The following is a 55,886-nucleotide window of genomic DNA, read 5'->3' on the forward strand; positions in this document are numbered from 1 at the left end:
TATGTGTCACCCCGAGCACACCTCGCATTAACTGGATGAGGTGTGCAGAAACCAAGGGGTCATTACATGGAAGATAAAAGGGGAAGGCCTTGGCCTTCCCCTTTTTTCATTTGCCTTATCTCGGGCGTCTTGCGTTGGCGATGTTGCGACACCCGCTCGTTGTGTTCCGAGGCGTCCTCAGGCGGTCGCGGTTTCCTTGTCGCCCTTGCGCGAGGTGGGGGCGGCGCGTTTGAGCAGCGGCTTGAGGAAGCGCCCGGTGTGGGAGACCTCCATCTCGGCGAGCTGTTCCGGGGTGCCTTCGGCGATGATGCGTCCACCGCCGGAGCCGCCCTCCGGGCCCAGATCGATCAGCCAGTCGGCGGTCTTGATCACGTCAAGGTTGTGCTCGATGACCACCACGGTGTTGCCGTGGTCGCGCAGCCGGTGCAGGACCGTCAGCAGCTGGCGGATGTCCTCGAAGTGCAGGCCGGTGGTGGGCTCGTCGAGGATGTACAGGGTCTTGCCGGTATCGCGCTTGGCCAGCTCCCGGGCCAGCTTGACCCGCTGGGCCTCGCCGCCGGACAGGGTGGTGGCGCTCTGGCCCAGTCGGATGTAGGTCAGGCCCACGTCGACCAGGGTTTGCAGACGACGGGCGATGGCGGGCACCGGGCTGAAGAACTCCAGCGCCTCCTCCACGGTCATCTCCAGCACCTCATCGATGGTCTTGCCCTTGTAGTGGATATCCAGGGTCTCGCGGTTGTAGCGCTTGCCCTTGCACACGTCGCAGGGCACATAGATATCCGGCAGGAAGTGCATCTCGACCTTGATCATGCCCTCGCCCTGACACGCCTCGCAGCGCCCGCCCTTGACGTTGAACGAGAAGCGGCCGGGCTTATAGCCGCGTGAGCGCGCCTCCTGGGTGCCGGCGAACAGTTCGCGAATGGGGGTGAAGATGCCGGTGTAGGTCGCCGGGTTGGAGCGCGGCGTGCGGCCGATCGGGCTCTGGTCGATGTCGATGATCTTGTCGAGCTGATCGAGCCCCTCGATGCCGGTGTAGGGCGACGGCGTCAGGGTAGTGGCCTTGTTCAGCTCGCGCGCGGCGATCGGCATCAGGGTCGAGTTGATCAAGGTCGACTTGCCCGAGCCGGACACCCCGGTGACGCACACGAACAGCCCCAGCGGCAGCTCCAGGGTGACGTCCTGGAGGTTGTTGCCCGAGGCGCCGGTGAGCTTGAGCATCTTTTCCGGGTTGCCGGGGATGCGCCAGGGCGGTACCTCGATGGCGCGGGTACCGGACAGGTACTGACCGGTCAGCGAGGCCGGGTTGGCCATGACCTCCTCCGGGGTGCCCTCGGCGACGATCTCGCCGCCATGGACACCGGCGCCGGGGCCGATGTCGAGGACATGGTCGGCGGCACGAATCGCGTCCTCGTCGTGTTCGACCACGATCACCGTGTTACCCAGGTCGCGCAGGCGTTCCAGGGTCTGCAGCAGGCGGTCGTTGTCGCGCTGGTGCAGGCCGATGGAGGGCTCGTCGAGGATGTACATCACGCCCACCAGGCCGGCACCGATCTGGCTGGCCAGGCGGATGCGCTGGGCCTCGCCACCGGACAGGGTCTCGGCGCTGCGCTCCAGGTTGAGGTAGTCGAGGCCGACGTTGACCAGAAACTCGAGTCTGGCCGAGATCTCGTTGAGGATCTTCTCGGCGATCTCGCCGCGCCGACCAGGCAGGCTCAGTTCACTGAAGTAGCGCTGGGCGTCGCCGATCGGCAGGCGCACCACCTCGGGCAGAGTGGTGTCGTCGACGAACACGTGGCGGGCTTCCTTGCGCAGGCGCGAGCCCTCGCAGGTGCGGCAGGGCTGCACCGCGATATAGCGGGCGAGTTCCTCGCGGACCATGCTCGACTCGGTCTCGCGGTAGCGGCGCTGCATGTTCGGCAGCACGCCCTCGAAGGGGTGCTCGCGGGTGACCTTCTTGCCACGATCATTGACGTAGCTGAAGGCGATGTCGTCCTTGCCGCTGCCGTTGAGGATCACCTCGCGCTCGTGGCGGGCCAGATCCTGCCACGGGGTCTCCAGGGTGAAGCGGTAGTGCTCGGCCACCGACTTCAGCTGGTTGAAGTAGTAGACGCTGCGCCGGTCCCAGCCCTTGATCACGCCTTCCGCCAGAGACAGCTCCGGGTGGCTGATCAGCTTTTCCGGGTCGAAGAACTGCTGCACCCCCAGGCCGTCGCAGGTGGGGCAGGCGCCGGCCGGGTTGTTGAACGAGAACATCCGCGGTTCGAGTTCGGCGATGGAGTAGCCGCAGACCGGACAGGCGAAGCGTGCCGAGAACGCCATGTCGTCCTGTTCACCGTCCATGAAGTGGACCATGGCGGTACCGTCGGCCAGACCCAGGGCGGTCTCGAAGGATTCCGCCAGGCGCTGCTCGAGGCCTTCGCGCACCTTGATGCGGTCCACCACCACGCTGATGTCGTGCTTGCGGTTCTTGTCCAGCGGGCGCACGTCGTCGAGTTCCAGCACCTGGCCGTCGACCATGGCGCGTACAAAGCCCTGGGAGCGCAGCTCCGCCAGCAGCTGCAGGTGCTCGCCCTTGCGTCCGCTGACCACCGGGGCCAGCAGCATCAGCTTGCTGCCTTCCGGCAGCGCCATCACCTGGTCGACCATCTGCGAGATGGTCTGGGCCTCGAGGTCCTCGCCGTGTTCCGGGCAGCGTGGGGTGCCGGCACGGGCGAACAACAGGCGCAGGTAATCGTAGATCTCGGTGATGGTGCCGACGGTGGAACGCGGGTTGTGGGAGGTGGACTTCTGCTCGATGGAGATCGCCGGCGACAGCCCCTCGATATGGTCCACGTCGGGCTTTTCCATCATCGACAGGAACTGGCGCGCATAGGTGGACAGCGACTCCACGTAGCGGCGCTGCCCCTCTGCGTAGAGGGTATCGAAGGCCAGCGACGACTTGCCGGAGCCAGACAGCCCGGTGACCACGATCAGCTTGTCACGGGGTAGTTCGACGTCGATCTGCTTGAGGTTGTGGGTGCGGGCACCCCTGACCAGAATCTTGTCCATTCCCACCTCGAAGACGCGGCAAAAGGTCGATTATACGTGGCCGGTCGCCCGGCCGGCAAAGCCACCGGTGAAAAGACGCTTGTGAAATGACTCGAGTGTCGGCATTTTCTGGATCGCCCCCAGGCGCTAGAATATGCGGTCCACCTTCGGGGCTCTCTCCCCGCTCTCAAGCCGGAATTCGTTCATGTCCAAGGCCAGACTCTTGTTAGCCTCCGAGCGGCGCGCCATCGTCGGTCTGGCGGGGCTCTACGCCACACGCATGCTCGGGCTGTTCATGGTGTTGCCCGTACTCGCCCTCAACGCCGACCACCTGGTCGGGGCCACCCCTCTGTTGGTGGGGCTGGCGCTCGGCGTCTATGGCCTGACCCAGGCGGTACTGCAGATTCCCTTCGGTCTGCTGTCGGATCGCATCGGGCGCAAGCCGGTGATTGCTGCTGGCCTGGGGTTGTTTTTGATCGGCAGCGTGGTCGCCGCTCAGGCGGACTCCATCGCCATGATGATTGTCGGTCGCAGTCTGCAGGGCAGCGGTGCGGTGGCCGCCGCCATCATGGCGCTTCTGGCCGACCAGACCCGCGAGCAGGTTCGCACCGCCGCCATGGCGACCATCGGTCTGTCGATCGGCGTGGCCTTTGGCGTCGCCATGGTGCTCGGCCCGCTGGTGGCCAGCCACTTTGGCCTGGCCGGGGTGTTCTACTTCACGGCCCTGCTGGCGGCGCTGGGGATGCTGGTGCTGTGGAAGCTGGTGCCGCCGGCGCCGCGCCGGCGCGGCCATCGTGACGTCGGCCTCGATCGAGGGCAGCTCGCCAGCATCCTCGGGCGCATGGACCTGTGGCGCATGGACGCCTCCATCTTCAGCCTGCACCTGATCCTGATGGCGATCTTCACCGCCGTGCCGTTCAAGCTGGTCGATGCCGGCGTCGTCGAAGCCCGCCATGGCCTGGTCTACCTGGTGGTGATGGGACTGTCCTTCGTCGCCATGGTGCCGCTGGTGATCGTGGCCGAGAAGAAGCGCAAGATGAAGCTGATGTGCCTGGGTGCCATCGCTACCATCACCCTGAGTCTGGTCGGGCTGGGCCTCGCCGGTTCGGGCCTAGTAGCCCTGGGCGCCTGGCTGTTGGCCTTCTTTACCGCCTTCAACCTGCTCGAGGCCACCCTGCCGTCGATGATCAGCAAGCTGGCGCCGGCCGGGGCCAAGGGCACGGCCATGGGGGTCTATTCCACCAGCCAGTTCCTGGGGGCTTTCCTCGGTGGCGTGATGGGCGGTTTCCTGGCCCAGCAGTTCGGGCTGTCGGCGGTGTTCCTGGGGGCAGCGCTGCTGGGGCTTGGCTGGTTCGTGCTGATGCTCGGCATGCGCGCGCCGCGCCACCTGTCGAGCGAGGTGGTGGCCCTGGCCGACGAGCACGAGAGCGATACCCTGGACAACCTGATGGCGCGCTTTGCCGCCGTCGCCGGTGTCGAGGACGTGCTGGTGGTGCCGGAGGAGCGGCTGGCCTACCTGAAGGTGGATCGTGCCACCCTGGACACCGAGGCGCTGGCGCGGCTGACCCGTTCTTCGACCCAGCGCTCCTAGGTAGCGGTAGATAGTTGCGGTAGATAGCCGCGGCAGATACACGTCGCCGCACACTGTCTGCGCTCGAGTGCCGAGCCGTTCTTCACGGCGGCGAATCGTCTCGATCTCGCGTATAGTAGCGACATCCGCTTTTGTGGCGTCGACCGATCGACGCCGACCGATTGTCACCGGGGGCGTGGCAGCTATCCTGCCCGCCGGCCCGGCACCCATTGTCTGCATCAAGGAGTCAACCATGGCCCGTGGCGTCAACAAGGTCATCCTCATCGGCAACCTCGGCCAGGATCCGGAGGTGCGCTTTACACCGTCCGGCACCGCCGTGGCCAACCTGAACCTCGCGACCACCGATACCTGGATGGACCGCCAGAGCGGCCAGCGCCAGGAACGCACCGAATGGCACCGGGTGGTGATGTTCAACAAGCTGGCCGAGATTTCCCAGCAGTACCTCAAGAAGGGCTCGAAGCTGTACATCGAAGGCCGCCTGCAGACTCGCAAATGGCAGGACCAGAACGGCCAGGATCGCTACTCCACCGAGATCGTCGCCAACGACATGCAGATGCTCGATGGTCGCGGTGAAGGCGGCCAGGGTGGCGGCTTCGGCGGCGGCCCTCAGGGCGGCGGCAACTTCGGCGGTGGTCAGCCCCAGCAGGGCGGTGGCAACTTCGGTGGTGGTCAGCCCCAGCAGGGTGGCAACTTCGGTGGTGGCCAGCCCCAGCAGGGTGGCAACTTCGGTGGCGGCCAGCCCCAGCAGGGCGGCAACTTTGGCGGTGGCCAGCAGGGTGGCGCTCAGCAGAACCGTCCGCCCCAGCAGGCGCCCAACCAGGGCGGAGGTCAGAAGGGCGGCTTCGGCGCACCGGACCCGGGCAACTTCGACGACTTCGACGACGAGATCCCGTTCTAGCCGGAATAAGATGCGTTGTGGATGCCATCAAATGGCGTCATTAGCAAACCAAGGAGGCCCTGCATCGGCAGGGCCTCCTTGCGTTCCGGGTCTCCTTTTTTGGTCAGCGCCTTTTCAGTGCAGTGCCTCTTCTCGCCAAGTGCCTCTTTCTCTTGCAGAGTCTCTCTTCGGCCAAGGCGCTTCGCCTCAAGTGCCCGGGGTATCAGGGCGTCCTGGGCATGGCACGCTTGTGGGCGGTGCGCCGCCAGGTGGCGATGATGCGCTCGGCGTCCTCGGGGGCGACACTCTCGCCGGTGAGGAAGCGGTCGATGGCGGCGTAGCTGACGCCGAGGGCTTCCTCGTCACTCAACTGCGGGCGCAGTGACTCCAGGTCCGCCGTCGGCACCTTGTTGACCAGGGTATCCGGGGCGCCCAGTTGTGCAGCCATGTCGCGGACCTGGCCCTTGGTCAGGCCGGCCAGGGGCACCAGGTCACAGGCGCCGTCACCGTGCTTGGTGTAGAAGCCCATCACTGCCTCGGCGGCCTGGTCGGTGCCGATGACCAGGCCACCTTGAGCACCGGCCACGGCGTACTGGGCGATCATCCGCTGGCGCGCCTTGATATTGCCCATCACGAAGTCGCGGTGGGCCTGGTCGCGAAACTCAAGGCCTGCCTGCTCCAGCGCTTCCAGCATGGCGTCGCTGGCCGGCTTGATATTGACCGTCAGGCACTCGTCCGGCTGGATGGCGTCCAGCGCCTGCCTGGCGTCGTCATCATCCTGCTGCTCGCCATAGGGCAGGCGCATGGCGATGAAGCGTGCTTCGGGCAGTCGCTCCCGCGCTGCCTCGACCGCCCGCTGGGCCAGCAGGCCGGCGCTGGTCGAGTCCACGCCGCCACTGATGCCGAGCACCAGGCAGTGCTGGCCGGTGGTGTGAAGCTGGTCGATCAGAAACGCCTGGCGCCGCTGAATTTCATCCCTGATGTCCGCCCCGGGCTGGACTTCGAGTTCACGCGCGATGATGCGCTGCAACTGGTCGATATCGTCGTGGGTCATCCGTGCCTCCTTGCGGGATTGGGGTGTCAGTCGTGCTCACGCCAGTAGGGCGCGAGCTTGCCGTCGCGAATGTCGCGGTGCCAGTCACACACCCGTTTGAGGGCATGATGGGCCGCCGCCAGGCGGACCTTGTTGCGATCCCCGTCGAAATGCTCGGTGGTGGTGATCACGTAGATCTTGTCCTCGTAGCGAAAACCCCAGCCCAGGCACACCGTGCCCTTGGGCGGTCCATCCTCGGGTTCGCCTGGGCCGGCGATGCCGGTGTTGGCGATCGCCAGCTTGGCGTTGGAGTTGTTCAGGGTGCCCAGCACCATCTCCCGGGTGATCTCCTCGCCGGTCAGGCCGTAGCGCGAGATGGTCTCGAAGGGGATCCCGAGGTAGCGGTTCTTGGCCTCGGGCGAGTAGACGGCCAGTCCGCTGTCGATGACCTGGCCGCTGCCAGGTACGCGGGCCAGTTCCGAGGCGATCAGACCGGCGGTGCAGGACTCCGCGGTGGCCAGCTTGATGTCGTGCTCGGTCAGGTAGTCGACAAGATCTTCCAGCCATTCCATGGCGTGCTCTCCTGCGATGATGAGAGTGGGAAATGCTCGTTTTGGCAAATTCAGCATAGGGGCTGAAGGCCGGGTCTTCCAACCCACTCCTTGCGAGACGGATGCCTCTCTATCTCCACTGATGTCTTATGTTGCCGTGCAGCCAGACAGGCTAAAGTGATAAGCAGACAAATAATTTTAGTGGTGATCCAGAGGGAGCGGCGGATGCAGGATCTGTTGTGGTACCAGTACGCGTTGATCGGGCTGATCTTCTGCTGGAGCGGTTTCGTGCGCTCCAGTCTGGGGTTCGGTGGGGCGGTGCTGGCGCTGCCCTTCCTGCTGCTGGTGCTCGATGAGCCACTGGTGTTCCTGCCGCTGGTGGCGGTGCATCTGTTGATCTTCTCGAGCTGGATCGCCTGGCGCGGCCATCGTCAGATCCAGCAGACCGGCAATACCGGCGACAGCAATATCGACTGGCGCTACTTGAAGCGCGCGCTGGCGATCATGATCGTGCCCAAGCTGATCGGGGTGGTCGGCCTCTTGACCCTGCCGGCTGAGCTGATGACGGCGGTGATCTTCGTGATCGTGATCGTCTACGGCGCCAGCTACGCCCTCAATCGCCCCTTTCGTAGCCGCAGCAAGACGGTGGACGTGGTGCTGCTGGCGCTGGGCGGCTACGTCAGCGGAGCATCGCTGATCGGCGCTCCGCTGATCGTCGCGGTATTCGCTTCCCATGTGGCCAAGCACCAGTTGCGCGACACCCTGTTTGTGCTGTGGTTCATCCTGGTGGTGATCAAGATGGTGTCCTTCATCATCGCCGGAGTGGACCTGCAGCTCGAGCATCACCTGTGGCTGTTGCCCTGCGCCATGGTGGGCCATGTACTCGGCGAGCGAGTCCACCAGGCGCTGCTCGGTGCTCGCTCCGAGGTGTTCTTCCGGGTGCTCGGGGTGGTGCTGGTGGCGGTCAGCCTGGTGGGCCTTGCGACCAGCGTCGGCTGATCGCGCCAACCGGCAGCCAGACGTTTCCACCTCGATGGATGGCGAGAGTCTGCTACCTCCAAGAGGGGCGCTGATCGATGAGCAGTTGGTGTAGAATATGGCCCTTTGGTGTCCTCGGGCGTGATGTGCGAGCGGTGGTTCTCGCCGCTATTCTTGTCGCAGCGTCTGGGACACCGGCCGTAACGCCCAGGGCGTCGTGCGAGTCTCGTGCGGCGCTCTCATGGACGAGGAGTCGTCGTGAAGCTGCTGATTCTGGACGCCGGGCATTGTCTGTCCCTGGCCCTGGCGCGGGAAAGCAATCGGCGCGGTGATACCGAGCTGGTGATCGATCCCGCGACCCGCGTGGATCCTGAAGCGCTGCGTACGCTGGCGCCGGACGCGCTGATCATTCCCCCCTTGTCGCGCCCCTTCAGCGTGCCGCCCGCCGCGGTGGTCGAACACGCCGAGGCGGTCGAGGCCTGCATGGAGGCGTGCCGTGACGTCGGCATACCGCTGGTGTGGTGCGTCTGTGACCAGCTCTACGAGGATGGCCACGATTCGCCCATCGACGAGCACGTGATTCCGGCCCCCCGGGACGAGGGGCTGCGCCGGCTGGTGGCGACGGGCGACCGCATCCGTGCCGAGTGCCCCGAGCACCTGATCGTGCGGGTCGGTCCCATGTTCGCCCTGGAGGGTAGCCACGCCTGGCTCGGCGAACTGCTCGATACCCTGATCGATGGCGGCACCGTGCCCGCCGAGACCGACGTGACCCTGTGCCCGACGTCCGCTGACGCCGTGGCCATGGCGCTGATCGGCATGCTGCAGCAGCAGGCCTGCGGCGCCAATGCCTGGGGCAGCTACCATCTGGCCGGGGTAGAGCCGGTCAGCGCCTACACCTTCGTGTGCATGGTGCGCACCCAGTTGGGCACGCGTCTGGAAGGCCAGGGCGAAAACATCGCGCTGGGCGAGGTGAAGGCGCTCAGCCACCACCATGATCAGCCGCTGCGCCGGGTACTCAACTGTCGCCGGGTGCTGGAAGTGTTCGGGGTACACCAGAAGCCCTGGCGGCTCGAGGTGGGTCGTATGCTCGACACCTGGTGTCGGGCGCGGGAAGACGTGGCCTGCCAGGCGACGAGTCAGGGGAAGGACGCATGAATCTGCTGCGCAGCGTGATCTTCTATATTGGCTATTTTGCCGCGATGCTGGTGTGTGGCTTGCTGTTTCTGCCGCCGGCGCCGCTGCTGCCACTGCGCTCGCGCTATCGGCTGCTCAACCTCTACAACCACTTCATCATCGCCTGGTTCAGCCTGGTGTGCGGGGTGCGCTACGAGATGAAGGGGCGTGAAAAACTGCCCGATGGGCCGGTGGTGATCCTGTCCAATCACCAGTGCGAGTGGGAAACCGTCTACCTGCAGTTGCTCAAGCCTCCGGTGTGCACGGTGCTCAAGAAGGAACTGTTGAACTTTCCGATCTTTGGCTGGGGGCTGCGCCTGTTGCACCCCATCGCCCTGGACCGCTCCAAGCCTGCCCGGGCCATGCGCCAGGTACTGAGCCAGGGAGGCCAGCGGCTCAAGGAGGGGTTGTCGGTGCTGATCTTTCCCGAGGGAACCCGGGTAGAGCCAGGCAAGCGTCGCCGCTACAACAAGAGTGGGGCGGTGATCGCCTGTCGCGCCGGGGTGCCGGTGGTGCCGGTGGCCCACAACGCCGGCGAATGCTGGCCGGGGCGTGACTGGATCAAGCGGCCTGGCCGCATCTCGCTGGTGGTGGGCGAGCCCATCGCCACCGAAGGACGCACCCCTGAAGAGGTGCTGGTCGAGACCGAAGCCTGGATCGAGGCGCGCCTGGAAGAGATCTCCAGCGTGCCGAGGCCCGCGCCCGAAGAACTGGCGCGCAGTGTCAGTCGCTGAACGCGATCCGGCCCCACTGGGGCCGGTCTTGGGGCGCTCGGCATCATCGCCGATCGCCGAAAGAAAAGGCGATCAAGCCGTCGCTTCGGTGGTGTTTTCCATCTCCTGATAGCCTGTCCGCTGTCTTTCGGCAACGCTCAGGTCATGTACACGCTCTCGCATGCCGTGGACGTCCTTGATGCCGGGAATAAGTTGTTGCGGATGGGTCCGGTCTGCCGTCAGCAGTATCAGGTTGCCCAAACCAAAGAGCCTGAGCAGCAAAGGCTCTGATGTCGACAGGTCGCGGATGCGTGCGATCTCCAACTGATCCACGCGGCGATTCAAGACGCCGTGATAGTAGTAGACTCGGCGCGGTGTGATATCAAACTTGGTGTTGGCCAAGCCAATGATCTTGCAGATGGGGATAATAAGACAGATCGCCCAAAGCGCAATAACAACATGTGATTCTTTCAGAGGAAACAATGGGTCCCCGTAGTATATGCCGATGTATATCTCATAAAAAAATCGCCAGATTTGCTTTGCGAATAACGTTCCAATCGATGCGAGCAACAATCCAACTATCAGCGAACCCACTCCCGCCAGAATCGAAGGCTTCAGCGTTGCGATAACGCTTTCATTCGAGGTGCTGTCGCTCATGGTCTTCTCCTTTTGTCGTTGGTGCGGGCCAAGCGAGTGCGGCAGCTCCGAGCACGCAAGGGCTGAAGCTGCCACCTATCGCCAGTACTAGCCGTTGGCCAGGCGCTCGCGAATATTGTCGGCGCGTTCCTTGGAGCCCGGGTGTGACGACATCAGGCTGCTTTCACCGCCGTCGAGCTCGGCGAACTTCTGGAAGCCGGTCATCAGGCCCTCGCGCGGGATGTCTCGCTCGGTCAGTAGATCAAAGGAGAAGTTGTCGGCGTCGCTTTCCTGACTCTGGGAGAACTGGGCGTTGATGAACTTCTCGCTCAGATCACCCAGTTGAGAGTCTGACAGGGTCGCCATCGCGCTGTTGCCGGATGCCGCCATGGCATCCCGGGCGATCGCGGTGGCGTAGGCCGTCTGCATGCGCTTGCGGCTATGCCCCAGGGCCACGTGACCCAGTTCATGACCCAGCACACCCTCGATCTCGTTGTCGTTCATCATGTCCATCAGCCCGCTGTAGACACGCACGCAGCCGTTGGCCATGGCCCAGGCGTTGATGTCGTCGGTCATGTAGACCTTGTAGTTGACCGGGGTGCCTTCGATCTGGTGGCCCAGGCGGTCGGCAATGCGTTCCAGGCGCTGTGCATACTCAGAGTCAGGCGACGCCAGGACGGATTGGCTGTCCATCTGCTGGCAGCTCTGGTCAGACATGGCCTTGACCTCGGCATCGCTGATGGTGGCGGCGTTGAAGCCGGCGAGCCCGGTGTTGATCATGCTGTCGGTGGACATGTTCTCGCAGCCGGTCAACAGGGTGGTGCAGCCAAGCACGGCGACAGAAAGCGTAAGGCGTAGGTTCATGCTCATCATCCTTGATGAAAGAGGGAGTCGGGATGGTTCCTGCAGGACAAGGTCCTGATCGGCGGTTGCGCGCGCAGGATCGCGACGGGAGTTTCTGGAGCGCAAGCTGACCGTGTTCGGAGTTGTAGCACGCGCTATTGCAGCGCAACAAACCTACCCATTTTTCGTGTTTTTCAGACAACACTTTGTCAGCAATATCGTCTTGCTCTCCCTGGGAGTGGGAATAGCGCTATCCACAAACAACGACGGCGCCCCGAGGGGCGCCGTCGTGTTACTACCTGGCCGGGCTTGATCAGTCGTTGAAGCGCTGCAGCACCAGACAGGCATTGGTACCGCCGAAGCCGAAGCTGTTGGACAGTACGCGATCCAGCTTCACGCCATCACGGCGGCTGGTGACGATATCGAAGCCCTGGGCCTCGTCGTCCAGGTCGCTGACGTTGGCCGAGGCGGCGATGAAGTCGTTCTCCATCATCAGCAGCGAGTAGATCGCTTCCTGCACGCCGGTGGCGCCCAGCGAATGCCCGGTCAGAGACTTGGTGGAACTCATCGCCGGGGTGCTGTCACCGAAGACCTCGCGCACCGCCTTGAGTTCGGCCACATCGCCCACCGGCGTGGAGGTGCCGTGGGTGTTGATGTAGTCGATGTCGCCGTCGACGCTGGCCATGGCCTGGCGCATGCAGCGAATGGCGCCTTCACCTGACGGCGCGACCATGTCCTTGCCGTCGGAGGTGGCGCCGTAGCCGACCACCTCGGCGTAGATCTTGGCGCCGCGAGCCTTGGCGTGCTCGAGCTCTTCAAGCACCAGCATGCCGCCGCCGCCGGCGATGACGAAGCCGTCGCGGCTCTTGTCGTAGGGGCGAGAGGCGGTCTGCGGGTCGTCGTTGTAGCTGGTCGACAGCGCACCCATGGCGTCGAACAGACACGACAGCGTCCAGTGCTCCTCCTCGCCGCCGCCGGCGAATACCACGTCCTGCTTGCCGAGCTGGATCTGTTCCATGGCGGAACCGATACAATGGGCAGAGGTGGCGCAGGCAGAAGAGATGGAGTAGTTCACGCCCTTGATCTTGAACGGGGTCGCCAGACAGGCCGAGACGGTGCTGCCCATGGTGCGGGTGACCCGGTAGGGGCCCACACGGCGCAGACCCTTCTCGCGCATCACGTCGGCGGCCTCCACCTGGTTGGCGCTGGAGGCGCCGCCGGACCCGGCGATCAAGCCGGTACGTTCGTTGGACACCTGCTCGGGCGTGAGGCCGGAATCCTCGATGGCCTGGGCCATGGAGACATAGGCGTAGGCCGCAGCGTCACCCATGAAGCGGCGCAGCTTGCGGTCCACCAGTTCGTCCAGGTCGATGTCGACCACGCCGGCGACGTGGCTGCGGAAGCCACGCTCGGCGTATTCTTCCTTGAAACGAATGCCGGACTGGCCGTTCTTGAGTGCCTCGAGTACCTGTTGCCGGTCATTGCCCAGGCACGACACGATGCCCAGACCGGTGACTACCACTCGTCGCATGGGAGCCTCCTGATCAGAAATTCGCGGTGGAGGTGAACAGGCCGACACGCAGGTCGTTGGCCTGATAGATATCGCGGCCATCGACGGAAACGGTGCCGTCCGCCATGCCCAGAATCAGGCGGCGGGTGATGACGCGCTTGATATTGATGCGGTAGGTGACCTTCTGGGCGTCAGGCATGATCTGCCCGCTGAACTTGACCTCGCCGCAGCCCAGCGCCCGGCCGCGTCCGGGGTGACCGAGCCAACCGAGGTAGAAGCCCACCAGCTGCCACATGGCATCGAGGCCGAGGCAGCCGGGCATGACGGGGTCGCCCGGAAAGTGGCAATCGAAGAACCACAGGTCAGGGCGGATATCGAGCTCGGCGATCAGTTCGCCCTTTCCGTACTCGCCACCCTCTTCGTAAATGCGCGTGATGCGGTCGAGCATCAGCATGTTGGGGGCCGGCAGCTGGGCATTGCCCGGGCCGAACAGCTCACCGCGGCTGCAAGCCAGCAGTTCATCGCGATCAAAAGAGTGTTGCTTGGTCACTGGAGCGTTCCGAGAGTCGAAGTGATGTACGCCGCGCACGGCAATCTGCCGCCATGCGGCCTGCCTAGTCTACTGTTCGTGGGGGCTGAATGCACCCCGTGGGCCTTCGATCATGGTCGTGGTAGACAGAAAGTCTGCTTTGACACTACAGATTCCGGGCAAAGCGCCGATAACGACAGCACACTTTTTTCGCGTTCTCTATCGCGGGAGTCCAATTCGACCATGTGGCCTCGGTTATCTTTCAATCGCCCGCTGATCTGGCTCGGGCTCTCGGCGATGTCAGCCGTCCTGTGGCTGCCGAGCGTCTCGCTCAGGCTCGGTGCGCTGTTGCTGATGGCGGTGGCCATGTGGGACGGCTGGCGTCAGGTGAAGCTCGAGCAGCGTCGCTCGCGGTTGACCGAGCAGGTGATGCGACAGTCGGGTGAGGCGGTGATGATCACCGACGATCAGCACCGTATCCAGGCGGTCAACCCGGCGTTTACCGAGCTCTCGGGGTTCGAGCTGTCCGAGGTGGCCGGCCTCAGCGCCAGCAACCTGGCGGCGGCGCGCCATGATAGCGCCTTCTTCGAGCGCTTCTGGCAGGCGCTGATCAGCGCCGGTCGCTGGGAAGGCGAGCTGTGGCAGCGACGCAAGGATGGCAGCGAGTACCCCATGTGGCTGGAGGTCCAGGTGATCACCGACCCCCATGGCCGCGCCGAGCACCATATCGCCACCTTTACCGATATCTCGCTGCGCAAGGCCCGGGAGCAGGACCTCAGGCGGATCGGTCGGGAAGACCCGCTGACCGGGCTTCCCAACCGTTTCCGTCTTCATGAATTGCTGGCCTCGCGTCTGCGTCATCTGCGTGCCGGTGAGTGTCTGGATCTGGCGCTGATCGATATCGATGGTTTCAAGGAGATCAACGACGGCCTCGGTGTCAGCGCCGGTGATCGATTGCTGGCACGTTTCGGCAAGCGCCTGGCCGGGCATGTGGCCGGCGGTGTGGTCGGGCGGCTGGGCGGGGACGAATTCATGGTCCTGCGTACCACTACCTACGACGATCACGAGCGCTGGGTCGAGGGCTTGAGGAGCCATCTGGGGGAGCCGTTCGAGATCGACGGCAGCACCTTGAGGCTCGGCATTACCATCGGCAGCTGTCGTGCCCCGGAAGACGGCAACGATGATGGCGTGCTGTTTCAGCGCATGGAGGCGGCGCTGGCGTCCGCCCGCCGCCATGGCGGTAATTGCTGCCAGCGCTTTCGGCCTGCCCTGGACGTCGGTGACGGTCCCAATCTGACGCTGCTCAATGACCTGCGGGAAGCGCTGGCCCAGGGAGGACAGCTTGAGCTTCACTACCAGCCACAGCATCGACTCTCCGATGACGCCATGATCGGCATGGAGGCCTTGCTGCGCTGGCGTCATCCCCGCGACGGGATGATCTCCCCGGCGGAGTTCATCCCCCTGGCGGAGCGTCATGGACTGATGGCGCCGCTGGGTGACTGGGTGATTCATCAGGCCTTGACCCAGCTCGCCCACTGGCGCTCGCGGGGGCTATCGCCGCTGCCGGTGTGGATCAACATCTCGGCGATGCAGCTGTTCCAGGGCGACCTGGAGAAGACCCTGGCCACCGGCCGCGCGCGCCATGACGTGGCGTCCCAGTGGCTGGGGCTCGAGCTGACCGAGTCGGTGCTGCTGGACGATCGTGGCGGCGATATCGTGCCGCGCCTGGAGCGATTGCGTGACCTGGGCCATCGCATCGCCCTCGACGACTTCGGTACCGGCTATTCGTCGCTGGGCTATCTCAAGGAGTTGCCGCTGGACAAGCTCAAGCTGGATCGTGCCTTCATCAAGGCGCTGCCGGGTGACAGCGCCGATGCGGCCATCGTCAACGCGGTCACGGCGATGGCCCGAGGGTTGTCACTGGAGATACTGGCCGAGGGCGTCGAAACCGCAGAACAGCGCGACTACCTGCGCCAGGCCGGTTGTGATGAGGTGCAGGGGTACTTCTACGCCCGGCCGATGCCGGCCCACGAGCTCGAAGCCCTGTGGCGGGAAAGCGCTACCCGTCAAGAGGCCAATACCCGTCAGGCGGTGGCCTGATGGCGCCTTTAGCCCTTGTTCAGCCTGAGCGTCGGCGCAGGCCGATGCCGATGACCAGGCACAGCGAGGCCCAGATCAGCGCCTGGGTCGGCAGCAGCCAGTCGGCCAGCTCGACGCCCGCCAGTACCGCGCCGCCCAGGTAGGACGAGGGGCCGCCGATCAGGCCGCCGAGGGCGGCGAGCCAGGGGCGCGCCCATAGCCACTCCAGCGAGTGATGAATCAGGGTGGCGAACAGCGGCCATAGCCACAGCAGCCACAACGCCAGCGGACCGAGGCTCGGGCTCTGCGGGTCGAAGCGATAGCCGCCCAACGCCGCCAGCGAGCCATCGATCACGACCCCAGCCAGCAGAAACCCCAGCAACCAGCGCCATTCTCCGGGCTTGGCCAACCAGCGCAGGTGAGCCACGATCACCGCCAGGGCAATGGCTCCGCCGGCCCAGGCGCCCATCAGCACACAGCCGAACCAGCCCAGCTGGAAGCCCGCCACATTGAGCAGCGAGGCCTGCCAGCGGGGGGGCATCGGTCCCCTGATCACGGCTTGCCGAGCCGAGTTCGCGGCCGCGCATCGGGCTTGGCCAGCAACAGGTGGCAGGTGCTGATGGTGCGCTCCGCGAACCCCGCCTCGCAGTAGCACAGATAGTAGCGCCACATGCGCACAAAACGCTCGTCGTAGCCCAGCTTGCCGACCTGATCGAGGCTCGCCTCGAAACGCTGGCGCCACTCACGCAGGGTGCGGGCGTAGTGCGGGCCGATATCATCCAGATCGACCAGGTTCATCGAGGTGTGTTTCGTCAGGTTCTGCAGCAGTACCGTGGGCGATGGCAGAAAACCACCGGGAAAGATGTAGCGCTTGATGAAGTCCATCTCTCTGCGCGCCGCTTCATAGCGCTGGTCACGTACGGTGATGGCCTGCAGCAACGCCAGCCCCTGGGGCGCCAGCAACTGGTCCAGGGTCTTGAGGTAGCGCGGCAGGTAGTCGGCGCCGACCGCCTCCACCATCTCCACCGAAATCAGCCGGTCATAGCGCCCGCTAAGTTCGCGGTAGTCCTCGTTGAGCAGGGTGACCTGGTCCTCGAGTCCCTCCTCGGCCAGGCGGCGAGCGGTATGCTCGTATTGCTCGCGGGAGATGGTGGTGGTGGTCACCCGGCAGCCGCGGGTGCGGGCGGCATGAATCGCGAGTCCGCCCCAGCCGGTGCCGATCTCCAGCAGGTGGTGGTGAGGCCTGACGTCCAGCTTGTCGAGCATGACATCGAGCTTGTGGGTCGAGGCCTGCTCGAGGGTAGCCTCCGGGGAGGGGAAGATGGCACTGGAGTACATCCAGTGTTCACGGTCCAGAAAGGTCGCGAACAGGTCATTGCCGATGTCGTAGTGGGCCGCAATATGGCGCCGGGAGCCCTTGCGGGTATTGCGCTGCAGACGCAGCAGCGTGGACAGCAGGGCGCGTCCCAGGCCGGCCAGGCCGCCTTCCACATCGTCATTGACCCGGTCGATGTTGCGCGCAAACAGACGCACCAGTCCGACCAGATCGTCCACGTCCCAGTCGCCGTCCATGTAGGCTTCTGCCGCCCCCAGGGTGCCGCCCAGCGCCATGCGCTTCCACACCCGACTGCGGCGTACCACCAGAGTCACGCTCAGTTCCCCCTGTTCCCCAAGCTGATGGCGCTCATGGCCGTCGACAAGGGTGATGCTGCCGTGGCGCAGTTGGCCCAATTGCGCCAGCACCCGAGGCTTGAGCCAGTGGCTGAGCCTGTCGCCGCGTCGGCTGATGGTGACGCCTTGTTCGCTCCTGAGTGTGGTCAAGACGGAGTCTCCTCGGATCTGGATGAGAGGCCTTCGGCCGGCGGTGGGTGATCGTGCAGCGGGACGCCCTTGAGCCACAGCCTGATTGCCTCCCAGTGGATGGCAGCCAGGGTCTTGGTGGCCATCCAGGGTTGCCGCGCAAGGCCGGCGAGCAGCGCCGGTCGGGTAGCCGGCCGGCCTGCCAGGGTCAGGGTGGCATCGAAGTGGCGCTGGCCATCCCGCCAGGTCTCCATGTGCATGGCGAGCTCACGCCCCGGGCTATTGAAGCGCCAGTGGTAAGTCATGCCCATGGGCAGAAAGGGCGATACGTGCAGGTCCTTGTCGAACTCAGCGCGGTGGCTGTGACGCTCGGGGTCTACCACGGCAGCGTAACGGGTGCGCTCGCGCCAGGGGGTATTGGTGACTTCACCGAGTATCGCGCCCAGACGCTCGCGTCCCTCGCCGTCGGGTTCGTGGTAGAGGTAGTAGAGCGAGATGGGATTGAACGACACCCAGGGAGAGCCAAGCTGGGTCAGCAGGCAGACCCGGCCCTGGGGCGCCTGGCCCAGGCGCTCGCGGACCTCGGCCCTGGCGGCGTCGGCCAGGGTTATCTCGCTGCCCCGTGCCGGCAGGTAATCCTCGCGCCTGAAGCGGGCCAGCGCCGGCCTGCGGGCACTGAAGCCGGGCACCCGGTCGAACAGTTCGGGCAGCTCCTCCAGGTCGAGCCAGGCCATCCATACGCGATAGGCAAACTCGTGGGGTCGCGGCAGAAAGCGCCGATGGCGCAGGGTGCCGCGGTAGATCCGCGAACGCGGCTTGGCGATCATGGTGCCACCGCCTCCAGCCGCTCATGGTCGCTTTCCTCGCAGCCCAGCGCCTTTGCCACCCGCAGCGCGCTCCATACGCCATCCTCGTGAAAGCCGTTGCGCCAGTAGGCGCCACAGAAGTGAGTACGCAGCGCCGCAGAGGAGATCTCGGCATGACGCGCCTGGGCCAGGCTACCCTGGGCCGTGAACTGGGGATGGGCGTAGCGAAAGCGCCCGAGCACCTTGGCCGGGTCGATGCTGTCGGCGTCGTTCAGGGTCACGCAGAAGGTGTGCGGCGCGCTCAGGCGCTGGAGGATATTCATGTCGTAGGTGACCGAGACCCGGTCAGCGTCGCTGCGGCTGTCGAGGCGATAGTTCCAGCTGGCCCAGGCGCGCCGACGGCGCGGCAGCAGGCGAGTATCGGTGTGCAGTACCACCTCGTTGTCGGCGTAGGGCAACGCCGACAGCACCTCGCGTTCGGCGTAGCTGGGGTCATCGAGCAGCCCGAGCGCCTGGTCGGCGTGGCAGGCCAGCACCAGTTGGTCGAAGCGTTCCTCGCCGGCATCGGTGCGCAGCACCACGCCGTCGTGTTCCCGACGAATACCGCGCACCGGCGTCGCCAGGCGGATGGCGTCGGCGTAGGGCGCCACCATGGCATCGATATAGCCGCGCGATCCCCCTTCCACGGTGTACCACTGGGGCCTGTCGTTGACCGACAGCAGCCCATGGTGGTGGAAGAAGCGCAGGAAAAAACGTGTGGGAAAGGCGCGGATATCGGCCAGGCTGGCCGACCAGATGGCGCCTCCCATGGGCAGCAGGTAGTGGCGCTGAAAGTCGTCGCTGAAGCCATGGCCATCGAGATAGTCGCCAAGGTGCATCAGCAGGGCATCGCTGGACGTATCCTGGCCCGGTCGCGCCAGATCGGCGATGGCCAGTCGGTTGAAGCGCAGGATCTCGCCCAGCAGGCGGTAGAACGCAGGGCGCAGCAGGTTGCGACGCTGTGCAAACAGCGAGGTCAGGGTGTGGCCGTTGTACTCGAAGTCGCGGTCGGTGCGATGCACCGAGAAGCTCATCTCGGTGGCCTGAGCGTTCACCCCGAGGTGTGCCAGCAGGCGCTGGAAGTGCGGATAGGTGCGGTCGTTGAAGACGATGAAGCCCGTATCGATGGCGTAGTCCCGCCCGTCCAGGCTGACATCCACGGTAGCGGTGTGTCCCCCCAGCCGGTCGGCGGCCTCGAACAGCGTCACCTGGTGACGCGCGCTCAAGTAGCGAGCGGCGGCCAGGCCGCTGATACCCCCACCGATCACCGCGATGCGCTGGGCCTCGAACGGCGGTTGAAGGCGAGTCATTGGTTGCGTTCCTTGTGGGGGGTGGAAGCGTCATCGTCTTCGCGCCTGACCAGGCGCTTGCCCAGGGCGATCCTCAGCCGCAGGGGCAGGATGCCCATGAACTTGACCAGGTAGGTGAAGCGCCGCGGGAAGTGGATGTCCCGTCGGCGTGCCGACAGTCCTTCGAAGATCGCCTTGGCCGCCTGTTCCGGCGTGACCGCCATGGGCATGGGGAAGTCGTTGCGTTCGGTCAACGGCGTCTTGACGAAGCCGGGGTGGATCACGCTGACGTCGATGCCTTGATGGGCCAGGTCGAGTCGCAGCGACTCGAGAAAGTAGCTCAGTGCCGCCTTGGACGCGCCGTAGGCTTCGGCACGCGGAAGCGCCAGATAGGCCGAAGCACTGGACGTCGCCACGATCTGCGGGCGGGCACCCTGGCGTCGGGCCTTGTGCAACAGCGGCAGAGCCACCTCGATGCCATGGATGGTGCCGAAGAAGTTGGGTTCGAAGTTGTCGCGAACCAGGGTGGTGTCGACGCGGCCGCCGTCGAGATAGACGCAGGTCCCGGCGTTGAAGATCACCATGTCGAGGCCGTCGAAGGCCTCGTCGATGCGTGCGGCGGCGTCCTGCATCGACGCGCGGTCGGTGATGTCGGCGGGGACCGGCATGGCGTTGTCATGGTCCTTGGCCAGTCGTTCCAGGCCAGCCTTGCCGCGCGAGGTCAGGGCGACGCGATGGCCATCGTCGAGCAGGCGTCGTGCCAGTGCCTCGCCGATGCCGGAGGTGGCGCCGGTCAGCCAGATGCGCTGAGGGTTGGGGTCGCGTGCCATCTACTGTCGCTCCTTTTGCGGTGCGGCCTTGCTGTCTGAGCTTGCTGTGGGCTCGATTCAAGCTCGCTGCGATTCACGCTTGTCGAGACTCACTCTTGTTGTACAAGGTCGGATCAGAATTCTGGGCCTGCTGTCAGCTACGTATCGGCGCTGTCCATGGTTTCAGCCGACGGTGCGTATATTTACCGAAGGCGCGGGCATCGACCGGCGCTGTCAGCCTCAACCGGCGGCGTGTCGCTTGATGCTGCGTATCACCGCGCCGAGCAACGGCAGGCGCTCGTAGAGCAGCGCACCGGCGTCGAAATGGTCCTGGTGGTGGACCACCTTGCCGCCGTCCGGTGAGGCGAAGCGCAATACCGAGCAGCCTTCCACGTCGATCTGGCGGCCTTTGCAAAGGCGCCTGTGGCGCAGCGCCATGGTCCAGCACACGAAGCCCCGGTCGCCGTCCCGCAGTCCATGGTGAAAGCGGAAGCGGCAGTCGATCACGTTGGCGTACAGGGCGTCGAAGTCGCGCTTCAGTGCCTCAATGCCTTCCACCCGATGCAATGGGTCGATAAAGACGATGTCACTAGAATATATACTGTATAGCTTTTCTGTACAGGTATTGTCTAGTTTATTGAAGGTGTCGCAGAAGGTCGCCAGCACAGGGTCCTGGATCATGGGGGCTCCTTGTCGGTGTTGTTGTCGTCGGCAGATCGGACTGAGGTGGATCGGGCTGGGGCGGATCAGCAAAGGGACCACAGGATGACGCTGGCTTGTGCCGGGCTATCTCACGCCAGGCCAAGCCAGACAGTGTCCTTATCCCGCGTCCTTCGACAGGCTCTTGAAGGCGTCGAGTGCGCGCTCGCGGGCGGCGCGGTGGTCGACGATGGGGGCGGGGTAGTCGAGGTCGGTGAGCAGATCCCGGGTCGGGGCATGTCGCTTCTTCGGCGCCAGTGACGCAAGCTCCGGCACCCAGCGCGCGATGAATTCGCCTTCGGGATCGAAGCGTTCGGATTGGGTGGTGGGGTTGAAGATGCGGAAGTAGGGCGCGGCGTCGGTACCGGTGGACGCCGCCCACTGCCAGCCGCCGTTGTTGGCGGCGAATTCACCGTCGACCAGGTGCTCGAGAAAGAATCGCTCTCCACGTCGCCAGTCGATCAACAGATGCTTGGACAGGAACATGGCGGTCACCATGCGCAGGCGATTGTGCATCCAGCCGGTGGCGACCAGCTGGCGCATGGCGGCGTCGACCAGCGGATAGCCGGTGCGTCCTTCGCACCAGGCGGCAAGATCCTCGGGGGCATCGCGCCAGTCCAGGGCCTCGGTGTGGCGTTGAAAGGCCCGATGGCGGCACACCCTGGGGAAGCCTGTGGCCACGTGCTGGTAGAACTCTCGCCACACCAGTTCGCTGACCCAGGCGGTCAGGCCGGCGTCGCCGTCGCTCAAGCTACCGTCGTTGATCGCCATCACCGCCTGCATGCACTGACGCCAGGAGATCATGCCCAGCGCCAGATAGGGCGACAGCTCGCTGGTGCCGCGTCTGGCCGGGAAGTCCCGCTGCTCCTTGTAGCGCTTCGCCGGGCTGTCAGGGAAACCTCGCAGAAAGCGCGACAGGCGGTCACTGGCGGCCTCCTCGCCGGCCGGCCAGTGGCGACCATCCACGCTCTTGTTCGGATAGTCGGGGCGCTGGCTGGCGCTGGAGGACAGCTCCAGCGGCGCCTGGCGCTCCGGTGGGTCCAGCACCTCGAGTCGCTCGGCGCTGATGGCCTTGTGCCAGGCCTTGGCGAAGGGGGTGAAGACGCCGTAGTAGTCGCCCTTGCCGGTGAGCAGCTCGCCGGGACTGAAGGCCACGGCGTCGCGCAGGGCACGTGCCTCGAGGCCGCTGTGCTCGGCCTGCGCCAGCACCGCCTGGTCGCGCTTGACCTCATCGAGAGGGTACTCGCGATTGAAATAGAGGGCGTCGGCGCCGAGCTCCTCGGCCAGCGCCATCAGTGCCTGGGGGGCGTCATCGAAGCGCGGCACCTGACGCTGGATCAACGGGATATTGCGCTCGGCCAGGGCTTCGCCCAGGGCCTCCACGCCACGACACAGAAAGTCGAGCTTGTTGTCGCCGTGGCCGTGTTCGCGCCACTGCTGCTCGGCGTGCAGAAAGACCCCGATGACCGGGCCGCGTCGGGCGGCGTGGTAAAGCGCAGTATTGTCGTGAATACGCAGATCGCTGCGAAACCAGACCAGAGTGACAGGCATGGGGAGCTCCCGCGAATCGTGTCGTGGTTAGAGTGGGCATCGCGCCGCGACGGGGATGATCAGGCTGTCTTGTCGTGGCTCAGTGCTGGCGAATCAGCGGCCTCAGCCGGTCCAGCGCCATGGGGATGTCGTCACCGAGCACCTCGATCTGGCTGTCGGCCAGTTCGGCGGCGCGGATGCGTGCCACCGGGCCGCACAGCGCCAGCGGAGTGTCGAGCTGTTCGGCCAGGCGAGGCAGCAGTCGACGGACCACGTCGGAGCGTTCGGCCTTGCCGCTGCACAGCACCACCGCACCGGGGCGCAGGCGCTCCAGCGCCAGCGGCAGATCGGTGAACGGCAGCGGCGCATCCATCAGGGCGATGCGGTAGCCGCGTTCACTGGCGGCGAGCGCCAGCATCAGGGTCCACAGCGAACCGTCATCGTCCGGCAGGGTGTCCAGCAGCAGGGTGGAACCACGGGCGGTGCGATTGGCGTGAAACAGGCGAATACCGATGCGCGTGCGCAGGAAGCTCTCCAGACTGCGTCGCTGCAAGGCCGCGCCAAGCTGCCCTTCCCAGCGCTCCTCGAGCTCCTGGACCACCGGCTGCCATAGCTCACTGATGCAGGTGCCGACCGGGTAGAGGGCCAGGGACTGCTGGTACAGGCCGTCCAGATGATCCATGTCGAGGGCATCCACCGCACCCAGCATCTGGCGGCGCTGCGAGGTCCAGTCACCGGCGGCGGGCGGTGCCGTCTCGGCGGGCTCGGGCTGGGTCAACAGATCCTTGACCTGACTGACCGGGACTCCGCGGTTGAGCCATTGCAGAATACGCTCGACCCGCTCGATGTCTTCCCGAGCGTAGAGGCGATGCCCCTTGGGCGTGCGGCGCGGCTCGATCAGTCCGTAGCGCCTCTCCCAGGCACGCAGGGTCACCGAATTGACCCCGGTGAGCCGCGACACTTCGCGGATGGGGTAGAGAGGAGATTCGGTGGGGGGCGCCGTATGACTCATGAGGGCCTCGATGCGTGTCCTGGTGCGATTGTGAAGGCGCAAGCTGCGCCCTGTCCCTGGAAGTTGTCGATGGCGTAGGTGACTCGACGTTTCCGTAGCTGTACAGACGCTACAAAGTGTACAACAGTTTTACCGCTTTTCGCTCACGCTGATTGAACGTCTAGGCTTAGTCTGAAAAGTCGGCGAGCGAAGGTTAGACAAGGCAAAAATCGGTGAGACAGCGCAGTTTACGGGGTGTAAATGAGCATGTTGATCCGATTTTTAACGCCGTATTACCGAGCGTAGGCACTTTTCAGACAAGCCCTAGGGGGCTGATCAGGGGGCCGGTGACAGCGTCTCGCCGACCTGGTCGGCCACTGCGCTTGCCAGCGCCTCGACGAACACGGGGTGTTCTCCTACCGGTGCCAGCAGCGTCAGTTCGAGCCCCGGGTGTTCGCTGCGCAGGGCGTCGATCTGGGCAGGCACATCCTTGCGCAGATGACGACCGGCGGCGAAGAACAGCGGCAGCACCTCGATGCGGGTAACGCCGGCTGCGCTCAGTTCGGCCACGGTGGTCTCCAGCGACGGCTCGCACAGCTCCATGTAGGACAGCCGGATCGGCGTGCCAAGGCGTGGCGCCAGGGCGTCGCGGAAGTGCTCGAAGGGCGCCCGCCAGTTGGGATCGCTGGAGCCGTGTGCGAGTAGTACCAGTGCGTATGACATGTTCGGTTTCCTGATGACCTGAAAATGGGTAAGCCTGCGACTGGCGCCCGCTTCAGGCGTCGGTGGCAGTACGATGCAGGGCCTCGGCGACGTGCACGCCCGACAGCCAGGCATCCTCGATACGTCCGCCGCGCAGACCGTCACCGGCCAGTGCCAGGCCATCCTCGCCGAGACGGTGATCGGGCGCCGCCAGCGTAAGGTCCGCGGTGGCGTAGCGCCAGCGATGGGCACCGCTGGCCGTGATCTGGGGCAGAGAGGAACCTGTCGGCAACCTGGTTGCGAGGGCCTTCTGCAGGGCTGCCGTCAGCCTGCTGGCCACGTCCTCGGCGTCGTCCTCGAGATGGCGCTGACTCCACTCGTCCTGGGCCAGCAGCGAAAGCGTCTCGCTCTGGTGCTCGCGTCCGGGCTTGCGATTCTGGCGAACCGCTAGGCGCAGCGGCCCCTGGTCAAAGCGTACCACTGGCCAGTCGGCGTCGATGCCCTCGAGCGTCAGCGCTGTGTCGAAGCGCACCCAGGCACTCCAGCAGGGCAGCATGCGGATCTCACGACAGGCCTTCGCCAGCGCCTCGTCGTGGGGGCGCAGCAGGGGTTCGGCCTGGGCCGCCGGCGCGGTCACCACCACCCGGTCGAAGGGGCCGTAGCTGTCGCCCTGCGGGTCCTCTAGCCACCAGCCGTCCAGGCGATCGGTCAGGCGGGTGACGCGAGTCGCCGCAAACAGCTCATGGGGGGCGGCCAGGTGGCGGGTGATGGCGCTCATGCGTGGAGTGCCGCAGTAACGATGTTGATCGTCGCCTTCCTCATGCCAGGCGCCCGAGGCGTCGACCCGATAGCTGGAGGGCGGCCAGGGCGTGGCCACCCCTGCGGCTTCCCAGCGGTCGACCTCGGCGGCGAAGGCTGCATCACGCACGCTGAAGTATTGAGCACCCAGGTCGAGGGATTCGTCTCCCTCTCGGCGAGAACTGGCGCGCCCACCGGGCCCTCGGCCCTTGTCGAACAGCACCGCACGGTGACCGTGTCGGCGGAGCTGGCCGGCGCAAGCCAGGCCGCTGAACCCCGCTCCAATGATGGCGACCTGCAGCATCGACGGAAGCCCTCCTCGAGCCTGTAGTGTCAATATCTTGGATGTAGCGTATAAGTGATGTACAACTTGAGTCAAATGAAGTCCTAGGCTCTGTCCGAAAAGTCGACGAGCGAAGGTTAGACAAGGCAAAAATCGGTGAGAAAGCGCAGTTTACGGGGTGTAAATGAGCATTTTGACCGGGCTGGCGCACCAGCCGATTTTTAACGCCGTATTACCGAGCGCAGGCACTTTTCAGACAAGCCGTAGACCGGCCAGCGCACAACCGACTAGGCTGAAATCAGGCTGGTCGCACGCTGCGGTGGTCGCTGCCGTCAGAGAGGGCCGACGGTATGTGGTCGGGGCCAGGGATCGTTGTGTATTGCGAGAGGACAAGCTATGCGAGTACTGATCACCGGTGGCAGTGGCTTTGTGGGCCAGCGTCTGTGTCGACGCCTGGTGGACGCCGGTCACCGCGTACAGGTGGTCTCCCGCTCACCGGCGCAGGCGGCGAAGGTGCTGCCCGAGGGGGCGGATGTACGGGTCAGCGCGCTGGACTTCGTCGACGCGCCGCCCGGGGTGCTGGTCAACCTGGCAGGCGAGCCCATCGCCGACAAGCGCTGGAGTGACACCCAGAAGGAAAGACTTATCGATTCGCGCATCAACGCCACCAGGGAACTGGTGATGCTGTGCGAACAGCTGTCGCAGACCGCCAAGGCCCCCAGGGTGCTGGTCAGTGGTTCGGCCATGGGCTTCTACGGCGATCAGGGCGGGGGCGAGGATGCGCCGATGGTAACCGAGCAGACAGCGCCCCATGATGAATTTGCCCACCGCCTGTGCAAGCGCTGGGAACAGGCCGCCGCTGGAGTGAAGGACTTCGGCGTGCGCCTGGCGATCCTGCGCACCGGCCTGGTGCTGGATGAAGGCGGCGGCATGCTCAAGAAGCTGCTGCCACCGTTCAAGCTGGGGCTGGGGGGGCGGCTCGGCAAGGGCGATCAGTACATGCCCTGGATCCATCGCGAGGATCTGGTGGAAATGATCCTGTGGTTGATCGAGAAGGAGCACCTGAGCGGGCCCTTCAACGGCAGTGCCCCGGAGCCCGTCACCAACCGCGAGTTCACCGAAGCGATCGGGCGTCACCTGAAGCGCCCGACGCCCTTTCCGGTGCCGGCGATGGTGCTGGAGACCGCCTTCGGCGAGATGTCGCGGTTGCTGCTGACCGGCGCGCGCATGGTGCCGCAGCGCTTCGAGGAGGAGGGCTTCAGCTTTCGCTACCCGACCCTGGACAAGGCGCTGGACGACATTCTTTAAGACGGCGCGAGTTCCGCTGTTCGACACCGGCGCTCGCTACTGCCGGTCGATACCCCAGGCGACTCACGTTACGCCAAGGCCTTGCACCGGATACATCTCGCAAACAGCAGGAGCCCCGCGCTGTCGGTCGCAGCGCGGGGGCGCCATATCCGAGACGATCCTTAGGCGCTGTCGTCGTCGATGGTCACGATTACACGCACGGCGTCCAGGCGCAGGCGGGTGCCTTCGATGGCCTGGTCCAGCGCCTGGCGCTCGTCGCGCAGGGCGGTGATCTCGTCCTCGCGTACCGACGGGTTGCGCTGTGCCAGGGCCTCGAGTCGGGTCAGCTCGTTGTCCAGCGTCTGGCGCATGCGCACCTGGGCGGCCTCGACGATCGTCGGCAGCTCTCGCTGGGCCTCGGCCTCGGCGCTGTCGAGCAGGTCGCGCAGCTGGTCGTGGCGACTCTTGATCAGGTCCCGCGCCACCGCCTTCTTGACCTTCTTGAGGTTCTTCGAAAGACCGGTGAAAGACACCTTGTCGGTGAGGTTGGCACCGGACTCGTCGAGCAGCACCCGCACCGCGGTGGGCGGCAGGAAGCGATTGAGGTGCAGGCGCTTCGGTGCCGGGCAGTGGGTGCGGAACACCAGCTCCGCCATCAGCCGGCCGGCAGGGATCGCCGGATGCTTGAGCAGGGCAAGGGCGGTGTTGCCCATGTTGCCGTCGAGGATGCGGCCCATCATCTCGCGCAGCAGCGGGTGCTCCCAGGACAGCCGCTGGACGTCGTCCCGGGCCAGCGCGCGGGAACGCGAGGTGGTCACGGTGAAGCCTTCCTCACCCTTCACCAGCCCCGGCAGGCCGTCGAGCATGTGCGAGCCCGGTGACAGCAGGGTCAGGTCATTGCCTAGCTCGCGACTGTCGACGCCGAAGATGTCCAGCGCCTGGTCCAGGTAGCGCGGCAGGGCGCGGTCTTCATCGAGTTCGACGATCGCTTCCTTGACCGACTCGACCCGTTCGGGACGGCAGGCGTTGAGCTCCAGCAGGCGATTGCGGCCGGCGTCACGTTCGGCCAGCTTGGCGTCGAACAGCGCGCGGGTCTCGCCGATGACTTCTTCCAGGGCTTCGTCGTCGAGCAGGCTCTCGGCCAGGTCGTCGCCGAAGGCGTCGAACAGGTCGTTGCCGATGCCGTGCGGTGCGCTGAAGGCGTCCATCCCTTCCTGGTACCAGCGCAGCAGTTTCTCGCCGGGGCTGCCTTCGAACACCGGCACATGGATCTCGATGGCGTGGCGCTGGCCGATGCGGTCGAGACGGCCGATGCGCTGCTCGAGCTGATCCGGGTGCAGCGGCAGGTCGAACATCACCAGATGGCGACAGAACTGGAAGTTGCGGCCTTCGGAGCCGATCTCGGAGCACACCAGTACCTGGCAGCCGTCCTCGTCGTCGGCGAAGGCGGCGGCGGCGCGGTCGCGCTCGACCAGCGACAGATCCTCGTGGAACACCGGCGCCTGCACGCCGCCGAGTACGCGCAGGCCGTCGGACAGCCCCTGGGCGGTCTCGCGGTCGTGGGCGATCACCAGCACCTTGTCGTCGCCCATCTCGGTCAGCCGTTCGAGCAGCCAGGTCACCCGGGGGTCGAACTGCCACCAGGGCTCGGCGTTGAGCGGGTCCTCGGTCAGGGCGCTGTACATGCCGTCCAGGTAGACCATCACCTCGGGGTGGTCGAGGCCGGTCTCGATCAGCAGCTCGTCGAGGTAGTCCTCGTCCCGCGCCAGGCGACGCAGCACTCGGCGATAGGACGACGGCAGCTCCAGCTTGTCGACGTGCAGGCGACGTTCAGGGAAGCCGCCTACGTGGCGACGGCTGTTGCGGAACATCACCCGGCCGGTGCCGTGGCGGTCGAGCAGCTGGTCTCGCAGCTGGGCGCTGGCCTGCTGGCGCTGTTCCAGGCTGCATTCGGGGTTGGACAGGGTCGCCAGCAGTGCCTGGCTGTCGCCGTCGTCGGCGACCGCTCCGATGGTGTCCCGGGCGCCGGCATCCAGCGGCCCGTCGACATCGCCCAGGGCGTCGATGGCCTCGGCCACCGCCACATAGCCCTGCTCCTCGGCGCGGAAGGCTTCCAGGTCCGAGTAGCGATCGCGATCGAGCAGACGCAGCCTGGCAAAGTGGCTGGCCAGCCCCATCTGCTCCGGCGTCGCGGTCAGCAGCAGCACGCCCTCGGTGGCGCCGGACAGGCGCTCGACGCAGGCGTAACCGGGGCCGACCTCGTCCTCGCTCCACTCCAGGTGGTGGGCCTCGTCGACGATCAGCAGGTCCCACTCGCAGGCTTCGGCCTGCTGCTGACGGTGGGCGTTGGCGAACAGCCAGTCCTGGCTTGCCAGCACCAGCTGGCCGGCCTCGAAGGGATTGGCGTCGCCATGGGCCTGGCTCTGCTGTTCGTCGAGCAGGGTCACCGACAGCGAGAAGCGTCGCAGCAGCTCCACCAGCCACTGGTGAGTCAGGCTCGCCGGCACCAGGATCAGCGCCCGCTCGACCCGCCCGGTCAGCAGCAGGCGATGCAGGATCAGTCCGGCCTCTATGGTCTTGCCGAGGCCGACTTCATCGGCCAGCAGCACACGGGGCGCCTGACGTGAGGAGACCTCGTCGGCGATGTACAGCTGATGGGGGATCAGATCGATGCGTGGGCCGGCCAGGCCCAGCGCCGGGTTCTGCTCGATGCGGTGGTAGTGGTGCAGGGTGCGAAAGCGCAGGTCGAACCAGTCGTTGCGATCGACCTGGCCGGTCAGCAGACGATCCCGGGCCTGGTCGAACTGCATGCTGTCGGCCAGCCGGGCCTCCGGCAGTTCGCACAGCTCGCCCTTGTCGTCTTCGCCGATATAGACGATCAGGCCATCGATTTCCTTGGTGTCGTCCACCGTCATCTGCCAGCCCTCGGCGGACTGGATGCGATCACCACTGCCGAAGGCGACTCGGGTCAACGGGGCAAGACGGGTACTGTAGGTGCGGGTTTCCTGGCTGGCGCCGAAGAGCACGGTGACGCTGCGCGCGTCGCAGTTCAGGATAGTGCCCAGGCCGAGTTCGGCCTCGCCGTCGCTGATCCAGCGCTGGCCGGGAGAGAAGTCGCTCATGATGCCTCGGGAGATGCGTCGTTACGGTTCGTGGTCGCGGGCCAGGCCCGCCGCCGACAGGGCGCGGTATCTTACAGCAATCTTCAGTCTGGCTTAAGCGCCATCGTCATGCCCGTGATCAGATGTCGCATGGCGGCTGAAACCTTCGCATCGAGGCGTTCCCGAAACGCCCCCGCGCTTGCCGCCGTGCCCGGGCCAGCGATGAGCTCGGCCGTGAGGTGGCGGATTCAGGCTACGTCAGTGCAGGAAAAGACAGGTTGGGCGGGCCGAGGCGGGGTGTCCCCCTCGGCCCTGAGACTGCGGGTGCGGTTCACCTGCAGTATGTGCTCAGGTTGGCAAAGTTTCAGCGCGCCAGCCAGTCGTCCAGCAGAGGCAGGGTCAGCTCCCCCACATGGCGCTCGAGCAGCTTCCCTTCGGCGTCGAACAGCAGTGTCGTGGGTAGCCCGGGAGATTGACTCGCGGCCAGCAGTTGCTGGCGCGGGTCGAGCAGGGGGTAGCGAAAGTCCAGGCCGGCCTCGTCCAGGTAGCGCGCGACCTGAACCAGCGGCTCGCCCTGATTGGCCACGACCACGGTGACGTCGTCGCGTTGGTCGATGTCGGCCAGCAACGGCATCTCGCGCCGGCAAGGCGGGCACCAGGTGGCCCATAGATTGATGATCAGCGGCTTGCCGGTGGGGCCGCCTGCCAGCGAGGCCAGTTCGATGGGGGCGCCATCGACGTCTTCCAGGGTCAGCTCTGGCACGCGTTGCGGCGCCGGACTTGCCGACAGCGGCGCCCAGCTGACCAGCGCCAGCCAGGCAAGCGAGGCGACCAGCGTCAGACCCAGGGCACCGAGCAGGGCGCCAAGGCGATCACGCAGTGACCACAGGGTCCACAGGGCGGCGGCGACCAGCCCCCAGACCCCGCTGTAGCCGGGTAGCCACAGCTTGATGATATCCAGCCAGTTGTCCTGATAGGCGGCCCAGTGCGGCAGCACGTGCCCGAGCCGAGCGCCGACCAGCCAAGCCAGCATCAGGCCGTTGAACCAGCGACCGTGGCGGCGGCGGGGCAGGCCCAGCAGGAAGGCGCTGGCGGCCAGCAGCAACAGGGTGACGACGAGGGCGTAGAGACGCGGCAGGCTCACTAGCACCGGTCCGATGGCGATGGCATCCATGGATGGGGCGAACTCCATTGGGGAAACGCGAAAGCACGAAAATGCGCAGGCGAGCAGGTACACTTGGTGGGCTCGATCCGGCAAGGCTACTGCGCCCGATGCGCGCTGTCATCCCGAGCCGCCTGCCGGGCCATCGGTTTTCGAGCCATCTCTCTGATTCAGGATCTGTGATGTCACCACCCAAGGCCTTCGACCCCCTGCGCGCCCTGGCCATCGGCAGCCAGGCCCTCGGCTTCGTGATGATCTTTGTGCTCGGCACCACCCTGGACCACCCGCGCCCGTGGCAGGGGCTCACCTTGGGGCTGATGCTGGTGGTGGCGCTGGTAGTAGCGATCGTCCGGCGCTACCGCAACAACCGCCTGCAGAAGTTCCGTGACGAACGGCGCCAGCGGCTGTTGGGTGATGACGAGGGTGACGAAGAAGCGGGAGACGGCGAGGGTCGCGATTGATCAACGGCGTCAGGCCCGGACCTCTCGGGTCGATGAGGCGCAGCGGGCCGGATCGATGGCGGTAAGCCTCAGCCAGTGCCCCTCCGGCATCCGGCACAGCACCACCCGAAAGGCGCACTGACGCGAGGTGCTGTTGTCTCCCTCCCAGCTCTGTACAAAGCCGCACTCGTGTCCGCAGTCTTCCAGGCGTCGACGCAGCGCAGGAAAGCTGGCGGCGTCGACCTCGAGATTCAGTGTTCTCGGCGGCGTCGGGGTGTGGCTCGCCAGCAACATCAGCACCTGGGTGTTCTCGCCGCCTCCCAATTCAAGGGTCACCCCAGTGTCGCTGGCGACCAGCACCCGAAGGCCCAGTGTCGTCTCGAAGAACCGACGCATTCCCGCTAGGTCGCTGACCTCCAGGGCGCCCGGCTCCAGACTGAGATGCTGCATGACATGCCTCCGTGGGATCATGTGTCGGATTCAGTCTGGCGCCGAAGCCGCCGGTTTTCCCTTCAAGCCTGTTTATGGCCTTTATCGCCTGGCGCTATGGGCGTGGCGATTGGCCGCTTGCTGGTGCCTCCTTGCAAGACTTTTCAGGGCGTCTTGTCCATCTTCCTTTTCGTACAGATGGACGACGTCTTCGTCCATAGGTCGCCCTGCCTGAGTATGACGAATCGGCGGCAATGACGTGACCGCTGCATGACAGTCGCCCCCAACTCCTTGTTTTTTCTACCTCTGGCGAGGTAGTGCCGGTGCGCTTGCTCCGTGTGCAGGGAAATTTGTCATCTCAATGACATTGTCTAGACAACTGGCCTTCATCTTTGATGTCCAGACTGGCGCCATTCCTAGAGGAGAGGCGTCATGTCCATTCCCACCATCATCGTCGAGCGGCTCAACAAGAACTTCGGCCATAGCCGAGTGCTCGAGGATGTCAGTTTCGAGATCACCCCGGGGGAGATCGTTGCGCTGATCGGCCCGTCCGGCTCCGGCAAGTCCACCCTGATGCGTCATCTGGTCGGACTGACCTGCTGCAACCGTGATCGCGGTGGCCGAGTCAGCCTGCTGGGGCGCGAGATCCAGGCCAGCGGTCGCCTGCGCCGGGCCAGCCGTGGCCAGCGTTGCCGGGTCGGCTACATCTTCCAGCAGTTCAACCTGGTCAATCGCCTCAGCGTGCTGACCAATGTGCTGATCGGCCAGCTCGGGCGCATGCCGCGGGCGCGGGCGCTGCTCGGTCGCTTCAGCGACGAGGAACGCCAACGGGCCCTTCAGTGCCTGGCTCGGGTCGGCCTCGAGGGCATGGCCTACCAGCGTGCCAACACCCTTTCCGGCGGTCAGCAGCAGCGGGTGGCCATCGCCCGGGTGCTGATGCAGGACGCCGACGTCATCCTCGCCGACGAGCCCATCGCCTCGCTGGACCCGCGCAGCGCCCGGGAGGTGATGGAGATCCTCGAGCGGATTCACGCCGAGGATGGCCGCACCGTGGTCATCACCCTGCATCAGGTCGATATCGCCCGGCGCTACTGCCACCGGGCCATCGCGCTCAAGGATGGGCGCCTGTACTTCGACGGCAAGACCTCCGAGCTGACCGACGCACGCCTCAAGACCCTGTACGAGAACGCCGGCCTCGACGAGCTGCGTGCCGGCAGTCAACCCGACCTGCCGTCACCGCTGCGTGAGCCGAGCTACACCCAGGCCCAGACGGCTGTGTCGGCGCAGGTCGTCCATAGCTGAGCCACCACATCCTGCGACACCTGTTCCCACAACGACCGATAACCTTCAGGAGAATCCCATGTCTCTCGCATCCTTTCGTCGCCTGTCGCTGCCATTGATCGCCGGTATTGGCCTTGCCGCCAGTGCCCAGCTGGCCGCCGCCGAGACCGAGACCCTCAAGTTCGGCATCATCTCCACCGAGGCCAGCCAGAATCTGGCGCCGCTGTGGGACCCGTTCCTGGCCGATATGTCCGAGCAGATCGGCATGGAGGTCGAGCCCTTCTTCGCCACCGACTACGCCGCGGTGATCCAGGCCATGCGCTTTGATCAGATCGACCTGGCCTGGTACGGCAACAAGTCGGCCATGGAAGCCGTCGATCGTGCCGACGGCGAGATCTTCGCCCAGACCGTGGCGGCCAACGGAGCCCCGGGCTACTGGAGTCTGATGATCACCCACCAGGACAGCGACATCGAAAGCGTCGATGACGTCCTGGCCAACGCCTCCGAGCTGGTGTTCGGCAACGGCGATCCCAACTCCACCTCCGGCTATCTGGTGCCGGGCTACTACGTCTTCGCCAAGAACGGTGTCGACGCCTCGTCAGCCTTCAAGCGCACCCTGAACTCCAGCCACGAGACCAACGCCCTGGCGGTGGCCAATCAGCAGGTCGACGTGGCCACCTTCAATACCGAAGGCATGGAGCGTCTGGAAGTGACCGCGCCGGACAAGGCCGAGCAGCTGCGGGTGATCTGGAAGTCGCCGCTGATCCCGTCCGACCCGCTGGTGTGGCGCGGCGACCTGGACGACGCCACCAAGGAAAAGCTGCGTGAGTTCTTCCTGAACTACGGCGATGACGCCGAAGAGCAGCAGATTCTCGAGCCGCTGCAGTGGTCTGGCTTCGATGCCTCCGACAACGACCAGCTGTTGCCGATCCGTCAGCTGGCGCTGTTCAAGGAGCGCTCCGAGGTGGCCAAGGACGAAAGCCTGGACGAAGGCGATCGCGAGGCCCGACTGGCCGAGATCGACAGCCAGCTCGACGATCTCGATGCGCGCATGAAGGACGTGCAGGCCGCCGAGGCGATGCCCGAGGATGCCGCCACCAACGCCGGCTGATGTGACGCCAGGCCGCGCCGGGACGAAGGCCCGGCGCGGCCTGGACCGCTCACGCTGTCACCGCTTTCTCAAGTTCCCCCAGGAAAACGCATGACCACCCAGACACAACTTTCCGGCATCAGCCTGCCGCCCAAGCGTAGCTGGACCACCCTGGCGCTGTGGGGCGTCGGCCTGGCGGTGCTGGCCTGGTCCTGGCAGGGCGTCGAGATGCGCCCGAGCCTGCTGGTGACCAACGCCGACAATATGGCGACCCTGGCCGGCGACTTCTTTCCCCCGGCCTTCGGCAACCTCGTCCACTACATCGAGCAGATGCTGGTGACCATCCAGATCGCCATCTGGGGCACCCTGCTGGCCATCCTGGTCGCCATTCCTGCGAGCCTTCTGTGCTCCGAGAATCTGGTGCCCTGGTGGGTCTACCAGCCGGTGCGCCGACTGATGGACGCCACCCGTGCCATCAACGAGCTGGTATTCGCCATGCTGTTCGTGGTGGCGGTGGGGCTTGGGCCTTTCGCCGGAACCCTGGCGCTGTTCATCCACACCACCGGGGTGCTGGCCAAGCTGTTTTCCGAAGCGGTGGAAGCCGCCGAGGCCGGGCCCATGGAAGGCATTCGGGTCACCGGAGCAGGGCGCATCGAGGAGATCGTGTTCGGTCTGATTCCCCAGGTGCTGCCGCTGTGGATCTCGGTGAGCCTGTATCGCTTCGAGTCCAACATCCGCTCGGCCACGGTGCTCGGCATGGTCGGTGGCGGCGGTATCGGGGTGGCGCTGTGGGAGACCATGCGCGGATTCCAGTACGCCGAGACGGCCACCATCATGCTGGTGATCATCATCGCCGTGACGGCGCTGGACATGGCCTCGCAGTTCGTACGCAAGCGCTTCATCTAGGCTGACACAGCAGAGCCGAGTAAGCAGACCAGAACGGCTGGTCTGCCGGTGGCTTCGGCCACCACCCGATACCTTCTTTTTTGGAGCGAAGATGTCTAGACAAGTGACCGAGGCAGGCAGCCCGCCGCGCTATCGCCAGTTGGCCGATGTCCTCTCGCGCGAAGTCCGGGCGCAGTACTCTCCCGGCGATCTGCTGCCCAGCGAAGCGGCGCTGTCCAGGCGCTTCGGCGTCAACCGCCACACCGTACGCCGGGCGCTGGACGAACTGGTGGCCGCCGGCATGGTGACCCGTCACCAGGGCCGTGGCACCCAGGTGGTGGACCGCCGCCTGGACTATGCGGTCAACGCCGCCAGCAAGGTCACCCACAACCTGGCGGAACTGGGCCTGGCCACCGAGACCTGCTGCCTGACCCAGGGCCTGGCGGTGCCGCCGGAGGCCATCGCCCAGCGCTTTGCGCGTGGGCCGGGCGAGAGCCTTCTGTGTGTCGACACCATGCGCCACGTCGACCGGGCCCCGCTGTTGCGGCTGCGCCACTGGTTCGACCCCGAACGGGTGCCGGGCTGGCTGGATCGCTATCGCGGTGGTTCGACCCGGGCGCTGCTGGACCAGCACTACGGGCTGCGCCTGAGGCGCTCCCGGGTGCGCCTGGAAGCGGTCCAGGCCGACGCCGACGACAGCCGCATGCTGCAGTGCGCCCGCCTGGCGCCGCTGGTGGTGCTGACCAGTGACAACGTCGACGCCGATGGTCGTCTGGTGGAGATCTCCGTCAGTCGGGCACGGGCCGATCGGCTGGCCTATCACTTCGACTTTCCCGCGGACGAGCGTCCGCAGTCCCACGACGACGAGGGCTTCTCATGACACCGACCATGACCCCGACGCAACGTCATCGCCTGCTCGCGTTGACTCCTTTCGACCGTCTTGCGCAAGGCTGGCAGTCCCTGGGCATCCAGGCGAGCCACCGTTGCGTGCGTGGCCCCGAGACCGGCATGGCGATGGTCCGTGGCCGCATGGGCGGCAGTGGATCGGCCTTCAACCTGGGCGAGATGACCCTGACCCGGGCCAGCGTCGCCCTCGATGACGGCACCCTTGGCCATGGCTGGGTGCGTGGTCGCGACAAGGCCCACGCCGAGCTGATCGCCCTGGTCGACGCCTGCGCTCACCACGACCACTGGGCCAGGCGTATCGACAGCGAACTGATGGCACCGCTCGAGCAGGCACTCGATGAGCAGTGCAACCAGGCCTCGCAGACCGCCGCCGCCACCCGCGTCGACTTCTTCACCATGGTAAGGGGCGAATGAACATGACTCAGCAGACCTCCGAGGCCGTCCGGCCCCACGACTGGCCGGGACTCGCCGATCCCGTTCACGACAGCCAGCGGCTGTTTCGTCAGCTGCTCGGCGCCATGTCCGAGCCCGGCACCCTGACCGAGCTTGTCTTGCCGGAGCTGCCGACCGGCGCGGCGATCTCGCCCGCCGCCTGGGGTGCGCTGCTGGCGCTGTGCGACCTCGATACCCGGGTGTGGGTGGACCAGGGGCTTGCGCGCGCCAACCTCGCCGCCGCCCTGGCCTTCCACACCGGGGCGCGACTGACCGACGACCCGGCCCAGGCCGATTTCGCCCTGGTGACCCCTGACACCCTGTCCCGCGAGGACGGCTTCGCGCTGGGCTCGGACGCCTGGCCCGATCGCAGCACCACCCTGATCGTGATGGTCGAGGCGCTGGCGCAGGGCGATGACTGGTGGCTGTCCGGCCCCGGGGTACCCGGTGAGCGCGGCCTTGCGCTGGGTAACGCCGAGCGCGCGCTGCCGTTGATGCGTGTGCTCGCCGCCAATCGTGCCCACTTCCCCCGGGGACTGGACGCCTTTATCAGCAGCGAGATGCGACTCACTGCCATCGCCCGCAGCACCCGCCTGGCCGGACCTGGATTGGCCGCCACCGATGACGCCGAACATCAAGAGGAGACCGCCTGATGTATGTCGCCGTGAAAGGAGGCGAGAAGGCCATCGCCAACGCCCATCGCTGGATGGCCGATCGTCGTCGTGGAGCGCGCGACCAGCGCGAACTCGAGGTGTCCCAGGTCCAGCAGCAGCTGGGGCTGGCGGTGGACCGGGTGATGGCCGAGGCCTCGCTGTACGATCCCGAGCTCGCCGCCCTGGCGCTCAAGCAGGCCAGCGGCGACACCGTCGAGGCGGTGTTTCTGCTGCGCGCCTATCGCACGACCTTGCCGAGGCTGGCCGAGACGCTGCCGGTGGATACCGGCGCCATGCGCATCGAGCGTCGCATCAGCGCCACCTTCAAGGACGTGCCCGGCGGCCAGGTGCTGGGCCCGACCTACGACTACACCCACCGGCTGCTCGACTTCATGCTGCTGGCCGGCGTGGAGGTCGAGACCGATACACCAGCGCCGCAGGGTGCCGAGGAAGGTCTCGAGGCCTGCCCCCAGATCCTTGACTGTCTCAACCATGAAGGCCTGATCGAGCGGGAAGAGGACGACGGCAGCGAGCCCTACGACATCACCCGCGATCCCCCCGACTTTCCGGTGGATCGCGCCACCCGGCTGCAGATGCTGGCGCGTGGCGACGAGGGCTACCTGCTGGCGCTGGGCTATTCGACCCAACGGGGCTACGGGCGCAACCACCCCTTCGCCGGCGAGATTCGCCAGGGTGCGGTGGAGGTCGAGATCGAGGTCGAGGGCTTCGACGGGCCGGTGTGCGTCGGCGAGATCGCCATGAGCGAGTGCCAGATGATCAACCAGTTCGCCGGCAGCGGTGACACCGCCCCCCAGTTCACCCGGGGCTACGGCCTGGCCTTCGGCCGCAACGAGCGCAAGACCATGGCCATGGCGCTGGTCGACCGCGCCCTGCGCGCCGAGGAGCTTGGCGAGCCGATCCAGAGCCCGGCCCAGCAGGCCGAGTTCGTGCTGGCCCACGCCGACAGCGTCGAGGCCTCGGGCTTTGTCTCGCACCTGAAGCTGCCGCACTACGTCGACTTCCAGTCGGAGCTTGAGCTGATTCGCCGCCTGCGTCGAGAGCACGCCGAGCGTACCGCCGCCACGGCCGAGGCCGTGTCCGACACCCAAGCCGCCAGCGCACGTCCTGCACCAGGCGATGGCGACAAGGCCGATCCCGAAAAGACCCAGGCCAAGAACGTCCAGGAGAACGTCCGATGAACACCGCCATCGACAGCGGCTACAACTTCGCCTACCTGGACGAGCAGACCAAGCGCATGATCCGTCGCGCCCTGCTCAAGGCGGTGGCGATCCCCGGCTACCAGGTGCCCTTCGGCGGGCGCGAGATGCCGATGCCCTACGGCTGGGGCACCGGCGGCATGCAGTTGACCGCCAGCGTGCTGGGCGCCGACGACACCCTCAAGGTGATCGACCAGGGCGCCGACGACACCACCAACGCGGTCAGCATCCGCGCCTTCTTCGAGCGCGTCGCCGGGGTCGAGACCACCACCGCCACGGCACAGGCCAGCGTGATCCAGACCCGTCACCGGATTCCCGAGAAGACCCTGCGCGCCGACCAGATCCTGATCTTCCAGGTGCCGATCCCCGAGCCGCTGCGCTTTATCGAGCCCAGCGAGGAGGAGACCCGGGTCATGCACGCCCTCGAGGAGTACGGGGTGATGCACGTCAAGCTCTACGAGGACATCGCCCACCACGGCCATATCGCCACCACCTACGCCTACCCGGTGAAGGTCGACGGACGCTACGTGATGGACCCCTCGCCGATTCCCAAGTTCGACAACCCCAAGCTGCATATGAGCGAGGCGCTGATGCTGTTCGGCGCCGGCCGCGAGAAGCGCCTCTACGCGATTCCGCCACACACCCGGGTGGAGAGCCTCGACTTCGAGGATCACCCCTTCGAGATCCAGGCCTGGGACGAGCCCTGCGCCATCTGCGGGGCCACCGACAGCTACCTGGACGAGGTCATCATCGATGATCAGGGCGCACGCATGTTCGTGTGCTCGGATACCGACTACTGCAACTCCCGCAGCGAGGAGAAGGCATGAAGCGCCCACAGCTTGAACGTCCCGCCCTGCTCGAGGCCCGCGCCATCCAGCGCCTGTACGGCCCCGGCAAGGGCTGCGAGGAGATCGACTTCACCCTGCACCAGGGCGAGGTGCTGGGCATCGTCGGCGAGTCCGGCTCGGGCAAGTCGACCCTGTTGCGGGTGCTCTCCGGGCTCGAGGCGCCGGATCGCGGTCAGGTGGTCTATCACGCCGGGGAGGCCGGCTCGGTCGGCGGCTCCCCCGGCAAGGACGAAGCGCTCGATCTCTATGCCATCAGCGAGGCACGCCGCCGCGCCCTGCTGCGCATGGAGTGGGGCCTGGTCCACCAGAACCCCCGGGATGGCCTGCGCCTGGGCGTCTCCGCCGGGGCCAACGTCGGCGAGCGGCTGATGGCGCTGGGCCAGCGTCACTATGGCGAACTGCGCGCCGCCGGCCAGGACTGGATGGGCCGGGTCGAGCTCGACCCGGCGCGCATCGACGACGCCCCCCAGACCTTTTCCGGCGGCATGCAGCAGCGCCTGCAGATCGCCCGCACCCTGGTGACCCAGCCGAGGCTAGTGTTCATGGACGAGCCCACCGGCGGCCTCGACGTCTCGGTCCAGGCGCGCCTTCTGGACATGCTGCGCACCCTGACCCGGGAGCTCGGCCTGTCGGTGATCCTGGTCACCCACGACCTGGCGGTGGCCAGGCTGCTGGCCCACCGCCTGATGGTGATGCGCCGGGGCAGGGTGGTGGAGGCCGGGCTGACCGATCAGATCCTCGACGATCCACAGCATCCCTACACCCAGCTGCTGGTGTCCTCGGTGCTGACGCCATGAATTCGCTTTCTCAGGAGTCCAAGATGACGTCCCCCTTTCTTACCGCCCGGCGGCTCGACAAGACCTTCGTGCTGCACGCCCAGGGCGGCCAGGCGCTGCCGGTGATGCGCGGTCTCGATCTGTCCCTGTCGCCGGGCAAGTGCCTGGTGCTGGCCGGGCGCAGCGGCATCGGCAAGAGCACCCTGTTGAAGATGGTCAACGGCAACTACCGGGTCAGCGGCGGGCAGCTGACGCTGCACTTCGAGGATGGCGAACTCGAGCTGTCGGCGCTGCCGGCCCACGCCTGGCACCTGCTGCGGCGCGACGTGATCGGCTACGTCAGCCAGTTTCTGCGGGTGGTGCCCCGGGTCTCGGCCCGGGAGGTGGTGATGGAGCCGCTGCTGGCTCGGGGCTGTGACGTGTCCGAGGCCCGCGCCCGTGCCGAGGCCCTGCTGGCGCGGCTCAACCTGCCCGAGCGACTGTGGGAGCTGGCGCCGGGCACCTTCTCCGGCGGTGAGCAGCAGCGGGTCAATATCGCCCGTGGCTTTATCGCCGAGCACCCGCTGTTGCTGCTCGACGAGCCCACGGCGTCGCTGGACGCCGCCAACCGCGAGGTGGTGGTGCAGTTGATCGAGGAGGCCAAGGCCCGTGGCACCGCCATGCTCGGCATCTTCCACGACGAGGAGGTGCGCGAGCGGGTCGCCGATCGCCTGCTTGAGCTGGAAGGGCATATGCTGCTTGGTGGCACCGACGCTGACCGCACCGCGTCAGACCATACCTCATTTCGTCAGACCGACTCCGGGGAGTCCCTTTCATGAACCAGGATCAGATTCTGACCAACGCCAGGCTGGTGCTCGACGACGAGGTGGTGCACGGCAGCCTGGTGATCAAGGACGGCGTGATCAAGGCGCTGGAACGTGGCCCGGTGTCGCTCCCGGGGGTGACCGACTGCCAGGGCGATATCCTGATGCCCGGCATGATCGAGCTGCACACCGACAATATGGAAAAGTACTTCCAGCCAAGGCCCAAGGTGTCCTGGCCGGGCCGCCAGGCGGCGCTGGCCCACGACGCCCAGATGGCCGCCAGCGGCATCACCACGGTGTTCGACGCGGTGTCGATCGGTGACGTCGACGAGCAGAGCATGCGCCACGGGGCCCTCGACGAGATGGTCTCCTCGCTGGCTGATATCAACGACAACGGCATGGCCCGGGTCGACCACCGTCTGCACCTGCGCTGCGAGGTGTGCCACCCGGATACCCTGGCGCGTTTCAAGAGCTTCATGGACTCGCCGCTGCTGGGGCTGGTGTCGCTGATGGATCACTCGCCGGGCCAGCGCCAGTTCGCCAGCCTCGACGCCTACCGGGTCTACTACCAGGGCAAGTACGGCCTGGACGATGCCAGCCTCGAGGCCTTTATCGAGAAGCAGCTGGCCAACAGCGCCGCCTATTCCAGCGCCCACCGTCGCGCCATCGCCGAGCTGTGCAGCGAGCGCGGCCTGGCCCTGGCCAGCCACGACGACGCCACCGTCGCCCACGTGGCGGAAAGCCTCGAGTACGGCACCCGGGTAGCGGAGTTTCCCACCACCCGGGAGGCCGCCGAGGCCTCCCATCGTCACGGCATGGCGGTGATGATGGGCGCCCCCAATGTGGTCCGCGGCGGCTCCCACTCCGGCAATATCGCCGCGGCCGAGCTGGTGCGCCTGGGCGTGCTCGACATCCTGTCCTCCGACTACTACCCGGCGGCGCTGCTCGACGCGGTATTCCGTATCGCCGCCATGGAGGACGGCTACGACCTGCCTCGCGCGGTGGCCACGGCCTCGCGTAGGCCGGCCGAGGCCGTGGGCCTGGACGATCGCGGACGCATCGCTCAGGGGCTGCGCGCCGACCTGGTGCGGGTGCGCGAGGTCGATGGCCATCCGCTGGTCCAGCGCGTGTGGTGCGCGGGCAGGCAGGTGCACTGATGCTGGTCTACCTGATCGGCGCCAGCGGCGTGGGCAAGGACAGCCTGCTCGACGCCGTGCGAAAGCGGCGCCCGGACCTGCTGGTGGCGCACCGCTACATCACCCGGCCAAGCGGCGTCGGCGAGGACTCGGTGGCGCTGTCGCCGGCCGAGTTCGATGCCCGGCGGGCACGCGGCCTGTTCTGCCTTGACTGGGTCGCCCACGGGCTTCACTACGGCGTCGGCATCGAGGTGGAGGCCTGGCTCGCGGCGGGGGTCACGGTGCTGCTCAACGGCAGTCGTCGCGAGCTGGCGGCCGCCCGTGCGCGCTTCGGCGAGCGCCTCAAACCGGTGGTGGTGACCGCCCCGCCCGAGGTGCTGCGTGAGCGGCTCGCCAGGCGCGGGCGCGAGAGCGACGATCAGATCGAGGCGCGCCTTGCGCGCCACGCCGAGGTGGAGGCCGAACTCGAGCGCTGCCATCCGGCGCTGGATCGCGTCGACAACGGTGGCAGCCTGGACGAGAGCGTCCGGGCGCTGGAGGCGATCATCGCCTCCCGCCTCTGACGGAGCCGGCGTCGAGTCTGTCGGCGCCGGCCTTGTGTCGATCGTCGACTACAGCGGCAGTGCGTACCACCTCATCAGCGCAAGCGGCTTGTGCCTCTTGCTTCAGCTCGGAGACTTCCATGGAGTTTCGCTTCAACGGCACCGGAGACAGCGCCCAGGTGCCTCGCTTCGGCTGCGACTGTCGCGCCTGCACTCGGGCCAGGGTGTTCACCAGCCATCAGCGTGGCCCCTGCTGCGCCGAGCTGAGCGTGGACGGCCGGCGCTACCTGCTCGACGCCGGGCGCATGGACCTGGCCCATAGCTGCGAGCTGGAGCGTCCCGCCGCCTTCTTCGTCACCCACTACCACGCCGACCATGTGCAGGGGCTGTTTCACCTGCGCTGGGGGACCGGCACGTCGATCCCGGTCTACGGTCCCAAGGATCCCAGCGGCTGCGCCGATCTCTATCGCAACAGCGGCATCCTCGACTTCCAGCCGGGGCTCAAGCCGTTCAAGCCGCTGGACTTCGATGGGCTGACGGTGACCCCGGTGCCGCTCAATCACAGCAAGCCGACCCTCGGTTACTGCCTGGATGATGGCGGCACCCGCCTGGCCTACCTGACCGACACCCAGGGTCTGCCCGGCGCCACCGAGCGTTTTCTGCGCCAGTGGGACGCCGACGTCGTCGTGCTCGACGCCTGCCACCCGGCCAGCCAGCTCGAGACGCGCAACCACAACAGCATCACTCAGGCGCTGGAGATCATCACCCGACTCGACCCGCCCCGGGCCTATCTCACCCACATCAGCCATGAACTGGACGCCGAGCGCCTGGACCAGCCGACCCCCTTGCCGCCCAAGGTGCGCATCGCCCGGGACGGCGAGACGCTGGAGGACTGGGATCGCCTGGACGCCGTCTGCTAGGGCTTGCATGAAAAGTGTCTGCGCTCGGTAATACGGCGTTAAAAATCGGATCAACGTGCTCATTTACACCTCGTAAACTGCGCTGTCTCACCGATTTTTGCCTTGTCTAACCATCGCTCGCCGGCTGTTCGTACTAAGCCCAGGCAAGGCGCTGCTCCAGTTGCGGCCTTGGCTTCCTTCATGCTGACTTATCTGCGAGAGCCCCCCTGATCATGTCCGATATCCCCACGCCGTCTGTGTCTGACGGCTCCTTATCTTGTGAATCGCCCAGTGGCTCGCCCAGTGGCTCATCCAGAGACTCATCCAGCGCGCTGGACCAGCCGACGTCCCCGCGTCTGTCCGAGCGGCCCAACGTCGCCGCCGACGCTCGCCTGCACCACAGTGAGCTTGGGCGCTTCACCGAGGTCGGCAGTCGCTGCGTGTTCAACCATGTCAGTCTCGGCGACTACAGCTATATCGAGCGTGACGGCGACGTCATGTTCGCTACCATCGGCAAGTTCACCTCCATCGCCGCCAGCGTGCGCATCAATCCGAGCAACCACCCCTGGTGGCGGCCGACCCTGCATCACTTCAGCTATCGCCCCGGCAAGTTCGGTTTCAGCGACGAGGCCCTCGACGGCGAGGTATTCGCCTGGCGCGAGGCCGATCGGGTGGTCATCGGCCACGACGTCTGGATCGGCCACGGCGCCATCGTGCTGCCCGGCGTGACCATCGGTCACGGCGCCATCGTCGGCGCCGGCAGCGTGGTGACCAGAGACGTGCCGGCCTACCACATCGTGGTGGGCAACCCCGCCCGGGTGCTCAGGCCACGCTTCGATGATCCCGCCATCGCCGAACGGCTCGAACGACTGGCCTGGTGGGACTGGTCGGACGAGCGTATCAAGGCCCATCTGAAGGGCTTTCAAGGCAACGTCGAGGACTTTCTGGCCGAGGCGGAGCGGGGGACATCCAGTTAGGGACAAGAGGGGCTGGCGGTGTGGGGGAGGCTTCATGACCCCTAGTCGGTTGGACATTGACGTTATAGGGCGCCGACATACGCCAGCGACTTTGCTGAATTGAAACGATTGATGACGCTTTGATGGCAGCGTTGTGAATCGCCGCCTAGCTTTCCTGAATCGTCGGGGGGAGCGCTCGAGCAGTGGCCAGGGCTCGCAGATTCTCTCCGGCTCTGTCGGCGACCGACCCTGCTCAGGAGTGCCCCTTTTGATCCACCGCCTCTTTTCCCCAGTGCAGCGCCCCCCGACCCTGACGGAGGCGCTGGTATCGCTGATCGCCCTGGTGGTCGGCATCGGCGTGTCCATCGTCGTCTACGGCCTCGATCCGCAGATTCCCATGTTGCTGGGGGTGATCGTGGCAAGCCTGGTGGCGTTGCGCTGCGGCTACCGCTGGGACGATATCCAGGAAGGCATGGTGCGAGGTATCCACAACGCCCTGCCGGCGCTGATCATCCTGATGGTGGTGGGGGTGCTGATCGGGGTGTGGATTCAGGCCGGGGTGGTGCCGACGCTGATCTCCTATGGCCTCAAGCTGCTGTCGCCGACGATCTTCCTGCCGGCGGCGGTGGTCATCTGCGCCATCTCATCGCTGGCGACCGGGTCGAGCTGGGGCACCTCCGGCACCCTGGGGGTGGCGCTGATGGGGATCGGCGGTTCGCTGGGGATTCCACTGCCGCTGGTGGCCGGGGCGGTGCTGTCCGGGGCCTACTTCGGCGACAAGATGTCGCCTCTGTCGGATACCACCAACCTGGCGCCGGCCATGGCCGGTACCGACCTGTTCACCCATATCAAGCATATGTCCTACACCACCGGGGTCAGCATTGGCCTGACCCTGGTGATCGAGATGGCGCTGAGTCTTTACTACTCGGGCACGTCCGGCGGGCTCGAGCGGGTCGAGGTGATGCAGCAGACCCTGGCGGCGCACTATGTCATCAACCCGGTGCTGCTGCTGCCGCCCTTGCTGGTGCTGTTCGTGTCCTACAAGCGTCTGCCGGCGATACCCGGCATCACCCTGGGGGTCATCGCCGGTGGACTCTGTGCACTGGGCATGCAGGGGGCCGACTACGCTGAACTGATGCAGGTGGCCTTTGGTGGCGTGACCTCCGATACCGGTGTCGAGGCGGTGGACAGCCTGCTTAGCCGCGGCGGCCTGAACTCGATGTTCTACACCATCAGTCTGGTCATCGTGGCGATGATGTTCGGCGGGGTCATGGAGCGCACCCAGCAGCTCAGGACCATCGCCGAGACCATTCTGAAGGCGGCAAGGACCCGGGGCTCGCTGATCCTGTCCACGGTGCTGACGTCGATCGGCGCCAATGTGGTGCTGTGCGATCAGTACATGGCCATCGTCATGGGCGCACGCACCTACGCCGAGGCCTACCGAGAGCGGGGACTGGCGCCGGAGAACCTGTCCCGGGCGGTGGAGGATTCGGCCACCGTCACCGCCAATCTGGTGCCCTGGAACTCCGGCGGCGCCTACCAGGCGGCGACGCTGGGGGTCGCGACGATTGCCTATCTGCCGTTCAACTTCTTCTGCTGGCTGTCGCCGCTGGTCACCGTGCTCTACGGCTACACCGGCTGGACGATCAAGCCGTTGGCAGCACCCGAGGATGACGCCACGCCAGCGGTACCAGGCGCCAAGGATTGAAGACAGCGCCAAGGGGGCGGTGGCGCGGCCGCCCGGCGAGAGGGGAGGCGGGACGGGTTTATCCAGTGACCGCCTCCATTGCCGCCGGCACATCAAGGATCAGTGGCTGATCATCCAGGGGCGCGCAGACGGAAAGGTCTTGTGACCGTCGGCGGTGTAGAACAGCCTGGGCTTGTCGCGCGGTCGATGCCGGCAGCCGCCGTCCTGCTCGCTTGCGTGGTTGCCGTGGCGTGGCTCATGGGCCGCGCGTTCATTTCTGTCCATGGCCTGACGACGCTCCGGCGCCATGTCGAGCAGCCCCGGTGACACCAGCAACACCCTTGGTGCCAGGTCGCCGCACTCTGGGCAGGGCTGGGTATCGCCGCTGGCATCCATCGCGACCAGTTCATGAAACAGACCGTGCGCAGGGCACTTGTAGTCGTAGACGGGCATCTGTCAGCTCCTCCTCAATGGTCCTTGTCCGATGTCTGGTCCGTGGCCTTGTCGGGCGCCAGCGGCAGGTCTTTGCCGTCGACCTGCTTGGTCGGGCCATCGGCACCGGGCTTGATGTCGAAGTCGAAGATATCGGTGGGTAGCCAGAGCGTGGCGCAGGCGTTGGGCACGTCCACCACGCCGCTGATGTGACCCTGGGCCGGCGCGCAGCCGAGCAGCGAATAGGCCTGGGAGCGGCTGTAGCCGAACTTGGTCAGGTATTCGATTGCGTTGAGGCAGGCCTGACGGTAGGCGATGTGAACGTCGAGGTAGTGCTGCTTGCCCTGCTCGTCGACGGAGATTCCCTCGAAGATCAGGTAGTCGTCGTAGCGCGGAGCGATCTTCGACGGCTTGAAGATGGGGTTCTTGATGCCGTACTTGGCCATGCCGTCCTTGATCAGCTTGACCCTCAGGTGGATCCAGCCGGCCATCTCAATGGCGCCGCAGAAGGTGATTTCTCCATCACCCTGGCTGAAGTGCAGGTCGCCCACCGACAGACCCGCATCCTTGACGTAGACCGGGAAGTACACCGTCGAGCCGCGAGACAGGTCCTTGATATCGCAGTTGCCGCCGTGCTCGCGTGGCGGCACCGTGCGGGCACCCTCGGCGGCGGCGCGGTCGCGGGCATCACCGTTTAGCTTTCCCATATGGGCGGTGTCGGCGTAGGGCAGGTTGACCAGGCCCGGCACACGGTCAGGGTCGCTGTCGTAGAGCGTCTTTTCGCGTCGGTTCCACTCCTCGAGCAGGGGCCGGGACGGCAGGGTGCCGATCAGGCCGGGATGGATGAGTCCGGCGAACTCGACGCCAGGAATGTGGCGAGAAGAGGTCATCATCCCGTTGAAGTCCCAGATCGACTTCTGGGCCTGGGGGAAGTGCTCGGTCAGGAAGCCGCCGCCGTTCTGCTTGGAGAAGAAGCCGTTGAAGCCCCACTGGCTGTCGCCAAAGGCACCGATGTCGAGGATGTCGACCACCAGCAGGTCGCCGGGCTCGGCCCCTTCGACGCCCACCGGACCCGACAGAAAGTGCACTTGGGAAAGGTCCACGTCGCGCACGTCCTCGGCGCTGTCGTCGTTGTGGATCTGCCCTCCGGTCCAGTCGTGACACTCGATGATGAAGTCGTCGCCAGGCTTGACCATGGCGGCCATGGGGATGTCCGGATGCCAGCGGTTGTGCACCTGGGCGTTGTCGTAGGGGGATTGGTGCAGATCGATCTTGATAAGAGTATCGGCCATGATGCGCGTGCTCCCGTGAAGACGATAAACGAGTGACCCCGTGGTCGACCCGTTGCTTCACTATCGGAAACATTTGCTCGACTCACCATGAGGTGGGCCAGGTGATGCCTAGATTGTCAGACCGTGTGCCAAGACACCTGACGCAAGAAGCGAAAAAAAGCGCCACCGGCGGTGAACCGCAGGTGGCGCCTTTGGTCAGGTCTGATCGACGATCAGCCCGTCAAGAGATCAGTGATGGCAGCGTCGGTCTGCCGGTCTACTGATCCCACTTCGGTGCGAAATCGGGGCTGGCGACCCGCTCGCCCCGGTCCAGCTTGGCGATGGCGTCCATGTCCTCCTGGGACAGCTCGAGCTTCAGCGCCTCGAGATTGCTCTTGAGGTTCTGCTCCTTGGTCGAGGAGGGGAAGGTCGGGATACCGAGCTGGTTGAGCCAGGCGATGGCGACTTGGGCCGGATTGGCGCCATGCTTCTCGGCGATGGCCTTGAGCGTCTCGTCCTCGAGCACCTTGCCCACGGCCAGCGGCATGAAGGCGGTGGGGATGATGCCGTGGCGTTCGCAGTGGGCGATCAGTTCACGGTTCTGCAGGAAGGGGTGGACCTCGATCTGGTTGGTCAGGATCTCGCCCTTGCCGAGGATATCCACCGCCTGATCGATGTACGCCTTGGTGAAGTTGGACACCCCAATGTGGCGCGCCTTACCGGCGTCCTTCACTTCCTTGAGGGCGGTCAGGTAGTCGCGCATGGGGACTTCATCGTCCGGCGACGGCCAGTGAATCAGCAGTAGGTCGACGTAGCCGGTGCCCAGCTTGGACAGGCTCTCCTCGACGCTTGCCTTGAGTGATACCGGATCCAGACGATCCCACCACACCTTGGTGGTCAGGAAGATCTCGTTGCGGGGGACCGAACTCGCCTCGATGGCGGAGCCGACCTCGGCTTCGTTGCCGTAGAACTGGGCGGTATCGATATGCCGATAGCCAAGCTTCAGCGCGGTGGTGACCGCGTGACGCAGGGTGTCGCCCGTCAGGCGAAAGGTACCGAGACCGGGGTTGGGGATAGGCTGAGACATCTTGGCTCCATTGTCGTGGCGAGGCCCGCACAGCGGGACCCTGGATTCCTTTGTCACCGGCAGGCCGGTGTTTTGCCGATACGTGCTTCGATGTGTCGCTAATGACATGCGGGGAGACCCTTGCGACTTCAAGGGTTCGTCACAAAAATTTAGCAGGCGAAGCAATGATGCGACAGCCACGAGGCTCTCCTGTTCGCTCGGTGGCTGTCGCGGGACGCGGGTCGCGGACTTCAGGCGCTGGCCAGGCGAGCGGCGCGACGCTGATCGAGCCTGCCGGACAGCCGGGTCAGCACCAGCGCCGCCAGCACGATGATGGCGCCGATCCAGGCGGTGTCGGTCAGCGCGAGGTGCGTGACCACCTGGCCTCCGACCACCGAGCCCAGCGCGATGCCGATATTGAAGGCAGCGATATTGAGCCCTGAGGCCACGTCCACCGCTTCGGGCACATAGCGTTCGGCCAGCTTGACCACGTAGACCTGCAGCCCCGGCACGTTACCGAAGGCGAAGGCGCCCCACACCAGGATCGTCAGCACTGCCGCAATCGGGTGGACGGCGCTGGCGCTGAGCACCAGCAGGATGGCGACGAGTCCGGCAAAGATCAGGGTCAGGGCGGGGATGGGGCCGAGACGGTCGGCCAGCCTGCCGCCATAAAGGTTACCGATGGCCACCGAGGCGCCGTAGACCAGCATGATCAGGCTGACCATGGACGGCGCGAAGCCGGTGGTCTGCTCGAGGATCGGGGCGAGGAAGGTGAAGGCGGTGAAGGTGCCGCCGTAGCCCAGGATGGTGATGGCGTAGACCAGCAGCAGTCGCGGATGTGTCAGTACCTTGAGTTGCTGACCCAGCGTCGCCGGAGCCGAGCGCTTGAGGTTGCCAGGAATCAGCAGGGCGCTGCCGATCAGGGCGAGCAGGCCGAGCGCCGAGACCACCAGGAAGGTCGCGCGCCAGCCGAAGGTCTGGCCGATCCAGGTGCCCAGCGGCACGCCGGTGACCAGCGCCACGGTCAGGCCGGTGAACATGATGGCGATGGCGCTGGCTTCCTTGTCCTTGGCGACCAGGCTGGTGGCAATGGTGGAGCCGATCGAGAAGAACACGCCGTGGGCGAGGCCGGTCAGTATGCGGGCGGTGATCAGCGAACCATACCCGGGGGCCTGCCAGGCCAGTAGATTGCCGGCGATGAACAGCATCATCAGGCCGAGCAGGACCCACTTGCGATTGAAACGGCCGGTCAGGGCGGTCAGTACCGGCGCCCCTACCGCGACACCGGCAGCGTAGAGGCTGACCAGCAGTCCCGCAGAGGGCAGGCTGACGCCCAGGTCCTGGGCGATGGTGGGCACCAGTCCGACGATGACGAACTCGGTGGTACCGATGGCGAAGGCGCTGAGGGTCAGCGCAAATAACGCGATGGGCATCTGTTTCTCCTGTAGAGATGGCGTCGTCTCGGGAGACGACTTGACGACGCGGAGTCTGGGGGAGGAGACTTTTGCGATAAACGCGTCCAATCGAGAAACACCTTTGTCGCTATCGAGACAATTGCGCGCTAAACAGAAACGAACTGAACAGCGCCGAACCGAACAGGAACCGCAACGATGAAGACCCGCTCAGAAGATCTGGAACTGCTGCTGGCGGTGGTCGATAGCGGCGGCTTCAGCGCCGCTGCGTCGCGCCTGGACGTCCCGGTGGCGCGGGTCTCCCGGGCGGTGCAGCGCCTGGAACAGCGCCTCGAGGTGCCGCTGTTGAACCGCACCACGCGAAGCGTCGCCCTGACCGATGAAGGCTGTCGCTTTATCGAGCAGGTGCGTGTCGGGCTCGAGCGCTTGATCGCCGCCGAAGAGTCGCTGGCGCTGGGACGCGGCGAGCCCCGCGGGCGCCTGCGGGTGGATGCCGCCAGCCCCTTCGTGCTGCACCAGCTGGTACCTCTGGTGGGAGAATTCCGTCGTCGCTATCCCGGTATCGAGCTGGAGCTCTCCGCCAGCGACGGCATCATCAATCTGCTAGAGCAGCGTGCCGACGTGGCCATTCGCATCGGTGCCCTGGCGGACTCCACCCTGCATGCCCGGTTGCTGGGGCGCTCGCGACTGTATCTGGTGGCGAGCCCCGCCTATCTCGAGCGGGCCGGACGGCCAGCCTCGGTGGCGGAGCTGGCCGATCATCAGCTGATTGGCTTTCTCGCGCCGACAGCGCTTAATCGCTGGCCGGTGGAGGGCCTGGACGAGGAGATCACGCCCACGCTTGCGACCTCCAGTGGCGAGGTGATGCGAAACCTGTGCCTGGCCGGGGAGGGCATCGCCTGCCATTCGAACTTCATGGTGGGCGATGATATCGCCAGCGGACGCCTCGAGGTCATCCTGCCTGACGCCATGCGCCACGGCGGGCCCCGGGAACTGGTGCAGGCGGTGTACTACCGCAATACCGCCCTGTCTGCCCGCATTCAGGCGTTTCTTGATGTTATCCAGCCCAGGCTGCGGCTGTAGTGGTAGGGCCTGGGGCAGCGATCAGGATACGACCTCCCGGCGCAGACCGCGTCTGATCTCAAGGTTCAACCCTCCGGTGACGCGGATGGCCCCGCTGGCGACCATTTCTCCCTTGCGAGTTCGAGAAACGTCCCGACAGCGGGGTTCTTGTCCTGGGTGTTCCAGGCAACACATAGCTCGGCCATCGGTGGTGGCTCCATGTCCAGTGGTCTTAGCACCACGTCCTCGAACTGAATACGCGAAGCGGCCTGCGGAACCAGCGCCAATCCCAGTCCTGCCGACACCAGGGCGACCACGGTGTGCAACTGGGTCGCCGACTGCACGACGTCTGGCCTCACCCCACGGGCGTCCAAAAGATCGTGTGCCAGGCGATTGAAATAGGACGCTGCCCTGCTGTCGAAACTGATAAAGGGCACTCGATTCATGGCGCTGACGGGAATGCTGTCCCGTTCGGCTAGTGGGTGGTTGGCAGGAATGGCCACGACAATGGGCTCGACGTGAATGGTCTGTACGTCAATATCCGGGTGGTCGGCGGGGGGTCTGATCAGACCAATATTGATGTCGGATTGGCTCAGGGCAGCCAGTTGATCCCGAGACACCATTTCTCGGACGTTCAGCTCTACCGCCGGGTAGCGCCGCTTGAACGCCGCGATAAGCCGTGGCAACAGGCCAAGCACGGATGCGGAGGTAACCGCGATAGTGAGATGACCCGCCTCGCCTCGGGCGGTCAGACGTGCTTTCTGCAGAGCCGAATCGGCTTGGGAAAGTACCGCCCTGGCATGCTCTAGCAGTACTTCACCGGCCGCAGTGAGCTTGATGGGACGGTGCCCTCGAACGAACAGCGGTACGCCCACGTCTTCTTCCAACTGACGTATCTGCATGCTCAGCGGCGGCTGGGTCATGCACAGCCGCTCTGCGGCCCGACCAAAATGCAGCTCTTCTGCGACGGCGATGAAGTATCGAAAGTGTCTGAGCTCCAGCATATTGTTGCCCTTTGATACTTTCTGCGAATGATATGGTCATTAAATATATATTGTAAGTATTTTTGTGTCCCTACTACCTTTCGTTGAACCACTACGAAAGGGACGCCTGATGACTACCATTCAGCCTTCACAAGCAGAGCGCAGGGTCGTGCGGCGCGCGGACCACCAAGGCTGCTCAGAAGCCTTTATCGACTGCCGCATCCCAGGATCGATGCCAAAGTACAACTATGCCTTCATCGGCGGAGGGGTGTCGCAATCCAACAAGCAGGTGATCAATCTTCAGGAAGCTCATGGCTTCAATATAGGTGGCGCTGCCATGCCCAATGGCGTCACCAACAATCTGCACCTGCACTTCACCGCGGAAGTATTCATCTGCTTCTCCGGGGAGTGGACCTTCCGCTGGGGCGTCGATGGAAAGGAAGGCGAGTTCACCATGGGCGAGGGAGGGATTCTCTCTGTGCCCACATGGATCTACCGCGGCTTTACCAACACCGGCCCCGACGACGGTTTTCTCTTCACCTGCCTGGGGCAGAACAAGACCGGTGGTGTTATCTGGAGTCCCGATGTCATCCGACAGGCCAGAGAAACGGGATTGGCGCTTGCTGCTGCCGATTCCAAGCTGGTCGACCTGAACGCGCTTGAAGGCGAGGCGTTGCCCGAGCTGCTCGAGCCAATGCCCCAGGAAGATATTGACCAACTCAAGCGCTGGTCTCTGGAGGACATGCGCGCACGGGTGACATTGGAGGAAGACCTTGTCTGGTCCGACCGGCCGACCCTCGACTCGGTGCTGCCCGGTGGTCGGAAAAGGCTGGCCAGTGTGATCGGCCACGGCCTCACGGAAGACCGCGATCAGCAACCGCGCGTGTTCAACCCCCACGGCTTTGCCATGGCGTGGCTGGAGGCCGAGCCGGGGGAAGGGCTGCTGGCCCACCGTCACCATGACAGTCAGGTCTTTCTTGTACGCCATGGCGAGTGGGAGGTCGCCTTCAATGGCGAGGCTGATGTCACCACAAGATTGGGTGAATGGGACCTGGTGTCAGTGCCCGCCGGGGTCTGGCGCTCATTGAAGAACATCGGGACTGATTGCGGCCGAGTGCTGGTCATCACTGGCTCCGATGCCCGGACGCAACTGGAGTGGTCCCCCGAGGTTGTCGAGCAGGCAGAGGCCGCTGGCTACGCCCTGGATCCAAACGGCTACGTTGCGTCGACCAGCACCATCGCCTTGCGTGCCTGATAAGGAGTTCCATCATGCGTCACAACGGTTTGAAGCAATTGGCAAGTCAGCGTACCACCGCGATCAACGCCTGGCTTTCCAGCGATAGCGGTTACGTTGCCGAGGTACTGGGTCACTGCGGGTTTGATGCCGTCACGGTGGATCTTCAACACGGTCAGTTTGGTATCGATGCGGTTCCCCGCCTGCTGCAGGCTATCTCCGCCACGCCCGCGATGCCGTGGGTGCGCTGTAGCGGAAACGATATGGCCGAGCTCAACAAGCTGCTGGATATGGGTGCCTACGGCGTCATCTGTCCGATGATCGAAACCGTCGAACAAGCTCGGCAGCTGGTCAGTGCCACCCGTTACGCGCCGCTGGGACGCCGAAGCTTTGGCCCCGCTCGTGGACTGTTGTACGGCGGCTCCGACTACCTGGCGCATGCCAACGAAGAGGTGCTGGTGCTGGCGATGATCGAAACCCAGGATGGCTTGAAAAACGCCGAAGATATCCTGCAGGTGCCGGGCCTGGATGGTATCTACATAGGCCCGAACGATCTGGCACTGAGCCTGGGGATCTCACCGGCAACCCCCTGGCAGGAGTCCGTCCTGGCAGATCACATTCATGACCTGCTGGAGCTTTGCCAACGGTACGAAAAATACTCAGGCATTTTCTGTGGCGATCTGGCCATGGCCCATGCGATGCAGTCGGCGGGTGCGTCCCTGGTAACGCCTGGCAATGATACGCAGCTGATGCGCAGCGAAGCGATGCAGCGTATTCAGATGCTGAGAGAGGCTAGCTGATGAGTGTCCTGCCACTGGTGCTGTTGCCGGGGACCCTTTGCGATGAACGGCTGTGGGCTCGAATGCTGTCGTTCATGCCTGACGCCGTCGAGGTGGTGACGCCCCGCTACGGCAAAGGCAGCAGCATGACCGAGGTGGTGGCATCGCTCAGAAAGGAGCTTCCGGCCCGATTTGCATTGGCCGGGTTTTCACTGGGCGGACTGGCGGCGTTAGAACTGGTGCGTCAGGCGCCTGAGTCAGTCGACCGTCTGGCGCTGATCTGCAGCCATGCCCAGGCCGATACTCCAGCAGGGAGCCAGGCTCGTCAGGACCAGCTTGAGCTGGCCAGGAGCCGTGGTCTCGAAGCGCTGGTCAGCGAGCAGTTTGTTCCTGCCGGCCTTCGCGCTTCGCATCCGGGATATTCAGAGAGTGAAAGGCTGATACGACAGATGGCGATCGACACCGGCCTCCAAGGGTTTGAGCGGCAGACCTTGATGGCGATTACTCGAAGAGATCAGCACGACGTATTGGCAGCGTTTTCTCGTCCAACTCTGCTCTTGGCCAGTACAGGTGATGCATTGTGCTTGCCAGAGAAACCAACATCTGCCGACGCCGCGTCACCCACAAGTCGACTAGTGTGGGTGGAAGGCGCGAGCCACTACTTGCCATTGGAGCAGCCTGAAAGTGTCGCCGAGGGATTGGCTCGATGGCTACGCCAGGCTGAATGACATCACGCTGTCACCTCGCTTCCAGCGATATATCCCCCCAGGCAGTATTGCCGCCAGGTGGGAAGTTATAAATAGCTTACGCTTTACGGAGAAAATAATGAATAAAATACTCACGTCAGTTCTCATGTCTTCCGTAATATTGGCCGCCTCGTCGGCCCATGCAGAAGTCATCAGAATCGCTCACGATAATCAGGCCGACACGCCTCTTCATAAGGCGCTGGTGAAATTCAAGGAGGATCTCGAAGCCGAAGAAGTGGATCTTGGCGTCGAGATATATGAGGGCGGTCAGCTTGGTGGTGTCGCCGAGGTGACCGACATGGTGCAAAACAACAATATGCAGATGACTGCGGCAGCGTCTGTTCTGCTTGCACCCTATATTCCCGAGTTCAATGTGCTGGATCTGTTTTTCCTGTTCGACGATGAAGAGCATGCCCATCGGGTGCTGGACAGTGAGGACGGTGGTGAAGCCTTGCTCGATGCGATGACGTCGCGGGGTTTGCATGGTCTGGGGTTTGGTGAGGTCGGGTTTCGTCATATCACCTCCAACCTCGGCCCCATCGATAGCGAGGAAGCGCTGGGTAATGTGCGCTTGCGCTCCGCCAACAACCCGATGCAGATAGCTGCCTGGGAGGCAGTGGGGGCGACGCCAATTCCGCTGGCCTGGGGCGAAATTTATACGTCATTGCAGCAGAACCTGATCAATTCTCAGGAAAGCGCGGCGTTTTCGGTAAAGTCTCAGCGCTTTTATGAGGTTCAGAGCCATATGACGATGTCTGGCCACATCTACACCAACTTTGTCTGGTTCATGAACGCCGAATTCTATGAGGGTCTGACGGAAGAGCAGCAGCAGGCCGTCGAGGTAGCGGCTGATCAGGCGATAGCGTATCAACGTGAACTGGCGATGGAAGCCAACAATCAGGTCATTGGCGAACTGGAAGAACTTGGTGTCGAGGTGTCAGAGATGCCTGATTCCTTGAAGGAAGTCATGGCCGAACGCATGAACGGCGCCGTGCGCGAGCAGCTTCGGGATCGTACAGGCCCTGAACTGTTCGAGCAGATGGTGGACGCTGTTGAACGCTTGCGGTAACTGCCGCCGACATGCG

Annotated in this window: 53 protein-coding genes; 28 read left to right on the forward strand and 25 right to left on the reverse strand. The window is 65.2% G+C overall.

From position 1 onward, the window contains the following. Window positions 1-177: 177 nt before the first annotated feature. A complete protein-coding gene (gene uvrA, locus C6W88_RS17690; RefSeq protein ID WP_045990837.1) occupies window positions 178-3,048 on the reverse strand; it encodes an excinuclease ABC subunit UvrA in 2,871 nt (956 codons plus the stop codon). Window positions 3,049-3,232: 184 nt separating this feature from the next. On the opposite strand from uvrA, the gene C6W88_RS17695 reads away from it, so the two are divergent. Together C6W88_RS17695 and ssb are read left to right on the forward strand one after the other, a co-directional pair. Then, complete coding sequence (locus C6W88_RS17695; protein WP_108133424.1) at window positions 3,233-4,618, forward strand: MFS transporter; 1,386 nt, start codon at window positions 3,233-3,235, stop codon at window positions 4,616-4,618. A 232-nt stretch (window positions 4,619-4,850) separates the two neighbouring features. Further along, entirely contained in the window at window positions 4,851-5,516 is a 666-nt protein-coding gene (ssb, locus tag C6W88_RS17700) for a single-stranded DNA-binding protein (protein WP_045990835.1), read from the forward strand. A gap of 202 nt (window positions 5,517-5,718) precedes the next feature. Here ssb and nadE read toward each other — a convergent pair whose 3' ends face one another. Continuing rightward, window positions 5,719-6,549, reverse strand: coding sequence for an NAD(+) synthase (gene nadE, locus C6W88_RS17705; RefSeq protein WP_108133425.1), 831 nt, complete (start codon window positions 6,547-6,549; stop codon window positions 5,719-5,721). A gap of 26 nt (window positions 6,550-6,575) precedes the next feature. Then, window positions 6,576-7,100: a CinA family protein gene (locus C6W88_RS17710; protein WP_108133426.1), complete on the reverse strand. Its 525-nt coding sequence runs from the start codon at window positions 7,098-7,100 to the stop codon at window positions 6,576-6,578. Window positions 7,101-7,304: 204 nt separating this feature from the next. Here C6W88_RS17710 and C6W88_RS17715 point away from each other — a divergent pair, with 204 nt between their 5' ends. The 3 genes from C6W88_RS17715 to C6W88_RS17725 all read left to right on the forward strand — a co-directional run bounded on the left by C6W88_RS17715 (window position 7,305) and on the right by C6W88_RS17725 (window position 9,964). Continuing rightward, window positions 7,305-8,078 carry a sulfite exporter TauE/SafE family protein gene (locus C6W88_RS17715; protein WP_045990832.1) on the forward strand — a complete coding sequence of 258 codons (774 nt, stop codon included), beginning with the start codon at window positions 7,305-7,307 and terminating at the stop codon, window positions 8,076-8,078. Between the two features lie 237 nt (window positions 8,079-8,315). Beyond that, window positions 8,316-9,212: a sugar nucleotide-binding protein gene (locus tag C6W88_RS17720; protein WP_108133427.1), complete on the forward strand. Its 897-nt coding sequence runs from the start codon at window positions 8,316-8,318 to the stop codon at window positions 9,210-9,212. Next, window positions 9,209-9,964 (forward strand): lysophospholipid acyltransferase family protein, encoded by a 756-nt coding sequence (locus tag C6W88_RS17725; RefSeq protein WP_045990830.1) that lies wholly within the window; start codon window positions 9,209-9,211, stop codon window positions 9,962-9,964. Before C6W88_RS17720 ends, C6W88_RS17725 begins: the two co-directional genes overlap by 4 nt. 72 nt (window positions 9,965-10,036) lie before the next feature. On the opposite strand, the gene C6W88_RS17730 is transcribed toward C6W88_RS17725, so the two are convergent. The 4 genes from C6W88_RS17730 to fabA all read right to left on the reverse strand — a co-directional run bounded on the left by C6W88_RS17730 (window position 10,037) and on the right by fabA (window position 13,482). Further along, complete coding sequence (locus C6W88_RS17730; protein ID WP_108133428.1) at window positions 10,037-10,600, reverse strand: PH domain-containing protein; 564 nt, start codon at window positions 10,598-10,600, stop codon at window positions 10,037-10,039. Window positions 10,601-10,687: 87 nt separating this feature from the next. Then, window positions 10,688-11,443, reverse strand: coding sequence for a metalloprotease LoiP (loiP, locus tag C6W88_RS17735; protein ID WP_108133429.1), 756 nt, complete (start codon window positions 11,441-11,443; stop codon window positions 10,688-10,690). A gap of 292 nt (window positions 11,444-11,735) precedes the next feature. Continuing rightward, a complete protein-coding gene (gene fabB / locus C6W88_RS17740) occupies window positions 11,736-12,953 on the reverse strand; it encodes a beta-ketoacyl-ACP synthase I (RefSeq protein ID WP_045990828.1) in 1,218 nt (405 codons plus the stop codon). A 13-nt stretch (window positions 12,954-12,966) separates the two neighbouring features. After that, window positions 12,967-13,482 (reverse strand): 3-hydroxyacyl-[acyl-carrier-protein] dehydratase FabA, encoded by a 516-nt coding sequence (gene fabA, locus C6W88_RS17745; RefSeq protein WP_045990827.1) that lies wholly within the window; start codon window positions 13,480-13,482, stop codon window positions 12,967-12,969. Between the two features lie 222 nt (window positions 13,483-13,704). On the opposite strand from fabA, the gene C6W88_RS17750 reads away from it, so the two are divergent. After that, window positions 13,705-15,561: a putative bifunctional diguanylate cyclase/phosphodiesterase gene (locus C6W88_RS17750; RefSeq protein WP_108133430.1), complete on the forward strand. Its 1,857-nt coding sequence runs from the start codon at window positions 13,705-13,707 to the stop codon at window positions 15,559-15,561. 19 nt (window positions 15,562-15,580) lie between these two features. Here C6W88_RS17750 and C6W88_RS17755 read toward each other — a convergent pair whose 3' ends face one another. The 10 genes from C6W88_RS17755 to C6W88_RS17800 all read right to left on the reverse strand — a co-directional run bounded on the left by C6W88_RS17755 (window position 15,581) and on the right by C6W88_RS17800 (window position 25,307). Continuing rightward, window positions 15,581-16,081: a DUF2878 family protein gene (locus C6W88_RS17755; protein ID WP_108133431.1), complete on the reverse strand. Its 501-nt coding sequence runs from the start codon at window positions 16,079-16,081 to the stop codon at window positions 15,581-15,583. An 11-nt stretch (window positions 16,082-16,092) separates the two neighbouring features. Next, window positions 16,093-17,361, reverse strand: coding sequence for an SAM-dependent methyltransferase (locus C6W88_RS17760; protein ID WP_108133432.1), 1,269 nt, complete (start codon window positions 17,359-17,361; stop codon window positions 16,093-16,095). Further along, a complete protein-coding gene (locus C6W88_RS17765; protein ID WP_108133433.1) occupies window positions 17,358-18,167 on the reverse strand; it encodes a DUF1365 domain-containing protein in 810 nt (269 codons plus the stop codon). The genes C6W88_RS17760 and C6W88_RS17765 overlap by 4 nt, the downstream gene beginning before the upstream one ends. Further along, entirely contained in the window at window positions 18,164-19,495 is a 1,332-nt protein-coding gene (locus C6W88_RS17770; RefSeq protein WP_108133434.1) for an NAD(P)/FAD-dependent oxidoreductase, read from the reverse strand. The genes C6W88_RS17765 and C6W88_RS17770 overlap by 4 nt, the downstream gene beginning before the upstream one ends. Then, entirely contained in the window at window positions 19,492-20,304 is an 813-nt protein-coding gene (locus C6W88_RS17775) for an SDR family NAD(P)-dependent oxidoreductase (protein WP_108133435.1), read from the reverse strand. The genes C6W88_RS17770 and C6W88_RS17775 overlap by 4 nt, the downstream gene beginning before the upstream one ends. A gap of 219 nt (window positions 20,305-20,523) precedes the next feature. Then, complete coding sequence (locus C6W88_RS17780) at window positions 20,524-20,964, reverse strand: nuclear transport factor 2 family protein (RefSeq protein WP_108133436.1); 441 nt, start codon at window positions 20,962-20,964, stop codon at window positions 20,524-20,526. 138 nt (window positions 20,965-21,102) lie between these two features. Further along, window positions 21,103-22,533, reverse strand: coding sequence for a deoxyribodipyrimidine photo-lyase (gene phrB / locus C6W88_RS17785; protein ID WP_108133437.1), 1,431 nt, complete (start codon window positions 22,531-22,533; stop codon window positions 21,103-21,105). A 79-nt stretch (window positions 22,534-22,612) separates the two neighbouring features. Continuing rightward, window positions 22,613-23,524 (reverse strand): MerR family transcriptional regulator, encoded by a 912-nt coding sequence (locus tag C6W88_RS17790; protein WP_045990818.1) that lies wholly within the window; start codon window positions 23,522-23,524, stop codon window positions 22,613-22,615. 315 nt (window positions 23,525-23,839) lie between these two features. Beyond that, on the reverse strand, window positions 23,840-24,226 hold the full coding sequence (locus C6W88_RS17795) for a sirohydrochlorin chelatase (RefSeq protein ID WP_108133438.1): 387 nt from the start codon (window positions 24,224-24,226) through the stop codon (window positions 23,840-23,842). A gap of 52 nt (window positions 24,227-24,278) precedes the next feature. Continuing rightward, window positions 24,279-25,307, reverse strand: a complete 1,029-nt coding sequence (locus C6W88_RS17800) for an NAD(P)/FAD-dependent oxidoreductase (RefSeq protein WP_108133439.1) — start codon at window positions 25,305-25,307, stop codon at window positions 24,279-24,281. 375 nt (window positions 25,308-25,682) lie between these two features. Between C6W88_RS17800 and C6W88_RS17805 the strand changes: the two genes are divergently transcribed. Beyond that, window positions 25,683-26,594, forward strand: coding sequence for a TIGR01777 family oxidoreductase (locus C6W88_RS17805; protein WP_108133440.1), 912 nt, complete (start codon window positions 25,683-25,685; stop codon window positions 26,592-26,594). 161 nt (window positions 26,595-26,755) lie between these two features. Here C6W88_RS17805 and rapA read toward each other — a convergent pair whose 3' ends face one another. Further along, window positions 26,756-29,695, reverse strand: coding sequence for an RNA polymerase-associated protein RapA (rapA, locus tag C6W88_RS17810; RefSeq protein WP_108133441.1), 2,940 nt, complete (start codon window positions 29,693-29,695; stop codon window positions 26,756-26,758). A 343-nt stretch (window positions 29,696-30,038) separates the two neighbouring features. Continuing rightward, a complete protein-coding gene (locus C6W88_RS17815; protein WP_108133442.1) occupies window positions 30,039-30,848 on the reverse strand; it encodes a TlpA family protein disulfide reductase in 810 nt (269 codons plus the stop codon). A 170-nt stretch (window positions 30,849-31,018) separates the two neighbouring features. On the opposite strand from C6W88_RS17815, the gene C6W88_RS17820 reads away from it, so the two are divergent. Continuing rightward, entirely contained in the window at window positions 31,019-31,297 is a 279-nt protein-coding gene (locus C6W88_RS17820) for a hypothetical protein (RefSeq protein ID WP_108133443.1), read from the forward strand. Window positions 31,298-31,306: 9 nt separating this feature from the next. On the opposite strand, the gene C6W88_RS17825 is transcribed toward C6W88_RS17820, so the two are convergent. Continuing rightward, the gene (locus C6W88_RS17825; RefSeq protein ID WP_045994223.1) at window positions 31,307-31,726 is read right to left on the reverse strand and encodes a VOC family protein; all 420 of its coding nucleotides are present in this window, start codon (window positions 31,724-31,726) and stop codon (window positions 31,307-31,309) included. A 411-nt stretch (window positions 31,727-32,137) separates the two neighbouring features. Here C6W88_RS17825 and phnC point away from each other — a divergent pair, with 411 nt between their 5' ends. From phnC to nhaC, 15 genes are all read left to right on the forward strand, one after another. Beyond that, window positions 32,138-33,007: a phosphonate ABC transporter ATP-binding protein gene (gene phnC / locus C6W88_RS17830; protein WP_108133444.1), complete on the forward strand. Its 870-nt coding sequence runs from the start codon at window positions 32,138-32,140 to the stop codon at window positions 33,005-33,007. A gap of 58 nt (window positions 33,008-33,065) precedes the next feature. Next, entirely contained in the window at window positions 33,066-34,097 is a 1,032-nt protein-coding gene (phnD, locus tag C6W88_RS17835) for a phosphonate ABC transporter substrate-binding protein (protein WP_108133445.1), read from the forward strand. 90 nt (window positions 34,098-34,187) lie between these two features. Then, window positions 34,188-34,982, forward strand: a complete 795-nt coding sequence (phnE, locus tag C6W88_RS17840) for a phosphonate ABC transporter, permease protein PhnE (protein ID WP_108133446.1) — start codon at window positions 34,188-34,190, stop codon at window positions 34,980-34,982. A gap of 91 nt (window positions 34,983-35,073) precedes the next feature. Next, on the forward strand, window positions 35,074-35,841 hold the full coding sequence (gene phnF / locus C6W88_RS17845; RefSeq protein WP_083970561.1) for a phosphonate metabolism transcriptional regulator PhnF: 768 nt from the start codon (window positions 35,074-35,076) through the stop codon (window positions 35,839-35,841). Beyond that, window positions 35,838-36,281: a phosphonate C-P lyase system protein PhnG gene (gene phnG / locus C6W88_RS17850; protein WP_231498693.1), complete on the forward strand. Its 444-nt coding sequence runs from the start codon at window positions 35,838-35,840 to the stop codon at window positions 36,279-36,281. The genes phnF and phnG overlap by 4 nt, the downstream gene beginning before the upstream one ends. 2 nt (window positions 36,282-36,283) lie before the next feature. Then, a complete protein-coding gene (gene phnH / locus C6W88_RS17855; protein ID WP_108133544.1) occupies window positions 36,284-36,952 on the forward strand; it encodes a phosphonate C-P lyase system protein PhnH in 669 nt (222 codons plus the stop codon). Further along, the gene (locus C6W88_RS17860; RefSeq protein WP_108133447.1) at window positions 36,952-38,151 is read left to right on the forward strand and encodes a carbon-phosphorus lyase complex subunit; all 1,200 of its coding nucleotides are present in this window, start codon (window positions 36,952-36,954) and stop codon (window positions 38,149-38,151) included. The genes phnH and C6W88_RS17860 overlap by 1 nt, the downstream gene beginning before the upstream one ends. Beyond that, on the forward strand, window positions 38,148-38,996 hold the full coding sequence (locus tag C6W88_RS17865; protein ID WP_108133448.1) for an alpha-D-ribose 1-methylphosphonate 5-phosphate C-P-lyase PhnJ: 849 nt from the start codon (window positions 38,148-38,150) through the stop codon (window positions 38,994-38,996). The genes C6W88_RS17860 and C6W88_RS17865 overlap by 4 nt, the downstream gene beginning before the upstream one ends. Next, window positions 38,993-39,814, forward strand: a complete 822-nt coding sequence (phnK, locus tag C6W88_RS17870) for a phosphonate C-P lyase system protein PhnK (protein ID WP_045994228.1) — start codon at window positions 38,993-38,995, stop codon at window positions 39,812-39,814. Before C6W88_RS17865 ends, phnK begins: the two co-directional genes overlap by 4 nt. Before the next feature lie 23 nt (window positions 39,815-39,837). Beyond that, window positions 39,838-40,611, forward strand: a complete 774-nt coding sequence (gene phnL, locus C6W88_RS17875) for a phosphonate C-P lyase system protein PhnL (RefSeq protein WP_108133449.1) — start codon at window positions 39,838-39,840, stop codon at window positions 40,609-40,611. Then, complete coding sequence (locus tag C6W88_RS17880; protein WP_108133450.1) at window positions 40,608-41,753, forward strand: alpha-D-ribose 1-methylphosphonate 5-triphosphate diphosphatase; 1,146 nt, start codon at window positions 40,608-40,610, stop codon at window positions 41,751-41,753. The genes phnL and C6W88_RS17880 overlap by 4 nt, the downstream gene beginning before the upstream one ends. Then, a complete protein-coding gene (gene phnN, locus C6W88_RS17885) occupies window positions 41,753-42,295 on the forward strand; it encodes a phosphonate metabolism protein/1,5-bisphosphokinase (PRPP-forming) PhnN (RefSeq protein ID WP_108133451.1) in 543 nt (180 codons plus the stop codon). Before C6W88_RS17880 ends, phnN begins: the two co-directional genes overlap by 1 nt. Before the next feature lie 119 nt (window positions 42,296-42,414). Further along, window positions 42,415-43,194, forward strand: coding sequence for a phosphonate metabolism protein PhnP (phnP, locus tag C6W88_RS17890; protein WP_108133452.1), 780 nt, complete (start codon window positions 42,415-42,417; stop codon window positions 43,192-43,194). A gap of 212 nt (window positions 43,195-43,406) precedes the next feature. Further along, window positions 43,407-44,150, forward strand: coding sequence for a DapH/DapD/GlmU-related protein (locus tag C6W88_RS17895; protein ID WP_108133453.1), 744 nt, complete (start codon window positions 43,407-43,409; stop codon window positions 44,148-44,150). A gap of 247 nt (window positions 44,151-44,397) precedes the next feature. Beyond that, the gene (gene nhaC / locus C6W88_RS17900) at window positions 44,398-45,837 is read left to right on the forward strand and encodes a Na+/H+ antiporter NhaC (protein ID WP_197037143.1); all 1,440 of its coding nucleotides are present in this window, start codon (window positions 44,398-44,400) and stop codon (window positions 45,835-45,837) included. Window positions 45,838-45,936: 99 nt separating this feature from the next. On the opposite strand, the gene C6W88_RS17905 is transcribed toward nhaC, so the two are convergent. The 4 genes from C6W88_RS17905 to C6W88_RS17920 all read right to left on the reverse strand — a co-directional run bounded on the left by C6W88_RS17905 (window position 45,937) and on the right by C6W88_RS17920 (window position 50,018). Then, a complete protein-coding gene (locus tag C6W88_RS17905) occupies window positions 45,937-46,269 on the reverse strand; it encodes a zinc ribbon domain-containing protein (protein WP_045993676.1) in 333 nt (110 codons plus the stop codon). A gap of 14 nt (window positions 46,270-46,283) precedes the next feature. After that, complete coding sequence (gene fmdA, locus C6W88_RS17910; protein ID WP_108133454.1) at window positions 46,284-47,540, reverse strand: formamidase; 1,257 nt, start codon at window positions 47,538-47,540, stop codon at window positions 46,284-46,286. A 256-nt stretch (window positions 47,541-47,796) separates the two neighbouring features. Then, entirely contained in the window at window positions 47,797-48,606 is an 810-nt protein-coding gene (gene dkgB / locus C6W88_RS17915; protein ID WP_108133455.1) for a 2,5-didehydrogluconate reductase DkgB, read from the reverse strand. 230 nt (window positions 48,607-48,836) lie between these two features. Further along, complete coding sequence (locus C6W88_RS17920) at window positions 48,837-50,018, reverse strand: MFS transporter (protein WP_108133456.1); 1,182 nt, start codon at window positions 50,016-50,018, stop codon at window positions 48,837-48,839. A gap of 177 nt (window positions 50,019-50,195) precedes the next feature. Between C6W88_RS17920 and C6W88_RS17925 the strand changes: the two genes are divergently transcribed. Then, entirely contained in the window at window positions 50,196-51,080 is an 885-nt protein-coding gene (locus tag C6W88_RS17925) for a LysR family transcriptional regulator (RefSeq protein ID WP_045993670.1), read from the forward strand. Window positions 51,081-51,145: 65 nt separating this feature from the next. Here C6W88_RS17925 and C6W88_RS17930 read toward each other — a convergent pair whose 3' ends face one another. Continuing rightward, window positions 51,146-52,063, reverse strand: a complete 918-nt coding sequence (locus C6W88_RS17930) for a LysR substrate-binding domain-containing protein (RefSeq protein ID WP_108133457.1) — start codon at window positions 52,061-52,063, stop codon at window positions 51,146-51,148. A 109-nt stretch (window positions 52,064-52,172) separates the two neighbouring features. Between C6W88_RS17930 and C6W88_RS17935 the strand changes: the two genes are divergently transcribed. From C6W88_RS17935 to C6W88_RS17950, 4 genes are all read left to right on the forward strand, one after another. Further along, entirely contained in the window at window positions 52,173-53,297 is a 1,125-nt protein-coding gene (locus tag C6W88_RS17935) for a cupin domain-containing protein (protein ID WP_108133458.1), read from the forward strand. A gap of 14 nt (window positions 53,298-53,311) precedes the next feature. Further along, entirely contained in the window at window positions 53,312-54,076 is a 765-nt protein-coding gene (locus C6W88_RS17940; RefSeq protein WP_108133459.1) for an HpcH/HpaI aldolase family protein, read from the forward strand. Beyond that, window positions 54,076-54,783 (forward strand): alpha/beta fold hydrolase, encoded by a 708-nt coding sequence (locus C6W88_RS17945; protein WP_108133460.1) that lies wholly within the window; start codon window positions 54,076-54,078, stop codon window positions 54,781-54,783. The genes C6W88_RS17940 and C6W88_RS17945 overlap by 1 nt, the downstream gene beginning before the upstream one ends. A gap of 97 nt (window positions 54,784-54,880) precedes the next feature. Then, window positions 54,881-55,870, forward strand: a complete 990-nt coding sequence (locus C6W88_RS17950; protein ID WP_108133461.1) for a TRAP transporter substrate-binding protein — start codon at window positions 54,881-54,883, stop codon at window positions 55,868-55,870. The last annotated feature ends 16 nt before the right edge of the window (window positions 55,871-55,886 follow it).

The organism is Halomonas litopenaei, assembly GCF_003045775.1.
Classification (GTDB): Bacteria; Pseudomonadota; Gammaproteobacteria; order Pseudomonadales; family Halomonadaceae; genus Halomonas; species Halomonas litopenaei.

Excerpts from the sequence above, each read along its gene's own strand:
- C6W88_RS17695 (WP_108133424.1), top strand. The coding sequence starts at position 3,233 with ATGTCCAAGGCCAGACTCTTGTTAGCCTCCGAGCGGCGCGCCATCGTC.
- fmdA (WP_108133454.1), bottom strand. The coding sequence starts at position 47,540 with ATGGCCGATACTCTTATCAAGATCGATCTGCACCAATCCCCCTACGAC.
- phnP (WP_108133452.1), top strand. The coding sequence starts at position 42,415 with ATGGAGTTTCGCTTCAACGGCACCGGAGACAGCGCCCAGGTGCCTCGC.
- phnG (WP_231498693.1), top strand. The coding sequence starts at position 35,838 with ATGACACCGACCATGACCCCGACGCAACGTCATCGCCTGCTCGCGTTG.
- C6W88_RS17710 (WP_108133426.1), bottom strand. The coding sequence starts at position 7,100 with ATGGAATGGCTGGAAGATCTTGTCGACTACCTGACCGAGCACGACATC.
- phnC (WP_108133444.1), top strand. The coding sequence starts at position 32,138 with ATGTCCATTCCCACCATCATCGTCGAGCGGCTCAACAAGAACTTCGGC.
- C6W88_RS17925 (WP_045993670.1), top strand. The coding sequence starts at position 50,196 with ATGAAGACCCGCTCAGAAGATCTGGAACTGCTGCTGGCGGTGGTCGAT.
- C6W88_RS17940 (WP_108133459.1), top strand. The coding sequence starts at position 53,312 with ATGCGTCACAACGGTTTGAAGCAATTGGCAAGTCAGCGTACCACCGCG.
- C6W88_RS17935 (WP_108133458.1), top strand. The coding sequence starts at position 52,173 with ATGACTACCATTCAGCCTTCACAAGCAGAGCGCAGGGTCGTGCGGCGC.
- C6W88_RS17795 (WP_108133438.1), bottom strand. The coding sequence starts at position 24,226 with ATGTCATACGCACTGGTACTACTCGCACACGGCTCCAGCGATCCCAAC.
- C6W88_RS17775 (WP_108133435.1), bottom strand. The coding sequence starts at position 20,304 with ATGGCACGCGACCCCAACCCTCAGCGCATCTGGCTGACCGGCGCCACC.
- phnK (WP_045994228.1), top strand. The coding sequence starts at position 38,993 with ATGAAGCGCCCACAGCTTGAACGTCCCGCCCTGCTCGAGGCCCGCGCC.
- C6W88_RS17895 (WP_108133453.1), top strand. The coding sequence starts at position 43,407 with ATGTCCGATATCCCCACGCCGTCTGTGTCTGACGGCTCCTTATCTTGT.
- C6W88_RS17765 (WP_108133433.1), bottom strand. The coding sequence starts at position 18,167 with ATGATCGCCAAGCCGCGTTCGCGGATCTACCGCGGCACCCTGCGCCAT.
- C6W88_RS17750 (WP_108133430.1), top strand. The coding sequence starts at position 13,705 with ATGTGGCCTCGGTTATCTTTCAATCGCCCGCTGATCTGGCTCGGGCTC.
- phnH (WP_108133544.1), top strand. The coding sequence starts at position 36,284 with ATGACTCAGCAGACCTCCGAGGCCGTCCGGCCCCACGACTGGCCGGGA.
- C6W88_RS17905 (WP_045993676.1), bottom strand. The coding sequence starts at position 46,269 with ATGCCCGTCTACGACTACAAGTGCCCTGCGCACGGTCTGTTTCATGAA.
- C6W88_RS17755 (WP_108133431.1), bottom strand. The coding sequence starts at position 16,081 with ATGCCCCCCCGCTGGCAGGCCTCGCTGCTCAATGTGGCGGGCTTCCAG.
- uvrA (WP_045990837.1), bottom strand. The coding sequence starts at position 3,048 with ATGGACAAGATTCTGGTCAGGGGTGCCCGCACCCACAACCTCAAGCAG.
- C6W88_RS17815 (WP_108133442.1), bottom strand. The coding sequence starts at position 30,848 with ATGGATGCCATCGCCATCGGACCGGTGCTAGTGAGCCTGCCGCGTCTC.
- phnE (WP_108133446.1), top strand. The coding sequence starts at position 34,188 with ATGACCACCCAGACACAACTTTCCGGCATCAGCCTGCCGCCCAAGCGT.
- rapA (WP_108133441.1), bottom strand. The coding sequence starts at position 29,695 with ATGAGCGACTTCTCTCCCGGCCAGCGCTGGATCAGCGACGGCGAGGCC.
- C6W88_RS17930 (WP_108133457.1), bottom strand. The coding sequence starts at position 52,063 with ATGCTGGAGCTCAGACACTTTCGATACTTCATCGCCGTCGCAGAAGAG.
- phnF (WP_083970561.1), top strand. The coding sequence starts at position 35,074 with ATGTCTAGACAAGTGACCGAGGCAGGCAGCCCGCCGCGCTATCGCCAG.
- C6W88_RS17860 (WP_108133447.1), top strand. The coding sequence starts at position 36,952 with ATGTATGTCGCCGTGAAAGGAGGCGAGAAGGCCATCGCCAACGCCCAT.
- C6W88_RS17805 (WP_108133440.1), top strand. The coding sequence starts at position 25,683 with ATGCGAGTACTGATCACCGGTGGCAGTGGCTTTGTGGGCCAGCGTCTG.
- C6W88_RS17825 (WP_045994223.1), bottom strand. The coding sequence starts at position 31,726 with ATGCAGCATCTCAGTCTGGAGCCGGGCGCCCTGGAGGTCAGCGACCTA.
- C6W88_RS17780 (WP_108133436.1), bottom strand. The coding sequence starts at position 20,964 with ATGATCCAGGACCCTGTGCTGGCGACCTTCTGCGACACCTTCAATAAA.
- C6W88_RS17800 (WP_108133439.1), bottom strand. The coding sequence starts at position 25,307 with ATGCTGCAGGTCGCCATCATTGGAGCGGGGTTCAGCGGCCTGGCTTGC.
- C6W88_RS17920 (WP_108133456.1), bottom strand. The coding sequence starts at position 50,018 with ATGCCCATCGCGTTATTTGCGCTGACCCTCAGCGCCTTCGCCATCGGT.
- C6W88_RS17715 (WP_045990832.1), top strand. The coding sequence starts at position 7,305 with ATGCAGGATCTGTTGTGGTACCAGTACGCGTTGATCGGGCTGATCTTC.
- C6W88_RS17950 (WP_108133461.1), top strand. The coding sequence starts at position 54,881 with ATGAATAAAATACTCACGTCAGTTCTCATGTCTTCCGTAATATTGGCC.
- C6W88_RS17725 (WP_045990830.1), top strand. The coding sequence starts at position 9,209 with ATGAATCTGCTGCGCAGCGTGATCTTCTATATTGGCTATTTTGCCGCG.
- C6W88_RS17820 (WP_108133443.1), top strand. The coding sequence starts at position 31,019 with ATGTCACCACCCAAGGCCTTCGACCCCCTGCGCGCCCTGGCCATCGGC.
- C6W88_RS17945 (WP_108133460.1), top strand. The coding sequence starts at position 54,076 with ATGAGTGTCCTGCCACTGGTGCTGTTGCCGGGGACCCTTTGCGATGAA.
- loiP (WP_108133429.1), bottom strand. The coding sequence starts at position 11,443 with ATGAACCTACGCCTTACGCTTTCTGTCGCCGTGCTTGGCTGCACCACC.
- nadE (WP_108133425.1), bottom strand. The coding sequence starts at position 6,549 with ATGACCCACGACGATATCGACCAGTTGCAGCGCATCATCGCGCGTGAA.
- C6W88_RS17880 (WP_108133450.1), top strand. The coding sequence starts at position 40,608 with ATGAACCAGGATCAGATTCTGACCAACGCCAGGCTGGTGCTCGACGAC.
- phnN (WP_108133451.1), top strand. The coding sequence starts at position 41,753 with ATGCTGGTCTACCTGATCGGCGCCAGCGGCGTGGGCAAGGACAGCCTG.
- phnD (WP_108133445.1), top strand. The coding sequence starts at position 33,066 with ATGTCTCTCGCATCCTTTCGTCGCCTGTCGCTGCCATTGATCGCCGGT.
- fabB (WP_045990828.1), bottom strand. The coding sequence starts at position 12,953 with ATGCGACGAGTGGTAGTCACCGGTCTGGGCATCGTGTCGTGCCTGGGC.
- dkgB (WP_108133455.1), bottom strand. The coding sequence starts at position 48,606 with ATGTCTCAGCCTATCCCCAACCCCGGTCTCGGTACCTTTCGCCTGACG.
- C6W88_RS17865 (WP_108133448.1), top strand. The coding sequence starts at position 38,148 with ATGAACACCGCCATCGACAGCGGCTACAACTTCGCCTACCTGGACGAG.
- C6W88_RS17730 (WP_108133428.1), bottom strand. The coding sequence starts at position 10,600 with ATGAGCGACAGCACCTCGAATGAAAGCGTTATCGCAACGCTGAAGCCT.
- C6W88_RS17790 (WP_045990818.1), bottom strand. The coding sequence starts at position 23,524 with ATGAGTCATACGGCGCCCCCCACCGAATCTCCTCTCTACCCCATCCGC.
- ssb (WP_045990835.1), top strand. The coding sequence starts at position 4,851 with ATGGCCCGTGGCGTCAACAAGGTCATCCTCATCGGCAACCTCGGCCAG.
- phrB (WP_108133437.1), bottom strand. The coding sequence starts at position 22,533 with ATGCCTGTCACTCTGGTCTGGTTTCGCAGCGATCTGCGTATTCACGAC.
- C6W88_RS17770 (WP_108133434.1), bottom strand. The coding sequence starts at position 19,495 with ATGACTCGCCTTCAACCGCCGTTCGAGGCCCAGCGCATCGCGGTGATC.
- phnL (WP_108133449.1), top strand. The coding sequence starts at position 39,838 with ATGACGTCCCCCTTTCTTACCGCCCGGCGGCTCGACAAGACCTTCGTG.